The organism is Rhodococcus cercidiphylli (assembly GCF_033042225.1).
Taxonomy (GTDB): domain Bacteria; phylum Actinomycetota; class Actinomycetes; order Mycobacteriales; family Mycobacteriaceae; genus Rhodococcoides.
The window spans coordinates 55,322-112,992 of the sequence record NZ_JAWLKE010000011.1; the positions used below are offsets into that span (position 1 = coordinate 55,322).

Here is a 57,671-nt window from a genome sequence, read left to right on the forward strand (position 1 = left end):
GAAGAACGTCGGGGTGCCCTGGACGCCGAGCGCGATCCCGTCGGCGACGTCGGCCTCGATGCGTTCGAGCGTCGCAGGGTCGGTGTAAGCGGCATCGAAGGCGCTCATGTCGAGTCCTTGCTCGACGGCGAAGCTCCGAAACAACTCGTCCTGCGGAACCTGCTGTTCGCCCCACTGCGCCTGCGTCTCGTACATGCGCTGATACATGTCCTCGAAGCCGCCCTGCTGTGCTGCGGCTTCGACAGCGCGTGCGGCGCGTTCGGCATTGAAGTGCGAGGCGATGGGAAAGTAGCGGGCCACGAAGCTCACCCGGTCGCCGTACTCCTCACGCAATTGTTCGATCGCTGGGTAGACAGACCGGCAGGCCTCGCACTCGAAGTCGAGGAACTCCACGAACGTGACCCGGCCGTCGGGCACCGAGTTCAACCGATGACTGTTCTCGCGCACCGCGATCGAGGCAGGGTCGGCGGCGGCCTGCTCGGCGGCGGCAGCATCCGGCGTGCCCGATCGGTCCACCACCAGAAATACAGCCAACGCGGCGGCGAACACGACCACCAGGGACAGGGAAATCTTCAACGCTCGGCTCATACAACTACCTTCTCGACTCGTTCGGACTGATCAACGGGCCCGATATGGGCGTTTCGACCCGTTGTGAGACTAACAATCGTACGAACGTCGACCGAAAGGTCTTCCCTGACGATCGCATGATTGTTAGATTGTGCCCATGGCCTTGGAACCTTTGGACTCGTGCGATCTGTTGTGTATGGACCTCCCTCACGCCGAGAGGGTGCGCGCAGCCTTGCCTGCTCTCGGCGATATCGAACCGGTCGCCGACGCTGCCCGAGCTTTCGGTGACCCCACCCGACTGACCATCGCGCTCGCGTTGAACGCCGGCGGGCAGATGTGCGGCTGCGATGTTGCGTGGATCGTGGGACAGAGCCAGAAGCTGGTCTCCCACCATCTCCGCAAACTCAAAGCCGCGGACGCCGTCACATCGAACAGAGAGGGAAAGTTGGTCATGTATTCGCTCACCGATCGCGGCGCCCGACTGCTCTCGATACTGACCGAGCCACTGGCCACCGCCTCGGCCACCGCTGATCTCACCGGGGTCGATCATGGCTGACGCGTGCTGCGGACCGACCCCCGCTGCGCCGACCACCGAACCGGCCGCCGACGGTACGGGCACGGCAGGTCCGGCTCCGACCGACGTACCCCAGAGGTTGTGGCAGGTCCGCGAGCTGCAACTCGCATCGGTAGCCGCGATCATCCTCGCCGCATCGTGGTTGCTCGGTCGAACGGGTGCCGATGCGGTCGCGACCGTCGGCGGTCTGATCGCTGCCGCGATCGCGGCCGTCACCTTCGTTCCCGCGACGGTGAGAAATCTGCGACACGGCCGCATCGGTGTCGGCACGCTGATGACGATCGCGCTCCTCGGTGCCATCGCATTGGGCCAGATCCCCGAGGCCGCGATGCTCGGCATCCTGTTTTCCGTCGCCGAGGGACTCGAGGAGTACGCGGTCACCAAGACCCGCCGCGGACTACGCGCACTTCTGTCCTTGGTGCCGCCGACAGTGTCGGTCCTGCGCGGTGGAACCGAGCAGGCCCTGCCCCCCGACGATGTCGTGATCGGGGACACCATGGTGCTGCGACCGGGCGAGCGAGCTGCCACGGACGGCACCATCGCACGCGGTTCGACGAATCTGGACGTGTCCGCGATCACCGGCGAGTCCGTGCCCATCGAAGCCGGTGTCGGCGACGAGGTGCATGCCGGTGCCATCAACGGCGGCGGAGCCATCGAGATCACCGTCACCGCGCCGGCATCGGAGAGTTCGCTTGCGCGCATCGTCCGCATCGTCGAACAGGCCCAGGACCGCAAAGGGGCCGGCCAGCGGCTCGCGGACCGGATCGCACGTCCCCTCGTGCCTTCGATCATGATTCTCGCCGCCCTCGTCGCCGGCGTCGGTGCGGTGCTCGGTGACCCCATGTTGTGGCTCGAACGCGCACTGGTGGTCCTGGTCGCGGCATCACCGTGCGCGTTGGCCATCTCGGTGCCGCTGTCGGTGGTGGCGGCGATCGGGGCTGCGAGCCGCAACGGGGCATTGATCAAAGGCGGTGCAGCAGTAGAAGAGCTGGGCCGCATCCGCGTCGTCGCCGTGGACAAGACCGGCACCCTCACCGCAGGACGACCGGAGGTCGTCGACGTCGTCACCGCTGCGGGAATCGGCCGCGACGCCGCGCTGGCCGTTGCTGCTGCGCTCGAAGCGCGCAGCGAGCATCCACTCGCCCGCGCCATCCTCGCTTCCGTATCGACCGTCGCGGCAGCCGATGATGTCACTGCCATCGCCGGACACGGCCTGACCGGCACCCTCGACGGAGCCGCGATCAGGCTCGGGAAACCGAGCTGGTTCGACACCCACCCCAGCTCCGAGGAGTTCCGCGCCGACGTCGCTCGTCTCCAAAGCAGCGGTGCCACAGTCGTTCTCGTCGAACGCGCCGGAGTCCTGATCGCTGCGATCGCCGTCCGCGACGAACTGCGGCCCGAGGCCGCCGAGGCTGTCCGCCAACTCACCGCGCTCGGTATCGACACTGCGATGCTCACCGGCGACAACGCACTCACTGCGCAGGCCCTGGCGACCCAGGCGGGTATCACCGCCGTCCACGCCGAACTACTGCCCGAGGACAAAGCGGCCCTGCTCGCCGACATCGCGGCCGGACGCAAGATTGCCATGGTCGGCGACGGCATCAACGACGCTCCCGCCTTGGCGACCGCAGATGTCGGTATCGCCATGGGCGCAATGGGAACCGACGTTGCCATCGAGACCGCCGATGTTGCCCTCATGGGGGAAGACCTCCGGCATCTACCGCAGGTGCTGGCCCACGCTCGGCATGCCCGCGGCATCATGGTCCAGAACATCGCCCTGTCGATCGCGATCATCGGCGTGCTCGTCCCACTGGCTGCCACCGGCGTCCTCGGTTTGGCGACTGTGGTGCTCGTCCACGAACTCGCCGAAGTCCTGGTGATCGCCAATGCGATTCGTGCCGCCCGCACCACACCGTTGGACGGGTTCGTCCCACCGCCTACGGCATCCGGTGCCCTCAATGTCACGATCGCACCCGCAGCGGCCTTCGAGGATGCCTGCTGCGCTCCGGCCCCGACGCCGAGGAACGCTGCGCCTCTCGCATCTGGGAACCTACTGGCCGCCACCACCGCACCGTCACCCTCGGCGATCGGAGCAGACGACGGCAGCAGCTCCGGGTGCTCGGATGGATGTACCTGCTGCACATCGACTCCCGCGCGAAGCGAACTCGGTCAGGGAAGGTAGAGACCTGCGGGCGGTGATCGGACTGCATGCAGGCTCTACGGGATCGACATGACCCCAGCAGCAGCGGCATCGACAACAGAGGTGCGCTGGCACCACCTCGAACGAACACACATCCTCTCGCAGCACTATCCGTGATTGCATGCTCTCAACCACGCCGCGATGGTGAAAGCTGCGGCGGTAGAACATGATCGGCGCGAATCCTGGGGTCAGGTGATCCGGATCGTGATCGCTGCTCCAGGATCGTGGTCGGGGCGATACCCGGCCGGTAACACCGGCCGGGTCGAGGCGGGACCGATGTCGCCGATGCCCATTCCGCAGGACCGTACGGACGCGCTGAGAGGCAGATAGCGGTCATCAGTTCAGGCCTGCGTAGGAGTGCAGGCCGGAGACGACCATGTTGATGATGAACAGATTGAACAGCATCGCCACGAATCCGGCGATGTTGATCCATGCTGCGCGGGTGTTGCGCCACCCGCTGGTGGCGCGGGCGTGCAGGTAGGAGGCGTAGACGATCCAGGTGATGAAGGAGACCGTTTCTTTCGGATCCCAGCCCCAGAACCGGCCCCACGCGGCTTCGGCCCAGATAGCGCCGAGGATGACGCCGACGCCGAAGAGCGGGAAGGCGAAGATCGTGGTCTTGTAGGCCACGATGTCCAGTGTCTGCGCGGAGGGCAGGCGGGCTGCGATCCGGCTCACGCGGCTGCCCGAGTCCTCGGGATGCTTCATGCGGATCAGGAACAGTATGCTCGCAACCCCGGAGATCAGGAACACCCCGCTGCCGAGCGAGACGATGGAGACGTGCACCGGCAGCCAGTACGACTGCAGTGCCGGTACCACCGGTGCTGCGTCGGCGTACAGCACGGTGCCGGCGACGAACAGCAGGATCAACGTCGGCACCAGAACGAACAACCACAGGGTGCGTAGCTGCGTCGAGCGCAGCACCACCAGTGCAGCGACTACACCTGCTGCGCAGGTGACCGAGACGAATTCGTACATGTTGCCCCACGGCGGCCTGCCGGTGGCGATCCCGCGAAGGATGATCGACCCGATATGCAGGGTCAGTGCCACCATCACCAGCCCGAGTCCGCTACGCCCGAAACGTTCGGATGGAACTCGCCGGGGTGCGTCGGGAATGCGTCCGGGCGTCGTCGACGTGGCAGCAATGATCCGAGCACGAAGTCGCTCCGTATTGTGCAGTTCCGCGCTACGGGTCGTTGCGAGCTGTGCGAGGAATGCGATCGCGGCGAGGAGATAGACCACGAAGGCGGTCTCGAAGCTGATGTCGCTCCACCGGGCGAGGGTGTCGTCGATCGGCATGGTGCTACACCGTTTCTCTGTCGTGGTTCTCGGACGGGCTCTGCGTGTGCGGCCAGATCTTCAACCGAAGGGTCTGGAATTCCGGTCCCCAGCCGGCGTGATCGGTGCGAGCCAGGCCACCCATGTCCACTGGCGAGAGACCGCGCTCGCCGGGGTGGACCCGGAACCAGACACGGCGACGTGTGATGACCAGGGACACCAGTAGTCCGGTCATCATCGTGACCGCGAACACGAGCACCCACCGCTGCGCGGGGTCGTATCCGACCTGGAGGTTCGCGAATTCCTTGGCACCGTCGAACCGGACGACGGTGCCGTCGGAGAGGGTCGTCGATTCTCCGGGCCGCAGGTTGACCCGGTCCTGCTTGACCAGCCGGCCCTGGTTGATCATCTCCTGGTCCAGGGAGAAGATCGACTGCGGGATGCCGGTGTCGAGACCGGTGTCGCCTTTGTAGATGTCCACTGCCACCGCGGGATCGACCAGTTCCGGGAAGCGGGAGGAGAGCAGGTTGCCGTTGAATTGCGCGGTGGGCGCGAAGAGTCCTTCGATGGCGATCTGCCCTCGGCGGCGCTCCTCGGCGGTGGCGTAGGTCCCCCCGGGTGGGTCGAATCGCAGCGCGCCGCTGCTGAGGAACGTGGTGGCGTCGTCGGGGCGGAACTGCAGCGCTTCGGTGCGGGTCTGGCCGTCGGGGAAGGTGACGGTGAACTCGGGGGCGTAGCCGTGTCCGGTGAGGTAGATGCGTTCGTCGCCGAGCCGGAGGGGTTCGTTGACTTTGAGTTGATAGTCGCGCCAGGTGTCGGCGGCGATGTCGTCGGCGCTCTGGTAGGAGATGTTCGAGGTGAACATCTCGGCCTGACCGTTCTCGAGGTAGTCGGCGGTGAAATCTCTGACCCGGATACAGAACGGCTCGAGTCCGGTGCCGTCGGTGCTGTTGCCGGCGCGAAAGGAGTCGTAGATCGCGGGCGAGGTGTTGCAGAAACCGGGCCCGTTGTCGGCGATGACGATGACCGAGCCTTCGTAGCCGAACAGTTTGCCGATCGCGATGGCCGCGAGCAGACCGATCAGCGAGAAGTGAAACAGCAGGTTCCCGGCCTCGCGGGTGTAGCCCTTCTCCGCCGAGAGAGTCAGTGCCCCATCGGGCTCGGGTCGAACGGCGGTACGCCACCCTTTCAAGTGCCGCGCGATGTCGGCGATCACCTTCTCGGGGTCACCGGCGAGGGTGCCCGAATGATGCAACGGTAGTCGAGTGAGGTTTCGCGGTACTCGAACAGGTTGTGCGCGAAGAGCTTTGCCGTGCTCGATCAACCGGGGAGTCAGACAGCCGATCAGCGACACGAACAACAGGACGTAGATCGCGGTGAACCAGGAACTCGCGAACACGTCGAACAATTCCAGCGTGTCCATCACCGGCCCGAGAACCGGACGCGCGGCAATGAAAGAATCGACGGCCTGGGTATTGAGATTGCGCTGCGGCAGCAAAGCGCCGGGGACAGCTGCGGCGGCGAGGAGGAACAGCAGCACCAACGCTGTCCGCATCGACGTCAGTTGTCGCCACCGGTTGCGCAGCATCGCCACTGTTCTGCGCACCAGTCCCGGCGAGTGCGCACGGGGGTGTTCGTCGATCGTCATCTCCGCACGCCCTTCACCGACCACCATCTAAATACTACGCGACATAGTAGTTTGCGGGGTTCGGTGTGATGGAGCGTGGTCGGCGCAGCAGCGAGAACGCCAGTGCTGCACCAGCGCCGGTGGCGGCAATCCATTCCGGAACGCTGCCGGTGATCGTCGCCGGGGTGAGGGTGGTGCTCAGTGACACCTCGGTGACGACAGCTGCGGGGGTGAACAGCTCCGTGCGCTCGACGACCTCCCCGCGTGCATCGATGACGGCGCTGACGCCGCTGGTGGCCGACACGACGACGCTGCGCCCGTGTTCGACCGCTCGTACCCGCGACATGGCGAGTTGTTGATAGGTCATGTTCGTCCGACCGAAAGTGGCGTTGTTGGTGGGCACTGCGATCAGCTGGGCACCGGCGCGCACGGAGTCGGTGAGCAACGAGTCGAAGGCGACCTCGTAGCAGGTGGCCACCGCGACGTGCACTCCGGCGAGGTCGAGGACGCCGTTGCCCTGGCCCGGGGTGAAGTTTCCTGCCTGGGCGGCATAGGGAGAGAGTGCGGTGACGATCGTGCGCATCGGCAGGTACTCCCCGAACGGCACCAGTTGCCGCTTGTCGTGCCTCTGCCCGGGCCCGGTGACGGGATCCCACACGATCGAGGTGTTGCTCGTGGTGCCGTCGTCTCGGCGGAGAACCGTGCCGACGAGTACGGGGACTCCGACGGCGCGGGCCGCGGCGTCGATACGTGCGGCGGCGTCGGGGTTGCGCAGGGGATCGATGTCGGAGGAGTTCTCCGGCCAGATGACCAGGTCGGGTGCGCGTACGCGGCCGGAGTCGATGTCGGCGGCGAGCTCGATGGTGCGCTGAACATGGTTGTCGAGAACCGCGCGTCGTTGGGCGTTGAAGTCGAGACCGAGACGCGGGACGTTGCCTTGCACCAAGGCGACGGTGACCGTGTCCTGCTGCGGCGGAGCGAACAGTGGAGCCACCATCGTGAGCGCCCCTACAGCAGTGGCCACACCGATGCACGACGCTGCTGCAGTTCTGCGGGTGATGCGACCGGAGGCAACGACGCCGGCCAGAGCGGACCCGATCAGCACCACGACGAACGACAACCCCGGCGCGCCGATCACCGCAGCCAGAGGCAGCAGCGGCCCGTCGGATTGACCGAATGCGATGCGGCCCCAAGGGAAGCCGCCGAACGGGACCCGAGATCGTGCCGCTTCCATCGCCACCCAGGCGCTCGCCACCCAGACCGGCGCCCACGGCAGTCGGGACATCCGATCCGCTACCGCACCGAACAGTGCCACGAAGAGTGCTTGAACGACGGACAGCGCCAGCCACGGCACCGATCCGACGTACTCCCCCACCCACGGCAGCAGAGGCACGAAGAACGCCGAGCCGGCGACGAAGCCGTAGCCGGCCCCCGCACGCGCCCCTCGCCCGCGCACAGCCAACAGCAGCATTGCAAGTGCTACCGGAGCGAGAAACCACAGATCGATGGGCGGGAATGTGGCATACAACATCAGCCCGGATGAGGCGGCGGCGAGGAGCCGGATCCACGCGCGGACTCCGTTGCTGCCGGTCACCCACCGCGCCCGGCTCGGGTCGTAGACGAGAGGTCGAGGCCCGGGCTCGATGCCGGGAGCCGATCTCATGACGGCACGCGCGTGCAGCCGGTACCGGAGGAGCCTCTGCCGTTCATCAACTACTATGGTGCATAGTATTTTATGTGATGGCAACTCTGCGGCGGTGACCGATCCCCTTCCGTCGACACCCAGCACCTGTCCGAGATACACACCCGAGAACGAGGATCCGTGAACCGCTCGCCCACCACGTCTCCCACGCGGCTGCGTGCTTACGCAGTGACTCTCGTGCTGACATTGGTCGCTACCGCGCTGACCGTCGACTACTGGGCGCAAGAAGCATTGGTCGGCTCTCCGATCCCACTACCGATCCTCGAATTGCGGCTCGCCTTCAACCGCGGAATGGCCTTCAGTCTGGGCAATTCGCTGCCCCTATGGGTGATCGTGTCGGTCACGGCGACGATCACCGCCGGGGTCGCGGCCTACGGATGGCACAGCGCTCGGCACGGGGAGCAGTGGACCACGGTGGCGCTGGCGTTGATCCTCGCCGGCGCGCTGTCCAACGTTCTGGACCGGCTTGTCGACGGTGCGGTCACGGACTACTTTCACACCGGTTGGTGGCCGACATTCAACCTCGCCGACATCTACATCACCTGCGGGGTGGTGCTGATGATCGGGGCGGCACTGGCACGCGAGAGGGCACAAGGGTTGCCCCTCTGCCCGCAGTGCCCGACAGCGCCGGATCGTGAACGTGCATGAGATATCTCGGCGTTCGAATCGAATGCCCTGCAGTGCACATACATTCGCGACAGGACAATCATGCTGATCCGCTCGAACAGTGAGGGTGATCGACACCGGAACTGCTCGAAACATAGTCGACTACAACCACCGACACGCGATCGTCGCCTCTCGCTCACCGAGGCGTACCGAGGGGAGCCTGCTGTATGAGCGAGGACATCCCGGCGCTACCGCGCCGTATTTTTCTCGCTACGAGCTGCGCTACAGCGTGCCTGACTGCCGCCGGATGCAGCGTCGGCGAAGCCCCGTCCGGTGAGGACACCGCTTCCGACGGTCCCGTCACCTTGTCGGTGAACGATGTTCCTGTCGGCGGTGGAATCGTGCTCGCCGACCGGCAGGTCGTCGTCACCCAACCGGAACCCGGTATCTTCCGGGCCTTCTCGGCTATCTGTTCTCACCGAGGGTGCACAGTGAACCGAGTTCGCAACGGCACGATCGAGTGCCCCTGCCACAACAGTGCGTTCTCGATCACCGACGGGGCGGTCATGCGCAGCCCCGCCACCGAGCCACTGCCGAACCGTGCCGTGACCAGAACCGTCGATACCCTCACCGTCGACTGATCCATCACCGGGCGCGAACATGCGAGGTGGACGGGTTCGGGGTGAACGGTCTCGACCGGGCCGATGTGCGGCACTCGAGGACCCACTCTGTGCCCCCACCCGACGGGTGCCGGTTCGGTACATCGCTGCCGTGTCGACGACAGCACAGCGTGCCGATCGCGCACCGGGTCGAGACCTGCCTACCAATTGACCTCTCGGCACCGGCCTTCGCCTTCCCGGGGTTCGACCTGCACAGTGGCGTGTTCGAGACCGAACTCGTTGCGGAGAACCTGCTGCGCTGCAGCGAGCACCCGCGGTGTCTCGGCCTCCGGGGCGACCGTCAGATGCGCCGACGCGACCTCCATCCCCGACGTCAGTGTCCATATGTGCAGATCGTGCACCTCTTCGACATCGTCGACATCGGTCAGGGCCCTTTCCACGGCGGCGACATCGATGCCCGCCGGAGCATGTTGCAGCAGAATTCGTACGGCGTGACGGCCCAGGTTGAACGCGCGTGGCAGGACGAACACGCCGATGGCGACCGCGATGACCGGGTCGGCGTACCGCCACCCGAACAGGACGGTGACCAGTCCGCTGACCAGTACGCCGATCGAGCCGAGCATGTCCGCCATCACCTCGAGATACGCACCCCGAACATTGAGGCTGTCCTTGGCGCCGCTGCGCAGCAGGACGAACGCGATGAGGTTCATCACGAGCCCGAGGGTGGCCACCGCCATCACCGGGACGCCGGGGACCTCGGGCGGATTCGTGATGCGTTGCGCGGCTTCGTAGAGAATCCAACCGGCCACACCGAACAGCAGAAGTGCATTGAACAATGCGGCGAACACCTCGGCTCGGTAGAGCCCGAACGTGCGGGCAGCCTTGGTCGATCGTCGCTGTGCGAGTGTGATCGCCACGATCGCCATCAGCACCCCGAACACGTCGGTGAACACGTGTGCGGAATCGGAGAGCAACGCCAGCGACGAGGTGGACAGGCCGACGACGACCTGCGTCACCAGGGTGACCGCCCCCAGACCGACAGCGATCCACAGTCGCCCGAGGTGCTTACCGGACGCGCTGGCCGGTGAACCCGGCTCTATCCCGTGGCCATGTCCGTGCCCCATCGTTGCTCCTTCGTCGTGTCAGATCCGCAGAACGACAACATATTGCGATATGCGCATACATGCAAGTGTTGAAGGATCATCCGGCGGTGGCTGCCCGGACTCGTACAACTATCATTCGTAGTAGTTCATTGTCGGCGCAGGTCGGACTGCCTCGCGCCCATGCCGGAAACACGATCCACCGGGAAGAGGCGCACACCATGGCCACCGAAGCGGCCCATTCGACCCGCGGCGCAGTGGATCGACGCTCCGGATCGCAGGTGATGGTGCTGTGCGCAGCGATTGCCGCGGTGGTCGCTGCACTGCTCGCAGCGATGTCGACGTCGCAAGCGCTCGTGCTGTTGGGTCTGCCCGATCCGGGCCCGATCACCACGTACGGGATCCCGGCACTGACCGCGATCGGCGAGGTGGCTGCCGTCGTGGCGGCGGGGTCGCTGCTCCTCGCGGCATTTCTCGTTCCGCCTCAGAGGTCGGGTGTGCTCGACATCGACGGGTACGTAGCCGTCCGCACCGCGGCGAAGGCCTCCGCAGTGTGGGCGGTGTGCGCGGCGGCGTTGGTGCCGCTGACACTCTCGGACGCCTCGGGTCAACCTGTCGGATCCGTTGCAGCGCAACCGGTGCAGTTCCTCGGTGCGATCGGCGATGTCGAGGCCTCCACTGCATGGGCCATCACCTCTGCGGTCGCGGCGATCACCGCCGCAGCATGCGCGGCGGTGTTGCGGCATCGATGGACCCCCGCCTTGTTCGCCCTGTCGATGCTCGCGTTGATCCCGCGCGCGGTCACCGGCCACTCCTCGACCGGCGGCAATCACGACATCGCGACGAACTCGTTGATCCTGCACATCCTCGCTGCCGCGCTGTGGGTGGGCGGACTCCTCGCACTTCTCGCTCATGCGCTGCGCGGAGGTGGGCACCTTGCCGTCGCGACCCGCCGCTACTCGACGCTCGCTCTGGTCGCGTTCGTGATCATGGCGGTCTCCGGAGTGGTCAACGCTGCCGTGCGAGTGCCCGTGACGTCGCTGTGGGATTCGACGTACGGCGCTCTGATACTGGCGAAGATCGCAGCTCTGGCGATCGTGGGGACCCTCGGGTGGATACAGCGACGACGAACGGTCCGCGCTCTGGCTCACGACCCCGCGAGGCGCAGATCCCTGATCACGTTGTCGATGATCGAGACCCTCGTTCTCGTCACCACCGTGGGCCTGGCGGTCGCACTGGGCCGCACTCCCCCGCCCCCGCCGCAGGACACCTCGCTGCCCCAGGCGCACGAAGAGGCCTTGGGCTACGTGTTGGACGGCCCGCCCACCGCTGCGCGGTTGGCGTTCGAGTGGCGTTTCGACCTGGTGTTCGGCTCCGCGGCGGTGATCGCGGCCGTCCTGTATCTGGTGGCCGTGCGGCGCCGTCGGCGGGCAGGCCTGTCATGGCGGCGGCGGTGGACAGCGAGCTGGTTGGCGGGTACTGCGGTGCTGCTCGTGGCGACCTCGTCCGGGGTCGGGTTCTACAGCCCGGCGATGTTCAGCGTGCACATGGCGGGACTGACCGCGGTCGCCGTCGCCGTGCCGTTGCTGTTGGTCCTCGGCCGACCGGCAACCTTGTTCGCCTCGGTCCTGCCGACCGCGTCGGCCGCCGAAGCACCGGGCTCGCGCGAATGGCTCCGGGCTGCATGGCAGAGCCGAGCAGCCCGGATCGCGATACACCCGTGGGTCAGCACCACGGTGTTCCTGAGCAGCTTCTACCTGCTCTACCCCGGCGGACTGTTCGACACCGTCGCCGACTCGCATGTGGCACACATGGTGATGAAGGGCTGGTTCCTGACCGTCGGGATGGTGATGTTCTGGGGCACGGTCGGCGAAGACCCGGTACCGAGACCGATCGCGGGACTGACGAAGTTGCTCGCGAGTATCACCGCATTGGCCGGGTTCGCATTCTTCCTCGTCGTGACGATCGATCTCGAGACCGCGCTCGGAGCGAGCTTCTACAGCGGACTGCGTCTGGACTGGAACGCAGACCTGCTGGCCGACCAGCGGCGCGGCGGCACTCTGGCGTGGGGCATCGGGGAGTTGCCGTTGCTCGCTGCCGCGGTTCTCGCCGCGGTCCGGTGGTCGGCGGCCGACGAGAGCGCGGCACGGCAACGAGACCGCCGAGTCGACGATCAAGGTGATACCGAACTCGAGGCGTACAACACCATGCTCGGTGGCCTGTCCTCTCGGCGCGATCACCCCTGATACCCGAAACGCCCAGCCCTGTTCCGGTGCGGATGTCGTAGCCCGGCGGGATGTCGTAGCCCGGCGGGATGTCGTAGCCCGGCGGGATGTCCTCCGAGGACCGTGACCAGCGGTACGGACGAATCCGGGTCGAGTGGGATGGAAAAACTATGCTCGATAGTAGTAACCTGTGGCCTGACCGTCACCATTTCGTTATCTCGAGCGAGGCCACGGCCTCGTAGCCACCAAGGATTGTGATCTTGGCCCGACACCGCACACCCGATCCGATCGACGACGACTACGCAGCGCCGGCACCCGGCGTCGCGGTCTCGATGCCCGTCGGCAACAGGCCGACGGCGCTCATCGATCACCCCCGTCATCGACACGCCGGGTTCGCACCCTCGCGTTTCGTGACCGAGTCGCCCGCCGAGACCGTGTACTCCGACAATCGGTCGCAGGACGAGCACACGCCTTCGGCGCAGACGCCCGCACCGGATGTACCCGCTCACGCGGTCAGCGCCGCCTGGGACACCGCGGCCGCGGACACTGCCGCGTCGATGTGGGTGCACGTGGCCGGTCCGGACGAGACGACACACGGCGACGGTGGCCGCGATGTAGTGCAGGCCGTGTCGCGACGTGCTCGCCGCGGACTTCATCGCCGCCGGGTGCCGAAGCCGGGTGGCCGCGCCATCGCTGCGTCGGTCGCGGTCGGTGCCTTTCTGTCCGCGGCAGCGACGTCTCCGAACACCGGGTCGCAGGACAGTGTGGCGCTCAGCGCTGCGAGTATCGATAGCCCTCCCGCCGGCGTCCTGCCGCCGAGCCCGGTCGTCGCCTCACCCCCGCAGGTGTTGCAAATGCCCGATCTCGATGTCGGCCGGCTCGCGCAGCGCATGACCGAGCAACTCGCCGAGGGGGGAGTTCGGGCGGCGGAGCGCGCCGCACGCGATGCCGAGGCGCGGCGCCCGCTCTCGGTGGTGCCGGTGTCGGGCACATTGACCTCCAGTTCTGGGCCGCGTTGGGGGACAACGCATTACGGACTCGACATCGCCAATACGATCGGGACGCCGATCGTATCGGTGACCGACGGTGAGGTCATCGAAGCAGGGCCGGCGCAAGGGTTCGGCCTGTGGGTGCGTATTCGTCAGGACGACGGCACGATCGGGGTGTACGGCCACATAGACCAGGCGCTCGTCACCGCCGGTCAACGCGTGAAAGCCGGCGAGCTCATTGCTACGGTAGGCAACCGAGGCCAATCCACCGGACCCCACCTGCATTACGAAGTGTGGCAACCCGACGGTGCCAAGTCCGACCCGACGGCGTGGCTGTCGGCACGCGGAGTCGATATCACCTGACACGACGAGGAAAGAAGAACTGGCGATGAAAAGGCTCGGTGATCTCGAAGCGGAGGTGATGAACGTGCTCTGGCAATGTGATCGACCGCAGTCGGTCCACGACCTGCGTGAACGCATGGCCGACAGAAACCCCGCCTACACCACGATCCTGACCGTCGTGACCCATCTCCACGAGAAGGGGTGGGTCGAGCGGACCAAGCAGTCACGCGCCTATCTCTACTCGCCCGTGCAATCTCGGGCCGAGGCCACCTCGCAAGCGCTGCGCGAAATCCTCGACACCAGCACCGACTCGGCCGCCGTGCTGATGCATTTCGCGAAAACCGTCACCGACGACGAACTGGACGCCCTGCGGGGGAACCTGCCGGACGCGAACCGGTGATCGTCGCACTGGCATTACTCCTCGCCGCGACCCTGGTGGCCGTTGCCATGCCGCCGCTGCTGACCTCACTCACCCGCACCGTCGGCCCCTCTCTCGCCTTGACCGCTTGGATCGGCAGCATCGCCGGGGTGCTGTTTCTCGTGGGATCCGCGGTGGCGGTGTTGCTCTGGCCCGGCCATGCGCCGGCCGAGGGCATGGTCGAACTCGCCGTCCGCTGCCTGGGCTCGCTGCAACACGCGGCCCAGCCGTGGATCGGGGAAGCGGTCGCCGGGGCATCGGTCGTCCTCGCGGCGTCGGCATCGGCGCGCGTCCTGCGCTCGACTCGCCGTCAGCTTCGAGCGCGGTCCAAAGTCCGCGACTATCACCGCGATGTCATCGCCGTCGTGGCGCGCACGGACCCCGGACCCGAACCGATCATGTGGCTCGACCACCCACTCCCGCTGGCCTACAGCATCGACGGTCGCCCCGGCTACGTCGTGGCCACCGAAGGCCTGCTCGCCCATCTCGATCCCGAACAACAGCGAGCAGTGATCGCACACGAACGTGCCCACCTGCGCGGGCGCCATCACCGCATCGTCAACATCTGCGAGATCCTGGCCAAAGCGCTTCCTCGCGTTCCCCTCTTCGCCGCGGCACCCGCGGCGGTACGGGTCCTGGTCGAGGTCGCAGCCGACCGGTCCGCGGCCGCAGTCACCAGCGCCGACACTGTACGTTCGGCATTGTCGACGGTCTCGCAGGCGCATTCTGCGCGGCCACTGTGGGCACTGGGCCTGATCGGGGACTCGACCACCGAGCGGTTGCATCACCTCGACACGAGCGCGCAAACACCGAGCCGAACCCGAGCGGGCGCTTATGCTGCCGCCGCCGTGCTGCCCCTCGTCGTGCCGGCCGTGTTGGCCGTCGTCTCGCTCAGCGCGGTCTCCGCCGCAGCGTGCGCGGTCCTGCTGATCTGAACAACCCCAAATACTATGCTGCATAGTATTTGGGTTACGCTGGCGGACGCGTCCTGTAATTCGCGTGCGACACGAAGGTGGTTCCATGACGGCGCTGACATCTCCTCCGGCTGCGCCGGCGGTTCGCCCCTATCCACCCCGCGGGGCCCGCAAGGGGTCGTTCCTGCACACGATGGTCACCACCACCGATCCGAAGGTCATCGGACTGATGTACTTGGTGACCTCGTTCGGGTTCTTTCTCGTCGGTGGCCTGATGGCGTTGATCATGCGCTCCGAGCTCGCGGTCCCGGGAATGCAGTTCCTCTCCAACGAGCAGTACAACCAGCTCTTCACCATGCACGGCACGATCATGCTGCTGCTCTACGCCACCCCGATCGTCTTCGGCTTCGGCAACTACATCCTGCCGCTGCAGATCGGCGCACCCGATGTCGCCTTCCCCCGGCTCAATGCCTTCTCCTACTGGCTGTACCTGTTCGGCGCACTGGTCACCACCGCAGGTTTCATCAGCCCCGGCGGTGCCGCAGACTTCGGCTGGACCGCGTACACCCCGTTGAGCAGCGCCGTCTACTCCCCCGGTATCGGATCCGACCTGTGGATCGTGGGCCTGCTCGTCGCCGGCCTGGGCACCATCCTGGGCGGGGTCAACATGGTCACCACCGTGGTGTGCCTGCGCGCACCGGGAATGACGATGTTCCGGCTACCGATCTTCACCTGGAACATCCTGGTGACCTCGATCTTGATCCTGCTGGCGTTCCCACTGCTGACCGCAGCACTGATGGGCCTGCTCGCCGACCGTAAACTCGGCACCCACATCTTCGATCCCGCCAACGGCGGAGCGTTGCTCTGGCAGCACCTGTTCTGGTTCTTCGGACACCCCGAGGTCTACATCATCGCGCTACCGTTCTTCGGAATCGTCTCGGAGATCTTCCCGGTCTTCTCCCGCAAACCCATCTTCGGGTACAAGGGGTTGATCTACGCCACCGTCGGCATCGCCGCCCTGTCCATCGCGGTGTGGGCGCACCACATGTACGCCACCGGTGCCGTGCTGCTGCCGTTCTTCTCGTTCATGACCTTCCTCATCGCCGTGCCGACCGGGGTGAAGATCTTCAACTGGATCGGCACCATGTGGCGCGGCCAGGTCACCCTCGAATCCCCCATGCTCTTCTCCATCGGATTCCTGATCACGTTCGTCTTCGGTGGACTGTCCGGAGTGCTCCTGGCGAGCCCGCCCATCGACTTCAACGTCACCGACACCTACTTCGTCGTCGCGCACTTCCACTACGTCGTGTTCGGAACGGTCGTGTTCGCGACCTACGCCGGCATCTACTTCTGGTTCCCCAAGATGACCGGCCGCATGCTCGACGAACGACTGGGCAAGTGGCACTTCTGGCTGACGTTCCTCGGCTTCCACGCCACCTTCCTCGTCCAGCACTGGCTCGGCGCCCAAGGAATGCCGCGCCGCTACGCCGACTACCTCCCGTCCGACGGATTCACCACCCTCAACCAGATCTCGACCGTGGGATCGTTCGTCCTCGGGGCCTCGACGCTGCCGTTCATCTGGAACGTGTTCAAGAGCTACCGCTACGGCGAAGTGGTCACCGTCGACGACCCCTGGGGCTTCGGTAACTCCCTCGAGTGGGCGACCAGTTGCCCACCCCCGCGGCACAATTTCATCGAGATGCCCCGGATCCGCTCCGAGCGGCCGGCGTTCGAGCTGCACTATCCGCACATGGTCGAACGCATCCGCGCCGAGCAGCACGTCGGTGGCCCGCACTCGGATTCGATCGCGCCCTCGGAAGTGATCACCGAAGCGATTGCCGGACCGGACGTATCGAAACGGCCGGACGTCGACAAGTAACACGGTCGACCGACCCCCGTAGGCTCACACCCCCTTACTACTAGTGCGCATAGTAGTAAGGAGAATCAGTACGACCAGAGGAGAACCGAACGTGAAACGATGGATGCTGGTCGCCGTGCTCATGTGCGGCACAGCACTGTTCTCCGCGGCCCCGGCATCGGCGCACAGTGAACTCGTCAGCTCCGACCCCCCGGCCGATGTGACGCTCGAGTTCGCACCGATCGGCGTCGGCCTCAAGTTCAATCAGGACATCAACGAATCGTTCGCGACCATCAGCGTGGTAGGTCCTGGCGATACTCAGTGGACGCAGGGTACGGCCACGGTCGAGGGCCCCGACGTATCGGTCCTGCTCGAGGACGGCCTACCCAACGGGCAGTACACCGTCGGCTACCGCGTCACCTCCGCGGACGGGCACCCGATCACCGGGTCGTACGGCTTTTCGGTCGACGTCGCGGAGACCGCCACCCGCCCGGACGCTGCTGCACAGCAATCGCAGGGCGGTGCGACCTCGCCGGCTCCCTCGACCACGCCGACGCAGGCCTACGATCCGAACAACCCGTCCGCCAGCGAGGACCGGCCACCGAAACAGAACACCATGATGCTGCTCTCCATCGTGGGCCTGACTGTCCTCGGTCTCGCTGCCATCGCCCTGACGTTGGTGATCCGAGGCAAGGACAAGCAATGACAGGGGCCCGATGAACATCGCCGCCGTAACTCCCCCGGAAGGCCCGCCGACCCTGGCAGCGTTGCTGAGCTTCGATCTTCCGCCGCTCCCGATCCTGCCGATCGCCGGCATCGTCATGGCCGGACTGTACTGCTGGGGGCTCTACCGGATCCGCGGCCGGGGTATCGCATGGTCACGGTGGCGGAGTGCGAGTTTTCTGCTCGGCTGCGCGGCGCTGGTCCTGGTGACCGGACTGCAGGTCGAACGCTACGGATACAGCCTGTTCAGCGTCTTCATGTTCCAGCATCTGACGTTGTCGATGACCATCCCACCGTTGTTGGTGGTGGGTTCGCCCGGACGACTTCTGTTGCGTGCCACCGCTCATCACGGAGCCGGGCGGTGGGTACTGATCGCGGCGCTGACGGGGTTGCGTAGCCGCGCCGGGCGCATCGCACTACATCCAGGTCTGACGATCCCGTTGTTCCTCTTCAGCTATTACGGGCTGTATCTGTCGTCGATCTTCGATGTTCTCGCCATCACAGTCATCGGGCACGTATCGATGGAGATCTTCTTCTTCGCCAGCGGGCTGCTGTTCATCATCCCTGTGCTCGCCGTCGGCCCCCTCCCCGTTCGGCAGAGCAATCTGGGCCGGTTGTTCGACCTGTTCGTCGAGATGCCGTTGCATGTGTTCTTCGGTGTCATCCTGATGATGTCGAGCACCCCCATGCTCGCCACGTTCGCCTCCCCTCCCCCGCAGTGGGGTGTCGATCCGGTATCCGATCAGAAGCTCGCCGGGGCGCTTGCGTGGTCCTACGGTGAGCCGGTGGCCCTGCTGGTGGTGCTCATCTTCTGCATTCGGTGGAACCGGGACGAAAAGGAGGAATCGGCTGCCGCGGACCGGCACGCCGAAGAAGACGGGTACAGCGAACTCAACGCCTACAACGACTTTCTGAAAAAGATCGGTAGCGAGACCAGTCAACGGACCTGAGCTGTCGCGGCCGTCCCGCGCTCGGGGACTGCCGCGAGCTCATCGCCTGATCGCGCTTACTGGCAAGGGCCTGATCGGGCGCATTCATCGCGCACGTGTGCCCACCCCGATTCTGGCTCCACGCTCACCGAGCCAGGCTTGCGGATCGACCTTCTGTCCCGCGGGAGAAGTCGCCTCGAAATGCAGATGCGGACCCGTCGAGTTACCGCGGTTCCCGACCTCTGCAATCCGATCGCCCTTACGGACGCGCTGACCCACCGTGACCGAATTTCCGTTGTTGTGCCCGTAGGTGGTGATCGATCCATCGTCGTGTCTGATCCGAACCCACAGCCCGAAGCCCTGTGCGGGCCCGGCGCTGATGACCGTTCCATCGGCCGCGGCGACGATCGGTGAGCCCAGTGAGTCGGCGATGTCGACACCGCCGTGTTGTGTCCCGCTTCGGGTGCCGAAATTCGAGGTGACCAGTCCGCTGCTGGGTGCGACAGCAGACGCAGTACCTCGGGAGGTGGCCGAGCCACCGGACGTGGAACCGCGCTGCTGTGCTGCATCAGGAACAGAATCTTCGGGCGCGGTCGTCTCGGATGCGGGAGGGGTGTCGGTGGTGCCGGGCACGGGCGAATCGCGGCCGGTGTTGCCCGTCACCGGATCCTGTTCCCCACCTCGGTCGCCGTCATGCGGGACTGCGGGGTCGAGGGCGTCGACCTGGAGCGATGCGGCGATACGAAGGGCCAGGAGTGGGTCGAGAGTCGCCAACGGGGCCAGGCAGGACAGGGACTGCGCCGGGGCATTCGAGACTCCACGGGCGATGGCGTCGACGATGCATCCTGCCGACGCGGACACCGGGCCGGCGGTGTCCGCGATGACGCCGCCGGCCTGGGCGGCGGCCCACGTCGAGGATGCGAAGGCTGCGAGGTCTGCCACCGCGATCGGATCGGTACCGATTGTCGCGGCCCGATCGGCCAGGCGGATCAACCGGCTGACGGCGTCGGCGGTCTGCTGACCTTCGACCTCGTCCCCGGACTCCACGGCCGGTTGACCCGGATTCGCTTCGGCTACCGGGGCGTGCAGGAACACCGCACCGAGTGCGGCACCGACGATCACGTATGTCCGCGCACCTCGGCATGCGCGACGTCGCCCGCCGCTCGGCGTCGTCTTTCCCGCGTTGTTCACGTGGTCACCCCACCCTTCTCGTTGAATGCCGGTCACGATCGCAGTGGATGCCGTGTCGGCCGTGGGTCAGTGTTGCGTGATCCCATCGACACCACAAGCCCCTTCTGTCACACTCTCGACTGCATTCGTCGCTGTTTCGCCTATCGATTCGGCGTCGAAAGTGAGTGCTTTGCACAGTAACTCGACGATTCGACGCCTTTTCATGCGTGCCGATGCCGGTCATGGGGGTCATCCCAATCGTTATTACTATGCAACATAGTATTTAGATATCGGCGTCAGCTCTCCGGCAACGGTGAGACCCCGTGTGCGCTCAGCAGGACATCGATCTGACCGACCTCGGCGGTTTGCGCGGAGGCGATCGAGCCCGCGAGCGCGGCGACAGCGGGAACTGTCGCGTTCGCTGCTCCCTGCTCTGCCATCGGGATTCCCCCACGATGGTGGCGGCGGAGCAGTTGTAGATACCGGCCGTCGAATTCTTCGGCGTTCATCCGGCGAAGTGCCGTCAGCTCGGCGGTACTGGCCATGCCGGGCATCGACGTCGCGTCCTGTCCGCTGTCGTTCGCGGACGCGCTCATGTCCATCGGGTGACCCCCTGTCGAGCTGGCCCCGGTCATCCACGTCATCGTCGGGCCGTCGGGCAGATATGGCCTGTCCCACAGTGTCAACCAGCCTTGCATCGTGCCGACTTGGCTCTGCTGCGAGGTCAACACGTCGAAGGCGAGGGTCCGGATGACCGGATCCGTCGAGCGTCCCAACGCCATCGCCGACATCTCGATCGCCTGGTTGTGATGGACCGACATGTCCTGCGCGAAACCCACATCCACCGAATTCGATGCCGGTACGGCCACTCGTGCGCTGTCCGGTGTGAGCAGTACGCCGATGAGGACGCCGGACAGGACGAGAGCTGTCACCGCCAAGCCGATGAGCAGTGCCCTGGGCCTGGATCTGGGTCCCGTTTCCGCGGCGTCATTCTGTGCACTGTCGTTCTGTGCATCGTCGATCTGGGCATCGTCGGCCTGGCCGTGCACGGTCATCGACTCCCCTCCCCCATCGGCGCTGGCGCACTGTCGAGGGCCGGGTCTTCCTCGAGGGGCACCGCGTCCGGTCCTGGCTCGCTGGCGTCGAACGGCGGCGGGTTGTCGGGATCGAACGCGCCGGGAATGGTCGAGCAACTGGCTCCGCTCTCGGGGTGGGTCGAGGGGTTCTGTCGCAGAGCAGCGACGAACTGAGTGATGCGCCGGTCGGAGGCATTGTCGAGCTCGAGTCGATGGCCCCACGACTGCAGCGTGATCGGTGCCGTCAGGCCCGGGTAGGGCGACATCATCGTGTAGGGCTCGCCCTCGACCCGCCCGGCGAGTGAACCGACCTCGTCGGAGGAGACCCGGTTCGGGTCGTACGTCACCCACACCGCCCCGTGTTCGAGCGAATGAACCGCGTTCTCGCTGCGTAGCGGGACGGGGTACACCACTCCGGTACACGTCGCCCAGGTCTGGTCGTGAGGGCCGCCGAACGGCGGACTCTGATCGTAGGCAACTCTCTGAGCTGGTTCGACGTGCCGCGCGGCCGGATACTCGACCTCGACGACGCCGTCGATGCCGCGGGAGGGGTCCGGGTCGTCGGCGGTCGGCGCGAACCGCTCGGCCTGATTGCGTTCGAGGACGCGGGGGGCCAGGTTGTATCCGATCGCACCGACGAGCACGACGATGACGACACCCGCGCCTATCACCGCCCAGGGAGCGCGCACGCCCCCGGGCACTCCGGCTGGGCGTGATCGCCGAGTCGAGCTCCGTCGGCCTCGGGCGGGGTTTCTGCTGCTGTTCATATTGCTCCTCCATCAAATACTATGCACCATAGTATTTGAATCAAGGTCCCAGGAAGCCCCTACGCACGACAGGACGGCCGATGCCGGTGTTCCGCGCACCCTCAACTGCTCGCGGGCAGCTTGCCCTTCATGTGCTGGCCTACAACGGTGCACGCCTGCTCTTCGTGTGTGTCGCCGCAGGAGTGCTTTTGGCCGTCGACGCACTGACGAGCCTTGACATTTCCTTCGTGTTGGTACTGCTTGGCGCACTTGCAGCAAGCCTGCCGCTGTCGGCACTGACCCTGAGGAAGCTCCGCCGAACCATCAATGCGGACATCGAAGCAGTCGATCGCACGCGCTCGATCAAGAAGCGAGGCCCCGCGGCGGGACGACCCGGCACCGACAAACCGTGACGTCGGCGCACGGACTTCGGCGTTGGCGTTGGCGTTGGCGTTGGCGGATCGTCCGTGTCGGTCACTGTTCGCCGACCCATTCGACGGACGCTTCGGCGTCCGGCTCGATGTCTAGTAGTTCCAGGGTGCGGTGCATCAGAGTCTCGATCCGATACTCGAGATCATCGACGAGGTCAGGCACATCGGCCAGAGCGGCGTGGGCACGGCGGCGGGCATCGACACCGATTAGCTAGTAGTCCGAGCCTGGTGCAGCTGACACCGGGTGCGGTGGTGTGCCGGTGACGTCAGTTTCCCGCTCGCCACGACCGCGTCGCCACGACAGGGGCGGGCGTGGATCGCGCCGGGGCAGTCGCCCGGAGCGGTGAGCAGCGATGACCGCCCCGACCGCTACCTGGGGCATCGGGTCGGCGGGAAACGGCACGACCCCACCGGTCGATCGGAACGGCGACGGGGCCTGGACGCACCGGCCACCTGCACATACCGGGAAAAGTCTCCCCCGGTACGTGCTCGGTGAGTAGTAGCGTCGAGGGGTAGCGATAGAACCGCAGGACAGTACGCCAGCGTTCCCACATCTCGGCGGGACGGAAGCCTTCCGACTCATCGGCTGATATCCGGACACTGTGCCGCCCACCGATCCACAGGGATGGAACTGACCACGCGCGGATGGGCCGCGAGTTCGTGCTACTTGAGCACGCAAATTACACCGCTGGGTGGGCTTGTCACCGAGGTCGGCAGACGAGGTGCAGGTGGGAGTTCGATTGCTTCCGAAGGGAATACGAACACCGAAGAACCGCCGAGTGAGCTGCACCTCATCGACTTGCGGCTCCGTACACGGCCGGGAGACTTGGTTGCATGACATCTTCTGTGGCACTCAGCCGCGAAACAGCCGTCGGCGCGGAGGCGCGACTGTCGTGGATACTGTCCGCGCTGGCCGGAATGGTGGGTGCTGTCGCATTTCTGCATTCGGCGGGGTATTTCGTGACGTTCATGACCGGCAACACCGAACGCGCCGTCATCGGGCATTTCGGCAGTCCGGAAGGTAAGCCCGTTGCACCCGGCGCATCGCCGTGGGCGGCGCTGGCTTTGATGGGTGCCTTTCTGGCGGGAGTGGTGATCGCGTCGATCTGCCGCCGCCGATACTGGTCCAATCACCCACACGGAGCAACAGTTGTCACGACCATCGCCCTCGCCGCGGCAGGGCTCATCGATATCGGGATATCCGGCTGGGCGTCCGACGACGTAAATTTCTATCCCATTCTGTTGGTTGCGTTCGCTCTCGGCGCGCTCAACACAGCATTCACGAAACGAGAAGAAACCTACATCCCCCTGAGCTACGTCACCGGCACCGTCGTCAAACTGGGCCAAGGGATCGAAAGACACCTACTGGGCGGCGGTACTTACCTCGACTGGCTTTGCTATGCAATGCTTCTCGGGTCCTTCGCAGCCGGAGGCGCAGCCGGGGCTCTGATCGGTGCCGCGATCACCGGACCTCAAGTACTCCTGGTTACCGCAGCCATCAGCCTGCTTGCAAGCATCTTCACCTTCACTCACACCGAGCGACGATCCCTATGGGGATAGGTCTATTCCCGGCCAGCGAAAACCTACGGGTCCGCGCTCCCGAGATCGTTCTGCTCCACCGGCGGACTCGACCAACAGAAACACTGTCGCAACGTGAATCAATCGGTTTGAGCGTGTGGAGAGGATGTTCGATACACACCATCTCTCGCTTGGCCCTGATCTCTTCGCCAAGGCGTCAGCGATGCCGGTAGTTGCTAGGTGGGTTGGGAGGTCGGTGCCGAAACCGTCAATAGTCGGCGACGCCGACGAGCGAGCTCGGTTTCGCAGCTACGTCGTGCACGGCCGCATCGGTCCCCGTGTGCGATCCGGATCGGAGCCATTGCCGACGACGGATACGGCAGATTCTGGGTCTCCCGCTGTGGACAACCGCGGGTGGTTCGCCCGCATCGCTACGCGTTGGCCATCGCGCTCGGTGGGTCGATCGACGAGTCGGTGAACGCATTGCACATGTCCGACAACCCGATCTGTGTACGAGTGACGCTGGACGAGGCGCAGCAACAGCCTCTTCACGTGGTCGACGGGAACCAATCGCAGAATCTGCGCGACATGGCCGCGAAAGGTCGCGGCGGTGGACGCCGCCGACCCGGGCTTTGGTACGGGCCGGATCGAGCCGCACGGGCGACGCGCGCCGGTTGCGTACGGCGGTACGCCATGGCCGAGACGACGTATCGGTGCAGGCAGCCTACTGAAGAGCGGTACACCCACGCTGTTCTCTCTAGCGTCGACGGATCGCAACCCACAGTCCGCAACGTCGGCAGATATAGGCAGCTCCCCCTGCCAGGGAGTGCAACTTCACGGTCGGGAAATCGCGACCACAGCAGGAACAGGCCGAGGTGCCGTCACTCTCACTGGACAGATTCATGAGCAAGCCCTTTCCGTCGAGAGTGACGGGAGAAGTTCGGCACTCCGTCTCCTTCCGCGTAATCGAATTCTACGACCTGTGCGCTGCCAACTTCAGCACGGATATACCGTGGGTGGATGGAGATCACCCTGCAGTATTTCGACGGTTGCCCGAACTGGACGGTCACTGCTGAACGGTTGCAGCTCCTCGCCGCGGAACACTCGGACGCCGTGCTCGTCTATCAACGCGTGGACACGGTGGACATGGCCGAACAGGTGCGTTTTCGTGGCTCTCCGACCGTTCTCGTCGACGGCGTCGACGTCATGGGCGACACATCCGCCGCAGTCGGTCTGGCCTGCCGTGTGTACATGACAGGTGACGGGCCGGCGGGTGCGCCGAGCATGGCTCAGCTCCGGGAAGCCATCCTCGGCTGACACCCGAATCGGGATACCCCAGGGGGTACTCATTGGTATCGTCGGTGACATACGGCGTCGTACAGAACGAATCGACAGGGCGAGCGCAGTCTTTGACGATTGCGTACGGACGAAGACCAGGCTTGCCGAAGCCCTGCTGATCTGATCTCGTAACTCTCCTCGGCGACGGGGTGCCGGCGACGACGCTGCGCTTCCACGAAAGCGAGGGGCTGCTGCCGGCGGACCGAGCCCCGAACGGGTACCGCGTCTACGACAAACGAGCACAGCAACGGTTGGCGTTCATCACCGCCGCGAAAAGCTCGAAACTGACGCTGCCACAGATCAAGACGATGCTGCGCGCATGGGAGAACGACTCCTGCGCCGCTGTGAAGACCGGGCTGCGGCCAACACTGCGCGAGCACATCACCCGGGAGGAGGAGTCGATCGCGCAGCTCACCGAGCTGCATGCCGCAATGACCGGTGCGTTCGATCGTCTCGACGACACTCCCGACGCGTCGGCGCGCCGTTCGACCCGCAATGCAGCTGGTTGACCTCGGCCTCCTCGCCGTCTCGGACGGATTCGGCGAGTAGGGAATCGAAAGCGCCTTCGTAGCAGGTGCCACCGCGATCGGGAAGTCGGCGATCTCGACCGCGCCGTACGGAGCAACTGCGGTTTGTCGCGTGCGTCCGCAGGTCCGGTGACCGGGTCCCACACCACGGAGGTGTTCTTCGTCGTGCCGTCGTCCTGTCTCAGTACGGCACGACGAGGATCGGACTCGTGCCGACGAGACCGGGGCCGAGCATTCACGCATAGCGATCATACCGGGCTTAGATGCTATCATCGTTGCATGACGATCAATAAGGATGGCCGCCTGCCCGGCGGTTCCACGTCGACTTTCGATGCGGCAGTGTCGTTGTTCCACAGCCTTTCCGATGCGACACGGTTGGCTATCGTTCGCCGTCTCGCCAGCAGGGAGGTGCGTGTAGCGGACCTGGTGAGCGAGCTGGGGCTGGCACAGTCGACGGTATCGGCGCACATGGCGTGCCTGCGGGACTGCGGATTGGTCGTCGGTCGCCCCCAGGGCCGGCAGGTGTTCTACTCCCTCGTCCGGCCGGAACTGTTGGACCTGCTCGCTTCGGCCGAGACCCTCCTCGCCGTCACGGGGAACGCGGTGGCACTCTGCCCGGTTTACGGCACCGCGCCCGCCGGGTCGGCGGTGACCGGATGAGCGACGCATGCGGCTGCGACCACGACGAGCCCCGCCCGGGCGGCGACGACGAGCAGGAACCCGACAGGTTGTGGCAGATCACCGAGATCCGAGCCGCGGCTGTCGCTGGCGCTCTGCTGGCGGCCGGACTGACCATTGGCTGGACCGGCGGTCCCGATGGTCTCACTCTGGTACTCGAATCGGTCGCGTTGATCGTCGCCGGCTACACCTTCGTACCGTCGACCCTGAAGCGGCTCGCCCGCGGCAAGATCGGCGTCGGCACCCTCATGACCATCGCGGCGGTCGGCGCCGTGATCCTCGGTGAGGTCGGCGAGGCTGCGATGCTCGCGTTCCTGTTCGCCATCAGCGAAGGCCTCGAGGAGTACGCGGTCGCCCGCACCCGGCGAGGTCTGCGGGCGCTGCTGTCGTTGGTTCCCGACACCGCCACCGTCCGACGAGATGGTCGAGAACAGGTGGTGTCGCCGACCGAGTTGACGGTCGGCGAGATCATGATCGTCAAGCCCGGCGAGCGCATCGCCACCGACGGCACGATCCGCAGTGGCAACACCGCGCTCGATACCTCGGCGATCACCGGCGAATCGGTGCCCGTCGAGGCAGGGCCCGGCGATGAGGTGTACGCCGGGTCCATCAACGGAACCGGGGTTTTCGAGGTCGAGGTGTCCGCGCGCGCCGAGGACAACTCGCTGGCCAAGATCGTCCGGATCGTCGAGGCCGAGCAGTCCCGCAAGGGCGAGGCGCAGCGACTGGCCGATACGATCGCCAAACCCTTGGTGCCCGCGATCATGGTCGCCGCGGCCCTCATCGCCGCTGTAGGCAGCCTCCTCGGCGACCCACGGATATGGATCGAACGCGCACTGGTCGTCCTCGTCGCTGCCTCACCGTGCGCCTTGGCCATCGCCGTCCCGGTCACCGTCGTCGCTGCGATCGGCGCTGCCAGCAAACTCGGTGTCCTGGTCAAGGGCGGCGCAGCACTGGAAGCCCTCGGCCGCATCCGCGGAATCGCACTGGACAAGACCGGCACCCTGACCCGCAACAAGCCGGTCGTCATCGACGTCGCCACCGTGAACGGCGCGACCCGCGAACAGGTCCTCGCGGTGGCCGCGGCGCTCGAGGTGCGCAGCGAGCACCCCCTGGCCGCGGCGATCCTCGCCGCCGTCGACGACCACACCCCCGCCGAGGACGTCGAGTCCGTCACCGGTGCCGGCCTCACCGGCCGCCTGCGCGGTTCCGACGTCCGGCTCGGACGGCCGGGCTGGATCGAGCCCGGCCCGCTGGCGGCGGAGGTGGAACGGATGCAGCGCGCCGGAGCCACCGCCGTGCTCATCGAGCAGGACGGCCGAACACTCGGCGCGATCGCGGTCCGCGACGAACTGCGACCCGAAGCCGCGGAGGTCGTCGCCGGTCTCCGCCGTGACGGATACCACGTCGCGATGCTGACCGGGGACAACGAACGCACCGCCCGAGCGTTGGCCGCCGATGTCGGCATCGAGGAGGTCCATGCGGACCTGCGACCGGAGGACAAGGCAGCCATCATCAGCGACCTGAAGGTCCGACGGTCGACCGCGATGGTCGGCGACGGTGTCAACGACGCCCCCGCACTGGCCACCGCCGACCTCGGTATCGCCATGGGAGCCATGGGAACCGACGTGGCCATCGAAACCGCCGACGTCGCCCTGATGGGCGAGGACCTCCGGCATCTGCCACACGCCTTGGCCCACGCACGCCGATCTCGGCGCATCATGCTGCAGAACGTCGGGCTGTCTCTGGCGATCATCACCGTTCTGATGCCGCTCGCCCTGTTCGGGATTCTGGGCCTGGCAGCAGTGGTTCTGGTGCACGAACTCGCCGAGATCGTGGTCATCGCCAACGGAGTCCGGGCAGGCCGCGCCCACCCCCTGACCACCGGACCGGCACCCGCATCGGCCCCGACGGCAGCCGAGGCCCGCATATGAGCGCCGACGCAGCCCCGGGCATCTCGGCGCCACGGTCCCGGCGGACCCTGACGATCGTCGCCGTCGTACTCATCGGCGTCGCACTCGCGGGCGACCCCGTCGCCCGCCGCGCACTCTCCGACGGCCGCATCGTCGAGCTAGGCGTGCTGCAACTGAAGTTGGCCTACAACAGTGGTGTCGCCTTCAGCGTCGGGAACCAACTGCCGCCGTGGGTCATCATCGCGGTCACCGCCATCATCACCGTCGGCATCGGTGTGTACGCGTGGCGCACTGTCCCCACCGGCTCACCGTTGGGGACTGTGGGACTGTCGGCGATCGTCGCCGGCGCCGCCGCCAACGTGATCGACCGCACCGTCGACGGTCGCGTCACGGACTACTTCCACACCGGCTGGTGGCCCACCTTCAATCTCGCCGACACCTACCTCACCTGTGGTGTCGTACTGGTCATCGGCTCCATACTCTGGGAGGAAGCGGCCCTTACTCGTACCGCGCACGCGCAGGAAAAATCCGGATGACCGCCTCGCGGCCTCGCAGCCGATCCACCTCTACCGCGGTCCAGCCCTCCGGACACGACGTTCAGCCGCCCCGCCGTGGCCGCTCGGTGCGGGAGTGATCACCACCATCGCCGCGGCGGTCGCGATGTTCGCCGGCACCAACATCGACGACATCGTCGTGCTGACCGTGCTGTTCGTCGCCTCCGCCAGCCAGGGGCGGCCGCGGGCATGGCAGATCGTTGCCGGCCAGTACGCCGGCCTGATCACCCTCGTCGCGATCAGTGTCGTCGCTGCCCTGGGATTGGTGATCGTCCCGGAGGACTGGGTCGGGTTACTGGGGTTGCTGCCCCTGTCGTTGGGTGTCTGGGGCCTGATCCGCGGCCTGCGCAGCGGCGACGAGGACGAGGCCCCGGTGGTGGCAACAGGGATGGTCGGTGTCGCCGCCATCACCATCGCCAACGGAGCCGACAACATCGCCGTCTACACCCCGGTCTTCCGCACGCTCGGTGCGCCACAGACCGCGGTCACCATCGCCGTGTTCCTGATCTGCGTGGGAATCTGGTGCTACGCAGGCAGACTGTTGGGCACTCGCAGAAAGGTCGTCGACACTCTCGAACGGGTCGAGCACTGGCTCGTACCCGTGGTGTTCATCGTCCTGGGTGCGATCATCCTGCTCGAATCCGGTGTCCTCGGCCGGCTCATCGTCGCCGCGTCATGACCGACGTCTGTTCGCCCGGCAACTCCAGCGGCAGCGGCATCGATCGCCGCAATCACACCGTCCCAGGCGCTGCGGGCGGGTACCGGACTGCGAGACCGCGTCGGAGCGGTCCCCGGATCAACCGGCTCGTACGAGCGTGGGCGCAGTAGAGCCGCATCAGCACCACCCGCGAAAATCTCATCGTTCTCGACCGCGATGATCGCGGTCGCGGCGGCGGTCAGTACTGCTGCTTGTTCTTCCCAGCGCAGGTCCTCGAACGGAACCCACGATGTTCGGAGCGGGCGAGAACGGCCGGTGGATTTCCAGATCGCGCTGAGTGGCTTTGCCCACCATCCGGTGCGGACCAGAGGTGTTGATACTTCGTCGACGACGGTGCGCAGCAGCCTGAACCACACTGCTGCATGAACACGGCCCGCGCCGAGCTCGACCGACCCGCACGTCAACGCGGTGACGCTGCGTCTGTCGATTTCTGCGACGGCCGCCGCGACCGGTATCGGTGGTGCGTGCTCGTCCGAGCCTGCTGGTGTCCTGTCCCAGAAGACAAGTCTGCCGGGTACGACGCTGCAGAATTCGAGCCGGCAGAGATGCTTGGTGCAGCTGGTCAGCATCGGGTATTGCTGAGCCATCATGACCGCGATGTCGGCGTGTGTGTCGAGGGTGTCGATGCACAGAGGGCATGCCCGTGTAGTCAGCGTGCTTACCCAGGGAAGCCATGTGCCGGCGGGCGGTGCGCGTCGACGTCGATCGGCCATCGCCAGACCCGCCGGTAGTAGGACAGAGAACTGGTGGACGTAGGTGTCGAAGTCGCACTCGGTGGGGTCGGTGCTGTCGAGCAGCCAGGGCGTGCAGCCCGCCAACGTCATTTCCCGCAGCCGTTCCGCCGTACAGGTGCTCCTCTGGGCAAGCGCCGATAGCACCGGCTCGGGTGTGTGCCGGTCCAGGTCCACGCTCGAGGTGTCGACACCGAGCCCGTCGAGAAGGTCCGCTGTATTGATCAACGAATACAGTGCGCTGGTCCGGGCCAGCCACGACATCAGAGTCTCGCCAGGTAGTGGTTGCGGGCGCAGCGGCCACGGCGGATGCGCACTGTGGTCGAGCGCTGTGTGCGCTGCAGGGGCATCGGCTGGTGTCATGCCAGGTGCCGTTCGAAGTGGCGGCGGCGTTCGGTGGGCCCGAAGTAGGCGGTTTGGGTCAACACCTGTGAGGTGATCGCTTCCTCTCCGGCTTCTATTGCGGTCACTGCGGCCGCGGTCAACAGCGTGGCCAGTTCGCCGATGGTGCCCTCACACCGGGTGAGGAGGTAATCGGTCATCTCCGCCGATGTCAGGTACGAGGGCGCACGCAACGGGAAGCTGGCGGTGAAGCTCGCCAGCAGGGAGCGGGTGTCGGTGTCGTTGGTCCAGATCGGCAGCGTCATGGGGTGAAAACGGTTTTCCAACTGTGCATCACTGCGGATCGCGAGGTACGCCTCTCGGGTACCGACTCCGACGAGAGGGATCCGCAGCTCGTTGCCCAGAAACCGCAACAGGTTCAGAAATTCTCGGCGCACGTTGTCGCGACCGGCGAGAACATTATGGAGCTCGTCGATGATCAGCATCCGAACCCCGGTTGCTCGCAACAGCGTCACCGCTTGCTGTTCTAGTTCGTGAACGCGGCTTCGCGGGCGCATCGGCGTTCCGAGGGCAGCGAGCATCGCCAGGTAGAACCGTCCGGGTGCCGGGTCCGGGGGCATCTGCATACACAACACCGGTATCTGCTCACGGTCGGGCAAGCTGACAGCGGGGTGCGCACGCCGGAACTTCTCGATGATCATCGACTTGCCGTTGTTCGTCGGCCCGATCAGAAGCAGGTTCGGCATTCGTTGCCGATCCGGCCACACCAGCAACGTCTCGAGGTGCACGATCACCGACCGTGCACGCGGATACCCGATCCACCGTTCCGTACGAATGTGCCTGATGCGTTGTGCAGCAGGAAGACCCGCTATCGATCTGACCGAACTTCGCAGGTGGATCAGATCCGCACTACCGGGGTCGATGTCTTCGCCGCTACCGTCGCCTGCAGGAGTGATTCGGGGGTCGTCGTTCATCGATTCACCATTCTTCGATGTCGTCGAAGATCGGAACCGGTACTTGGTCGGTACCGGGGCGACTCTCGGGCGGGCCCATCGCGTTCGGTGGTGTGGTGACGCTGCTCAGGTGGGCACGGCGAGTGCGATTACGTCGGGCTCGTTTGGTGTCCCGCTCTGCCGACGTGGCTACCTGACGCATCTTCTCGATCATCGCGAACAGAGCGTGTTCGTCGATAGTTGCTCGGCCGTGCTCTCGAAGACGCACCACCGCTGCCCGGTGTTCCCACGATGTCACCGCCGGATGTGACATCGTCCGGTACGGCACCTCGACATACCCGCCGCCGCTGTCGGGGTCCAGGACCCACACCCTGCTCAGATCTCGTGGATCACGCCGGATCACGAACTGACCCAACTTCTCTCGCCTAGCGATCCACGGTTTCAGAGCGTTCGAGAAGTACTGGATGTGGTCGATGACGAACCCTGTCCGGGTCAGGCGACGCCGGATGACGGGAAGGAAGTCCACCAGGAATGCGGTCTCGCCCACCACTGTCGACGTCGATCGAGCAGTATCGGCGTCGGTGCTGCTGATCCACTGCGCAGCGGGGCTCCGGCTCAGGCCGGTGTGCACGTCCGCGTGGTACGCCGCGACCGCGAGGATCAGCCAGCGTTCCAATTCTCGTAGCGTCAGGGCTGCCGTGCCCTCTGAGTCGTATCTGCCCCGCTGCGTTGGGTTCGAGAACGTGGTGCCGGGGAGTTCGTGGACCTGGGTCATGACGGTGCCAATGATGCGTTCGACGATCCCGCCGTAATGCGGCCGGCCGGGTGGTCGGTAGCCGAGGTCGATGCCGTGCTGCTCGCAACCACGCTGGAGCGCTTCACTTTTGAACTCGGCGGCGTTGTCGACATACAAGGCGCGCGGCTTTCCGACCATCGGCCACCGCACATCCGCGCCAAGGCCCAAAGCGTCGATCCATACGCTCTTGTCCGAGCACACCCTGCCCAGACACAACCCGACGGACACTGCGGACGGCGGATCGAGTGTGACGACGAACCCTGGCACACAGCGGCTGAAGACATCGATGGCAATCGTGAGATACGGACGTCCGATCGGTGCCCGGTCGTATTCGTCGACGATCATCAGATCGACCACGGTGTGATCGATCTGGACTTGTTGCAGAACGGCCGTCACCGGCGGCGGGACGTCGCCAGCGGATTGCCGCGATCGGGCCGCGTCCGGTCCGCCACGTGAGCGTGCGACGCGGCCCGGGTGCATTGCTGCGATCCGCGCGTTGACTGTGTTGCGGGCTGGGATCGGGAGTCCGGCGCGGCGGCAGGCGAGCGCGATACGACGATGCAGCGCAGCCACACTGAGCTTCTGGCGAGCCAGAAAGTCACGGTTGATGTGCTCGGCGATTACCACTTCCACCTCGGTCGGCACGCGGGAGCGTCCGCGCCCGCCTGAAGGTGCGGAGACCAACAGATCGGTGACCGCCCCTCCCCCATTCCGGAGCCTGGACAACAGCACGTACACACGCCGCGGCGAGACCCCCAACTGCTGCGCTGCATCCTCGACCACTGCGGTACCAATCGAGGATAGATCCGCTAGTTCGCTGAGCACTGCAAACCGCGTCCGTGCCTGCTCCCACTGCTCCGCCGACGCGGTCAGCACACCAGTCTCGGCGACATCGAACTTGTCCGCGTCCATCGCAGCCTCCGAACGCCCGGCCTGCGTGACCGACCGATTGTGCAGTCCACTTCTGCACTCAGAATGTCAGAAGACGACTGCAATCGGAGGTAAAACCCCAGGAATTTATGACGCCCACTTCTGAAACTGACATCACTCGTGTCAGTTTCAGAAGTCAGCTGCACTTGTTCAGAAGTGGGTGTCATACAGCCACTGTTAAAGGTAGACCTGTAGTCCGTCTCGAGCAGTCGCGGTCTTCCTACACGAAATGCGAACGTTCCCCTTTCGCCCGCGGCGGTGAACCTTCCCATTCATCACCCTCGCATCGATGATTTATACCCCTAGGGGTACTTGCATACCCCCCTAGGTATATGCAACAGTAGGTACACCCCGCCAGGAAGGATTGCCATGTGCTACCCCGTCGCATGCCCGACATGCGGTAAGACCACCTGGGCCGGCTGCGGGCGCCACATCGACAGCGTCATGAAGAATGTCCCACGGCCGCAGCAGTGCACCTGCTCGTCGAGCGAGGCACCCGATCCAGCTAGGCGCACCGGCTTTTTTCACTCCCTGTTTCATCGCTGACACCTCACCTTTAAGTCTTCGAGGAAGCTTTTGGGCCTTCGTGGCCTTGTCATATACCCCCACCCGTATTTAGGAGAATGCTATGTCCGTTCCCGCTACCGCGGCGGCTACCGACCGACACGACCGTGACCGGCCACCTGCACCTGGCGCACTCGGCCGCCTGGGGAGCGCGATGGTCACGCGTCGCCGCTGGGTGTTCGGTATCTGGCTGATCACCCTAATCGCCCTTGGATCAGCTGCACCAACGGTGTTTTCGTCGTTGGCCGGGGCCGGCTGGCAGGCCAACGGATCCGAATCCGTCCAGGTACGCGAACTCGCCCAGCAGCATTTCGGCGGCAACTCCTCTGCAGCAGTGCAGGTCGTCGTTCACTCCGACACCGCCTCGATCGACGACCCGGCGATGCAGCAGACACTCACCGACGTCGCGGCTGTGTTCGACAGCGACACCCGCTTCGGCGAGATCGTCGCCCCCCAGCCGGGCATGACCATCAGCCCCGACCGTCACACCGGCATCCTCATCGCCGGCGCAGACGCGAGTACCGACGACATGGTCAAAGCCGTCGACGAGGTCAAAGGCGAGCTGACCGCACTGTCCGGCAACGGTATCGAGATCTACCCCACCGGGTCGTCAGCACTGTGGTCGGACTTCAACAAAGCCAACCACGACGCCATGATCCAGGCCGAATTGTTCTCCTGGCCGGTCACTTTGGCGATCATGGTGCTCGCGTTCGGCTCTCTCGTCGCCGCGGGATTGCCGCTGCTACTCACCGTCGCCGGCCTGGTCGCATCCGCAGGCGGACTTGTTCTGCTCAACGGCGTCACGCCGATCTCGGTGTGGGCGATGAACTTCGCGATGATGTTCGCCCTCGCCCTCGGAATCGACTACGCCCTGTTCATCGTCGCCAGGTTCCGCGACGCACTGCGCAACGCCGATCCGCGTGCCGCGGTCGCCGAAACCATGGACACCGCAGGCAAAGCCGTGGTCCTGTCCGGACTGACCGTCCTGGTGAGCCTCTCGGCCGTCCTGCTCGTTCCCGCACCGGCGGTGCGCACCATGGCCGTCGGCATCATGCTCGCAGTGACGTTCGTGCTGATCGCCACCATGACCCTGCTCCCCGCAACCCTGGGTGCACTCGGCTCCAAGGTCAACGCCGCATCCTTGCCCTACGCCAAGCGTCAGCAGCACCGCTCCCCGAAATTCGCAGCCTGGGGTGAACTGCTGCACAAGCACCCCTGGCCGTTCGCTCTGGTGTCCGTGGGCATCCTCATCGCGCTGGCTCTTCCGGTCCTCGGACTGAAAGTGGCAATGCCCTCGATCTCTGTAGTGCCCGAGGACGCACCGGTTCGCCAGGGCTACGAGCTCGTCCAGGCCCAGTTCGGTGACGGCGCGCCCGGCGCACTGCAGATCGTCGTGCCAGCGTCGGATGCGGCCGCGACCGCCACCGCAGCCACTACCGTCGACGGAATCTCGATGGTCACCCCGCCTCAACCTGCGTCCGATGGCTCGAACTATTCACTGCTGCAAGCACTTCCCACTGTGGACCCCTCGGACGAGAGAATGGGCGCCATCCTCGGTGACCTGCGCGCACAGCTGCCGGAGTCGGCGTTGGTCGGCGGTGCGCCGGCGGAGAACCTCGATCTACAGCAAGCACTGAACGACTACCTACCGCTGGTGATCGGCATCATTCTGGCGCTCGGTTTCATCCTGCTGCTCGTTGCGCTCCAAGCACCCCTGATCGCGATCCTCGGCACCGCCGTCAGTCTGCTCTCGACCGCGGCAGCGTTCGGGGTCGCGAAACTGATCTTCCAGGACGGGCACGGTGCGTCACTGCTCGGCTTCACCCCGCAAGGCTTCCTCGACGGCTGGGGTCCGGTGTTCTTCTTCGCGATGATCTTCGCCATCGCCATGGACTACACCGTGTTTTTGCTCGCCACCGCGAAAGAGCACTACGAGAAGACCGGGGACCCGAAAGCCGCTCAGGTCGACGGCCTCGCCCACTCCGGCCGGGTCATCTTCGCCGCCGCCGCGGTCATGGTCGCAGTGTTCTTCACCTTCGCACTCTCCGATCCGCTCCCACCGAAGGAGATGGGCATCATCCTCGGCGTCGCGGTACTGCTCGACGCCTTCTTGATCAGGCTGATCCTGCTGCCGGTCCTGCTGCGTTTGAGCGGACACGCCGCATGGTGGTCACCGGCCTGGCTGCGCAAGGTGTTGCCCTCGATCAGCTTCTCGCACTGACCACCCTTACAACCCGAACGGAGCAATCATGATCGATCCGAACACCACTCGCTCGTCCGCGTTCGCGGGCTGGCCGATCGAACGTATCGTCCCCGCCCTCGCCGCCGGCGTCACCGCCACCGGCCTGGCCCTCGGCGAACTCCACGCACCGCAGTGGCGACTGCTCAGCGCGTTCGCTGCCGCGAACCTCGCCCTTTACGCAGCGGTCGGCTGGTGCCCGGCCAGCGCGCTTCTCACCAGGGTGGGCGTGCCGAGTATTCGCCAGCCCCGAATCGGGTAGGCCCAGATCACCGCAGTTCGACGACCGAAAGGAACTTCCCTTATGAACATCGCACTCTCGACCACTCTGACCGACACCGACTTCGACACCGCAGTCGACGCCGTCAAAGCCTCCCTCGCAGATCAGGGCTTCGGTGTTCTCACCGAAATCGACATGCAGGCCACGTTGAAGGCCAAGCTCGGCGAGGACATGGAGCAGTATCTGATCCTCGGTGCCTGCAATCCGTCCCTCGCGCACCGCGCCGTCGGGGTCATGCGCCAGATCGGCTTGCTGTTGCCGTGCAATGTCGTCGTCCGCGCCGACACCTCCGCTTCCGGATCGGTCATTGTCGAAGCGATGAACCCCGACATCATGGTCCAAGCGACCGGCGAGCCAGCACTGTCCGACGTCGCGGCCGAGGCCACCACCAAGCTCCAGGCCGCCATCGACGCACTCGGTGGCCAGGACGCAGCCCACAGCTGATGACCCTGACGCTGGCACTGGTCCTCGGCGTCGCCGTCGGCATCCTGCTCGGTCTCCTCGGAGGCGGCGGGTCGATCCTCGCCGTCCCGGTTCTCGTCTACGCCCTGGGAATGGACCTGTCGGAGGCGATACCGACATCGTTGCTGGTGATCGGTGTCGCCTCGGCGACCGGGGCCATCCCCAAGGTGCGGGCGAAGCTCGTCGAATGGCGACTGGCGGCGATCTTCGCGGCCACCGGTATCGTCGGCACGCTGGTCGGCAGCGTCCTGGGCAGGCATCTGCCCGAGGCCGCAGTGATGATCGGCTTCGCGATCGTCATGATCATCGCCGGGGCGCGGATGCTGCGCAGCACCGACGATGTCGGAACCGCTTGCAAGGCAGGAAGTTCCGGGATCGATTGGCGGCGATGCGCACCACGGTCCATACCGACCGGGTTCGGGGTCGGTGTCCTCACCGGACTGTTCGGCGTCGGCGGAGGATTTCTGATCATCCCCGCTCTGGTGCTGTTGCTGGGAATCGAGATGAGTGTCGCTGTCGGAACGTCGCTGGTGGTCATCGTCGCCAACTCCGCCGCCGGACTGATCGCTCAGGCCGACGGGCTCGGCGGGAACTGGCCACTGACAGCCGCGTTCGCCGGTGCGGCGATCGCAGGCTCGCTGGTCGCCGGAAAACTGAGCACACGCATCGACACCGACAAGCTGCGCACGTGGTTCGCCTACCTGGTGTTCGCCGTCGCGGGCTATGTACTTGTCGACACCCTCGTTCTTTCATGACCGACTGCACACACCGAACCGATGCCCCCGGGGGTAATCTGGAAGGACTACCACCATCACACACCCTCAGGAGACCGCAATGATCGGCGACGAAGACAGCATCGCATTGGTACTCAACCGTCTGCGCCGCGCACACGGCCAACTCGCCGGTGTGATCGGTATGATCGAGAACGGACGCGACTGCAAAGACGTCGTCACTCAACTCGCCGCCGTCTCCCGCGCCCTCGACAAAGCCGGATTCAAGATCGTGGCCACCGGCCTTCGTGAATGCATGACCGGCGACACCGCAGACAACAAAGAGCCCATGACCGAAGCAGAACTGGAAAAGCTCTTCCTCGCACTGGCCTGAACGAGGACGTTTCACGTCAGAAACGAGGCCGACCCGATTACACCGTAGGAGTACCCCGTGAGCACCACCGATCCAGACATCGCCATCATCGAAACGTCGAGCCTCGGCGACCGCAGCTACCTGATCAGCCACGACGGCATCGCCGTCGTGATCGATCCCCAACGTGACATCGACCGCGTCCTGGCACTGGCCACGGAGAAGAACGCCGCGATCACCCACGTACTCGAAACCCACATCCACAACGACTACGTCACCGGCGGACTCGAACTCGCACGCGCCACCGGAGCCGAATACGTTGTGCCCGAGGGTGACCCGGTCGAATTCGAGCGACGGGCAGTGGGGGACGGCGATGTCGTCGACGCGGGATCGGCGACGTTTCAGGTCATGCACACCCCGGGCCATACACATCATCACGTCAGCTACGTACTGCAACTCGGAGACGAACCGATCGCGATCTTCACCGGCGGCTCGATGCTCTACGGATCCACCGGCCGCACCGACCTACTCGGCTCCGAACACACCGACGAGCTCACCCATGCCCAGTTCCACTCGGTCCGTCGAATCGCCGCCGAACTCCCCGCCGACGTCGAGGTCTACCCCACCCACGGATTCGGTAGCTTCTGCTCCGCGACCCCCACCAGCGGCGACTCGTCGACCATCGGTGAACAGCAACAGTCCAATCCCGCGCTGACCCAGGACGAACAAACCTACGTCGACGAGTTGATCGCAGGACTGTCGGCCTACCCCGCGTACTACGCCCACATGGGCGTCATCAACACCGAAGGCCCCGCACCGATCGACCTGTCCACCCCAGAACCCGTCGACCCCGACGAACTACGCCGCCGCATCGACGACGGACAATGGGTCGTCGACCTCCGCGCACGCACCGCCTTCGCTGCCGGACATCTCGACGGTTCCCTCGGCTTCGAGCTGTCGACGACATTCGTCACCTACCTCGGCTGGCTCTACCAGTGGGGTGCGCCGCTGACCTTGATCGGCGACACATCCGATCAAATCGACGAGGCCACAAGGGAGTTGGCACGTATCGGCATCGACCACCCCTCCGGCTCCGCTGTCGGAGAGATTCATTCGCTCGCCAGCGACGGGCGCGTACGGTCCTACGAAGTGTCCGACTTCGCCGGACTCGCCGCAGAGGACTCGGACATTGCAGTGCTCGACACCCGTCAACAGTCCGAATACGCGGACGGCCACATCCCCGGTGCGATCAACATTCCCCTCCACGAACTGCCGCACCGACTCGCAGAAGTTCCCGACGGCAAAGTGTGGGTGCACTGCGCCTCCGGCTATCGCGCCTCGATCGCGGCCTCACTACTCGACCGGGAACATCGCAGCGTGGTGCTCATCGACGACGACTACAACCGCGCAACAGATCTCGGACTCGACACCTCGAAGACATGACGAAATGCTTCGACGACCGAACGCGACGAGACAGGCGTACCCCCAGGGGGTATATGTTGGTATCATCGGCCGCATGCACTCAGTGAATCGGCACGGTCGACGGGGCACAGCTCCGACGGCAGCTTTACTGATTGCACTGACGGTGTTCGGTGTCCTGTTGATGCATTCGGTGACACCGATGTCGATGCCCGTGACCGGCTCGATGTCCACATCGATGAGCGGCGGCCATGCCTCGTTCGCAGCACCGTCCCACACGGACGCCACGGTTCCGGTGATGACCGGGGAACATGACTGCCCGTCGGGGCACCAGATGATGCATCCCTGCGTCGGCACGACGGTGTCGTGGCCCGCGCTGACGGTCCCGGCGATGAGCGCAGCCCTCGACCTGGCGCCGACATCGGTGAACCGGATCATTGGACGGGCCGACTCCACGCTTGAGCGTGCGCCGCCGTGGACGTTATGGGAGTTGGACAGATCGGTGACCTTGCGAGTGTGACAGGGAGCCCGGCAGACGCGTGTCTGTCGGCGGATCGAACGACATCCAATTCTCTGCACTACCCACTCTTGCAAGGAGTTTCCTCATGCGTACCAAAGTCATTGCCTCGATCGCTGCTGCCGCCGCGAGCGCGTTCCTCGTCGTCGGCTGTAGCGACAACGCGGCCGATTCGTCGATGGACGGCCATGCGATGGGATCGATGTCCTCGGCACCGATGTCCTCGGCCCAAGCAAGCGCGTCCGCAGAGTTCAACGATGCCGACGTGATGTTCGCGCAGATGATGTACCCGCATCACGCCCAAGCAGTCGAGATGGCCGACATGGCGAACGGCCGCACCGACAACCCGGAGGTGCTGTCGCTGGCATCGGCGATCGCCGCCGCGCAACAGCCCGAGATGGACCAGATGACCACCTGGCTCACCGAGTGGGGCCAGCCCATGCCCGACATGGACAGGGGTGACATGGGTGACATGGGCGGGATGGACCACAGCTCCGGCAGCGGCATGATGACCGCTCAGGACATGGACGCGTTGATGGCAGCGTCGGGACCGGAATTCGACCGCCAGTGGTTGACGATGATGATCGCCCACCACACCGGCGCCATCGAGATGGCCAACACCGAAATCGCAGACGGTTCCAATCCTGACGCCCTGGAGATGGCCCGCACCATCGTCGCCACCCAGCAGCAGGAAATCGACACCATGCAGCGGCTGCTCGGCTGACCCGGCCCGCTATAGACAACGATGGCCGCATCCTCTCCGGCGGAGAAGGTGCGGCCATCAACGTTCCACAATTGTCAGGGCTGCGTTCCCGGTACGAGATCAGCTCTCACAGTGACGGTGTGCGCTGCGACGGAGGGTTGGAACTCCCCTCGTTCACCGCTCCGGTGATGGTGTCGGGCGTGAGGTCGAGTCGACGCAGTAATTGTGCGTTCGCAGCGACGATGATCGTCGACAGCGACATCAGGATCGCGCCGATCGACATCGGCAGCACGAACCCGACCGGCGCGAGCACTCCTGCCGCGAGCGGAACCGAGATGAGGTTGTATCCCGCTGCCCACCAGAGGTTTTGCTTCATCTTTCGGTACGAGGCGCGCGAGAGTTCGATCACCGACAACACCGACCTCGGGTCGTCGCTGGCGAGGATCACTCCGGCCGATGCGATTGCGACGTCGGTGCCGGCCCCGATCGCGATACCGACATCGGCCTGCGCCAGAGCCGGGGCGTCGTTGACTCCGTCGCCGACCATCGCCACCGTACGGCCTTCGCTCTGGAGTTCAGCGACGTTGTGCGACTTGTCTTCCGGTTTCACCCCGGCGAAGTAGCGGTCCACACCGAGCTCGGTGGCGACGGACTTCGCGACGGCGTCGGCATCACCGGTGATCATCACGACCGCGATTCCTCGCGCGTGCAGCGCGTCTACCGCAGTGCGTGACTCGGACCGGATCTCATCGGCGAGCGCGAGGGCACCGATCACGGCCCCGTCGGCGAGGACGTGCAGGATGATCGCCCCGTCCCCGCGCCACCGGTCGGCGACAGCGAGTTCGGATCCGTGTTCCTGCTCGAGCAGTGCCGGCCCGCCGACCTGGATCCGGACGCCGTCGACGTCGGCTGCGACCCCGACGGCGGGGGACGACTGAAAGCCGGCTGCAGCCGGGACCGTCAGGTTCCGCGCGCGTGCGGCCTCGACGATGGCACGGGCGAGTGGATGTTCGGAATCTGCTTCTGCGGCAGCGGCCAGCGCGAGAACGTTGTCGGCGGTGCGCCCGCCGGTCACCTCGACTGCGGTGACGGTGGGTTCACCCTTGGTGAGGGTCCCGGTCTTGTCGAACAGCACGGTGTCCACCGTGCGCATGGTTTCGAGTGCGAGCCGGTCCTTGACCAGAACACCGCCGCGGGCGGCGCGTTCGGTGGCGATGGAGACCACCAGCGGAATCGCCAGTCCGAGTGCGTGCGGGCAGGCGATGACCAGCACGGTGATGGTGCGGATGACGGCGTCGTCGGGCATCCCGACCAGAGTCCACACCGCAGCGGTGATGATCGCGGCACCGAGAGCGAACCAGAACAGCCAGCCAGCGGCGGTGTCCGCGATGCGCTGAGCGCGCGAGGTCGAGTTCTGGGCGTCGGCGACCAAGCGGCCGATGCCGGCGAGGGCGGTGTCCTCCCCTACTGCAGTGACCTGGACGCGCAGACCTGAGTCGGTGGCGACAGTGCCGGCGACGACTTGATCGCCGTCGCTGCGGCGGACGGTGCGTGATTCCCCGGTGATCATCGATTCGTCCATGCTCGCCGATCCGGAGACGATGGTGCCGTCCGCCGGTACGCGGCCGCCGGGGCGGACGACAACGACATCACCGAGCTGCAGCTCGGACGGGGGCACCGGCACCACATCGTCGCCCTCGACGCGTTCGGCGACATCCGGGAGCAACGCCGCCAACGAGTCCAGAGCGGAGGTGGTCTGGGCGAGTGATCTCATCTCGATCCAGTGCCCGAGCAGCATGATCACGATCAGCAGGGCCAGTTCCCACCAGAAGTCGAGCTGATGATCGAGCAGGCCGAGGCTCGCTCCCATCGACGCAATGAATGCGACGGTGATCGCGAGGGCGATGAGCAGCATCATTCCCGGTGCACGGGAACGGATTTCGCTGACTGCTCCGGAGAGGAACGGAGACCCGCCCCAGGCGTACATCACCGTTCCGAACACCGGAGAGACCCAGGCAATCCACGCTGCGTCGGGCAATGAGTAGCCGAGGAGCATCGCGAACATGTTCGAGGCAACGATCACCGGAACGGCAAGGACCAGCATGACCCAGAACAGGCGACGAAACATACCGACGTGATCACCGTGACCGGTGTGCCCGCCGTGCTCTGCGTTGTGCCCGCCGGTGTCGTGGTCCGACTGCGGAGTCGCCTTCTCTGCCCCGTCCGTGTGCATTTCGGGTCCTTCTTCATGCCCGCTGTGCTGCAGTCTGTTCGGCGGATCCGTCCGCGCGGAGTCGACGTCGGAGTGTGTGTGATCGTTCATCGTGCAGTCCTCTCATCCATCGAGTTCGATATCCATTCATCCCATGAACTCGTGGGTTCTGGTTCGGCTGTGTATTCGGCGTCGAGGGCGACAATGATCTGCGCCTGGACGAGCGCGGCTGCACTGGTGACCGTGAATGTCCCTGCCGCCGCCGATAACGCGACAGTGTCCATTCCGATCACGGCGTTGACGTCGTTGCGGACCGACGGCTCACAGTGGCCGTACATCAATACCGGCGTAACTGACAGTGCGTGATGATCATGCGTAGCTTTCGACATCTCGGACAACATATACCCCATAGGGGTATATGTCGATCAAGTCGAACCATACCCCTTCCTGATCCCATTGGGAAGAACCGTCAGGGTGTTGTCAACGCGTGAGCGCCAGTCGGCTGGCCACCAGGTGCACCCGCGGTCGCTGTCATGCTCACGGACGGGCATGGATGTCGATACCGATTCGGTCAAGGGGCGCATGCATCCGCGGCACAGCTGAGCCTTACAGCGACGGGCGTACCTGCACACGCGCGTGGATCATCGGCGTTCGCTGCGATTTCCGTTACGAGTCTTCTCACCGACTGGAGGCAGGGCAGGGCGAATTACGCCGTGTCACGGCGCGCATGGCGAGCCCGCGTGTCGACTCTCGAAGATCGCGGAACTGCTCGTTCGGTCGATCGCTGACGCCGCAGATCGGACGGTGGAGCGATACTGTCTCGTTCACCATGGGGCTGCGGCGACGCCGATGTAGCGTTGAGTAAGTCGTAGATGGGTGTATCACTCACGTTCGGTTCCACTTTCGATCTGATCGTTTCGGTGCGCCTTCGAACGCGCCGACAGTTGCCGCTCACCGGCCCCGGGCGAGCCCTGCCCTACCGGCCAGCCGGCGCGCACCGACATATCCAGTCCGCAAACTCGGTCACATGCGGTGAAAATGCCTGCCCGTCACACCGCAGTTGCTCTTTACCGAGTGTCGGCACGCTTGCGCAGCGCAGCGGTCGCCAATTCTGCGACCGCTGCGCGATAGAAATCTCGATCTATCTCCCCGGCCGCGAATCTACGATCGAGGATTTCCTGCGCGTCCTCCCCCGATTGCGGGCGAGCGGACATCAGCCGAACCGCACCCCAGATCAACAGAGCGATCACGAACAGCCAGAACGCGGCCATTCCTGCCATCATCGTCCATCCGCCACTCATGGTGCCCATATTCATCATTGCTGCTCCTCACTCTCGCACCAGCCACCTGCTGACCTGCGGAGTGTGGTCATCCCGCAGCTCCTACTATAACGCTTAGTAGTTCAGCTACTATCGAGCATAGTAGTTGACTGCTGTCGAGACGCCGTCGCCCGGACAGGCGATGATGGAGGCAACCTGTGGGAAAGAAATCCAGCAAGTCGCGATCGAAAGCGCACAAACGACGAACCACGGCGACACGATCCGGGGGCGGCCCACCGGCTCCCCACCCCGGTGCCATACGTACTGAGCCCCAGCCAAGGCATCCCCTCTCAGCGGTGGCCCCACATTCTGCGGTCAGCGTCGCCGCCGCCGATTATCTTCGAAGCAGGGGCCACTCGCCCGGCAGCGGTGCACTCCATCCCACTGTCGCCCGGGCTTTCGCGCCGGCCTCCACTACCCCACCGCGAGCGTCGGCCCAGGCCGCAGAACCGACGATCGATACTGCAGCGCCGCCGGAGCGCCCACGTGCCCGCACGCCTGAAGCTGTTGCGCCCGCACCGCAGAGTTACGCACCCAAGCGCTCACCAGCCACCAGTTGTACCGATGAGATTTCCCAGGTCGAGCCGCTGGGGCTTGCGGTGACGTACTGGGGTGTCGGCGGGGCCGATGCCGAGCCCAGCCACGACGTGGCGATTCGCTTCACTGGATCGCGGGTGGAAGTCGAGGGCCATGCATCGACCGAGAAGGTCGGTTTCGATCGGACTCTGGTCGTGAAATCACGTCCTGCCGCTGGAGGCCGGTTCGCCGCGACCACCCGTATTCAGGGCATTGCCAGCGGGGAGTGGGAGGTGAGTGCGCGACGCATCGACGGGGGCGCAGACAGTAGCGAACGGCAGCAGAACTCTGTGCTCACCGCGCGCACTGCGCTACTGACATACGGTCCCGCTGTGCGGGTGTGGAGTTGGCCGGCGTTGGTAGCCGCGGGAGCGGTGGTTGCATTGATTGTTCAGGGATTCCTGCTCTCACGCATGGATGCCAATGTTGCTGCTGCTGTTGCAATTTCAGCTCTGAGTTGCATTCTGGGATATATCGGTGCCAAGGTTTGGTACTTGATCTTGCACCGTCGACCGATATCTACTTTCATCCGCGCAGGAGCGTGCATACAAGGCTTCCTCCTCGTTTCGCTCGGCACCTTGGTCATCGGCGGAGCACTCGGGGGTATGGACGTCGGCGCAGTCCTGGATGCAACCACCCCGGGATTGTTTCTCGGCATGGCGATCGGTCGTCCGGGATGCTTCTTGGCGGGCTGCTGTTCGGGGCGTCCGACTCGATCTCGGTGGGGCCTGTTTTCGTCCGATCGCACCCTGGCGACGAGGAGGATTCCGGTTCAGCTCTACGAGGCCGCTGCAGCCCTGTTGATCGCGGGAGTTGCGCTCGCCGCGGTACTTCAGGTCGACCTTCCCGTCGGAGGGCTGGTCTTCCTGGGGAGTATTGCCGCATACACATTGGTCCGGCAAGGCCTGTTTCTGTTTCGAGTGGACGCGCACACTCGTCGAGGCCGACTCACTGTCTCGCTCATCTGCTGCGCGGTCCTCATCGGCGTCCTCGCAGCGTCGCAGGTGCTCTCGTGATCACCGAACGTATTTTTATGCGTGTGCCTTTCGGTGATCACCTCGATGCGATGGCACCGCATTCGGTGTCCCGATCGACGCTCCGTAGTCCGGCATCGATACTGACTGTCCTCGTCCTTGCACTCGCTGGATGTACCGGCGGCGAGGCCACTGAGCCCAGTGCGTCGATGCCCGTCGCTACGCGGGCAGAACTGCTCGATCCCGCTGACTTCGCCGCCGCGATTGCCGATCCCGGCCGAGTCACGATCAACGTCCATACCCCCAACGAGGGCCAGCTCCCTGGAACCGATTCGAGTCTTCCCTTCGACCAGATCCGACAACAGGCCGCGACGTTGCCGCCCGACCGGACCACACCGCTGGCGATCTACTGCCGTACCGGGACAATGAGCGCCACCGCGGCGAAAGACCTGGCCGCTCTCGGCTATACCGATGTCGTCGAACTACAAGGCGGCATGCTCGCGTGGCGACACACCGGACGAACCATCGAAGAATGATCAATCACCTTCCGCAGTGCCGACCCCGGAGGTTGATCACCAGAACGTGTCCGATGAAATCGGATGCCGAGATCGTCTTGTTCGGGGTTCACCAGGTCGGGACCGGACAATTCGCCGATGGTTCCCGCTGCTGCCGGGAAGTAGTCGATATCGGTTTGCCACCGGGCGCAACGGAGTCGAACGGGCCCCCTCCCCGTACCGCCGAATCAGAACCTCTCGCGCATGCTGTCCCGCTCAGCGCTACCAGCGCAGGGATGCCGCCGCTTGCGGAATGCCTTCTCGGCGGTGCTTCGGCTCCGTCGGCCAACTCGCTCACGAGCAATAGCGTGTGGACGTGCAGGCGCGCGATGACAGGCCAAAAACGAGACGGCGGCCGCCGGAGGACGCGGGCGCTCTACACCGAGGCGTACAAGCGTGAGCGCCGCCGTCAAGGTCGGGGTTGGGTGGTCCTGATGGCGGGTGTCGTGATCGGTGCGACCCACGTCGTAATTCATCTCGGGCAGCTTCGGTTTCTTCCGAGCGCCGGATGGCAGGATCTCGCGGTCGGCTATCCGATGGCGATGGTCCTCGCGCTCGTCGGTCTCATGATGATCGCTTCCCGCACCCGAAAGCCGAGGGGCGAGTATTGCGGACTCGCTCCCGTGATCTGTAGTGCCGCGCGGGGCATTTCATCCCACCGCGCAGGATGCCAACGTCATGGCCCCCAGCAGGGCCACTACTGGTAACGCAGGCAGGGCAACGGCGGTGCACGCTACGAACGCCCGCGCCCACCGGAGGGGAGCATGCGGGATCACTCGGTCCACGGCGAGACGATCGAGCCGCACAACGGTGGCATCGGAAACCATACCGAGGGCGGGCAGAGGAACAGGGTGCGGGCGCAGCGAAGTCAGAGCGCGCCGCACGGGGTCTCGTCCGTGCGAGCGGGCTGCGCGGGCGTCCGCGTCGAGTTCGACCAGAGCGCGCACGAGCGAAGGTGACGCTCGCATGATCGGTAGCCACGGAAACGCATAGGCCACCGACTCGGCAATGCCTACGAGCAGATGATGCCGGCCATCGATGTGTGCACGTTCGTGTGCGAGGACCGCCTCGACTTCAGCAGGCGTCAACTGCGTACGCAGCCCCTCGCTGGCCACGACCATCGCCGGTCGTCCCGCGACGCTGTACGCGAGAGGACTGTCCAACGGAAGCCACAAGGTCGACGCGGGTTGATTCGAACCGGAAAACCCGACGCCTCCAGCGATGATGCGCAGCAGATCGATGTGCCGCTCGTACACTCGCCGTCGCTCACACACTGCGCGCCTCAGGTGGACGATCCAGCGGACTGCGCCGCAGCCCAACATCGCAATCCCGACAACCCCGACGATGGCCTCGACGCGGGCAGGTATGTCGCCCTGAAGGGCGAGCCAGCATTGGTGTGCGATGTCGACCAGGGTCGTCACGCCCCCATGACTGGGGATCGCACTGAGCACGACCGGTACCGCAATGCTGACCAAGGTGCCCACAACGAGCGCCGACCACGTCAAGAGCGTGACGTGCGCATCGATACCTCTGTCGATCATCGACCTCATCAGCAATGGCGCGGCAGCCGCAACCAACAGCCCACCGAGGGCCCACAGGAGTACGGCAGTCACCTCTTACGCTCTTTCAGACCGCGGGTGAGCACCTTCGATTCGTCATCGGAAGCGCCGCGGGCGAAGTGCAGCAGCACGCTCGTCGGGTCGCCGGTCGATTCGAGAAGTATTCGCAAGGCGTCGGAGGCGGCTTCTTCCCTGCTTCGGGTGGCTTCGTACCAATATGCCCGTCCGTTGCGTTGTCGGTGTACCCAGCCTTTACGGTGCAAATTGTCGAGCACCGTCTGAATCGTGGTGTACGCCGGTTCTCGACCGTCCTCGAGTTGATCGATGACATCACGAACCCGGACTGCGGCGCTGGTATTCCACACCACGTCCATCACCAGAGCTTCGAGCTCTCCCAAACCCTGCATGAGTGCCTCCTAGGCGCGTGTTCACTCTATCCCGTCGAACGAGCCAGCTACGTGATCCTTCGGTAGCGAGCACCCTGGTCCGAGAGGTTTGCATGCCTCGAATACGAATGCGGCCGTAGGCTCACGCCAGGTAGGACACCGATGTCATCATTCCCGCTTCCCCGTGATAGAGGTTGTGGCAGTGCAGAAGCCACTGGCCGGGATTGTCGGTGTCGAAGTCGACTTCGACAGTTTGGTTCGGCAAGACCAGCGAGGTGTCCTTCCGGGGGCCTGATCCGGCACCGTTGACAACCTCGAAGGTGTGTCCGTGCAGATGCATGGGATGAAACATCGTGGTGGCGTTGACGAAGCGAAGTCGTACTCTTTCGCCTTCGCGAACGTCGAGGGGGGTGTGCTGCTCGTACGTCTCACCGTTGAGCGTCCAGGTGTACCCGCCCATCTCCATCCCGAGAGCGATGTCGTACGTGCGATCCGGCTCGCGTGCGGACAAGCGGACCGTATCGAGCGACCTCAGTCGATCAGCCATCACCGGGGCTGCAGAGAGTTCGGCAGGCCGGACTGAGGACTGCGGCGCGGCGCCTGGCCCGGTACGCAACACAGCGAACCCGCTCCCGTCCTTACCTTCCGCGGCGGCGACAATCGGAAACGCCCCGTCCTGCAAGGTGATGATTGCGTCGTAACGCTCTCCCATCCCTATCAACAAGCATTGCGCCTGCTCGGGCTGAACCGGAAATCCGTCGCTGTGAGTAACAGTGAGAGGATGCCCCCCCACTGCGAAACGGAAGGCCGTGTCGGCAGCTGCGTTGATGATGCGCAGGCGCAGCCGCTGGCCCGGCCGTCCGCCGAGCACGATGGGATCGGCCCCGATCTTGCCGTTGATCAGGTAGTACGGGTAGCTCACGTCGCCGGTGTCGCCACCGAGAGGCGACTGGGCGGTGGGCGCGCTCATCGACATGCCGCCCATCGACATGCCCTCGCTGCGCAGCCGCTCGAGTTCTCGATCGGGGTCGCCGGCTACCCCGTCGAGCCAGTCGTCCAGGACCAGGACGGCTTCGAGGTCGTAGTCCGAGCCGTCGGCGGGGTCCTCGACGATCAGCGGTGCATACAGTCCTCTGTCGAGTTGGGTACCGACGTGAGGGTGAAAGAAGTACGTGCCCGCGTCGGGCACGGTGAAGTCGTAGCCGAACGAGTCACCGGAAGCCACAGCCGGCTGAGTCAGGCCCGGCACTCCGTCCATGTCGTTGCGCAAGGCGATTCCGTGCCAATGGATCGTCGTCTCCTGCTCGAGGCGGTTGTCGAGCTGTGCGCGCAACACATCACCTCGGCTCAGGCGAATCTCGGCACCGGGGAGTCTGTCGCCGAAAGTCCAGGTCTGTACCTGCACTCCGCCGAGGTCGATCGTGCTGGGCTGAGCACTCAAGGAAATATCGACTTGTCTGCCGGTAGCCGAGCGGCGCGCGTCCTCGGCCTGTCCCACCACATCGGAGTCCGGTCCGACGACTGCTGTTGCGGACGAGCCATTGCCGCATGCCCCCAACACGACGGCACTCGTTCCGGCCGCGCTCAGCGCGAGAAAGTTGCGGCGCGTGAGCGAGAACGCACCTGCCCGCTGCCCGGTCATACACATCTCCCAATTCTGTAGAAGTCCGTCCGCCGGCGGGCGTTCGATCCTCGCCGCGTTGCTGGTGCTGGTGCTCGTGCTCGTGCTCGTGCTCGTGCTGAGATCAGCGCACAAGCGCTGTTACCGCCTCCCGCACCTGACTCGGGTCGTAGAACACCGGCGTCGAGGTGATGCGCTCGATCGTTCCATCGCTCTGGACCAAGAAACTCAGGGGCAGGACAGGGGGCGCGTCAAGTGTCTGCAACGCCGCGTCGGCCTGATCGAACGAGGGATAGTGCACTCCCAGCTCGGTGAGCAGGCTCAATGCCGCATCGGCATCGTCTTGGACGTTGAGACCGACGACCCGAACCGCATCCGGTTCTGCGGCGTACTGGGCCAGAACCGGAATCTCCTGTCTACACGGACCGCACCACGACGCCCAGACATTGAGCAATGTGGGTTGCCCAGCCAGGGAGGTCCCCAGATCGGATAAGTCCGACGTTCCCAAGCATCGTGCGGACGTACCGACGAGCTCGCCAGTTACGGGGGACGGAACCGGCGACGAGGTCGGGCACGGCTCGAGGGCAGCACGGGTAGCGATCACTGCCGACGGGAGATCCTCGTCCTCGACGTGAGGTGCCGATCCTGCGGACCCCACCGACTGGGTCGAGGGATCTCGAGACCACAATGCCAGCGCTCCAACAACTGTCACGATGACGATGATCGCAAGTAGGGACCAGCGTGTCGTCACCCGCTGCACCCTGCACCTCTGTCTCGTTCACCTCGACGATGTCTTCCGGTCTGTCAGCGTCATACTACACGATCTACTATCTTCGATAGTAGCAACGTGGATCCTGCACGCCGTCAACGCTTTCGCGGCCCCCTTCACCCTCGGGCCTCACAGTGCCAGCACACAGCTCTCCGGCCGTTCGCCGAAGACGACCGTCCCCATCGAGGCGCACGATGAAGGCCGTCCAGCGACGCCGAGTCCTTCTGGCGCAGAAGATATTACGTACATGAACTTCGGCTCCCGAGAAACAACCCGACGATCGAAATGGGTCGCAGGGTGCGAATGTTACCGATGTAATTCACTGTGACTGATGGTGCTTGTGCGGAAAGGGTGTAATAGTGATGCGGCGTGTCGCCTTGACTCGAAGGCGACCTGAATTACTGCCAGGTATGCAGTTGCCGTCCAGGAGGACCACCGACATGAGACCTCTGCCCTCGTCCTCGTACATGGCGCACCGAACTCGGTGGGGTACTCGCATCCTCGTCGGTACCGCGTTCGTGGGAGGCATCCTCGCGCTGGCACCCACGGCGTCTGCAGCCCCGGACGCCGATCCGGCTGCGCCGCCGCCTGCCTTCCCCGCGCAGGCCCAATCGGACCCGCACGTCCAACAGGAGGTCCTCGATCTCGTCGTCGGCGCACTACGCGAGATTCGCGCCAACGGTGCTCTCGACGACCTGGCCGGCCCACAGAGCCGCATCGTCTCCTGCCTCGTGGGCACGATCGGAGCCACCGATACAGCTGACGGACCAACGGGAGCCCTTTCGCGACTGATCCCCTGTCTCGCGCCGATCGACGACATCGACCCCACAGTTCTCCCCCGACTGGTGTCGTCGATGGACGTCGCCACACTTGCATCCACACTCGCGGCCGCCGAGACTCCCCACGATCCGGCCACCCCGCACACCTCGTCGCGCGGACATGCGGCGGTCCCACCCGGCAGGTCGAACGCCGAGCCCTCGACCGAACAACCGACCGCCCAAGGCACCCAGGACACTCAGGACCCCGAGTCGGCCGCCGAGTCGGCCGACTCGGCGACGCCCGAACTGCCCGCGCTCGAACCCGACGCCACTGTGCCTGAAACGTCGGCACCCGGCACGTCATCTGAAACAACGACACCCGAAACCACGACACCCGAGGCGGGCGATCATTCGTCGGCCGCCCCGCAATCCCCTACCGGCACAACAGGGTCGAGCAACGGAAAGTATCGTGCGCCGACAACAGGAACGTTGACCTCGACCTTCGGCGACGGCCGCGCCCATCAAGGAATCGACATCGCCAACTCCACCGGTACACCGATCGTCGCCGTTGCGGACGGCGAGGTGATCAGCGCGGGACCGGCCCAGGGCTTCGGACTCTGGGTGCGTATACGCCACGATGACGGCACCGTAACGACCTACGGGCACAACAACGACAACCTCGTGACCGTAGGTCAACGCGTCACTGCTGGTGAAGAAATTGCGACGGTAGGAAACCGGGGTATCTCCACCGGTCCACATCTGCACTTCGAGGTCGACACACCCGCCGGCAACAAGGTCGACCCCAGACCCTGGCTCGCGGAACGCGGAGCCACCATCACCGGTTCGGATCGTGACTCGTAGCCGAGCCTCGACCGCACGGCCCGCCGATGGGAACGAATTCCGCACTGTTGCACTGACTTCGGATGCGTCTCTGCGGTCTCGTTTTCACCATCAGACCTGAACCCTCGGTGCCTCGACATGTTCAGCGGGAGCGCAGTACGATCGCCCGCATTCCGGTAAGTTCGCCGTACCTACTGCGAGCCCGAGAGGTGAAACGGGGGCCTACGACCGAACAGCCGCGTCGGACAGCGCGACACCCCGAGAGGCGAGCCACTCCTGAGGATCGACCTTGCTCCCCGCCGCGTCGACGACCTCGAAATGCAGGTGAGGCCCGGTCGATTGGCCACGATTGCCGACGGTGGCGATCTGCTCACCGGCTTGTACTCGTTGCCCCACTGTCACCAAGGTTTGATCGATGTGCCCGTAGACCGTTGTCGTTCCATCGTCATGTTGAAGACGTACCCAGAGGCCGAATCCGTCTGCAGGACCGGAGTCGAGCACGGTAGCGTCGGCTGCCGCGTAGACGGGAGTTCCGATAGCGTTGGCGATGTCGAGCCCGGTGTGCGTAGTCCCCCATCGTGGACCGAAATCCGAGGTCAGGGTCCCGGCGACCGGACGAACGACGAGTGGTCGCAGCGCCGCTGCATCACGCGCAGCGCTCTCCTCTGCCCTTCGTTGCCCCTTCGCCAACTGCTCGATCGCATCGTTGATATTGGAGATCTCCGGTATGGCGAGGATCTGAGGCAAGTATTCGGCCACCGGGTCCTGCATCGGTGTCGCTTCGTGCACGGGGACTGCCTGCGCCTGTGCGGGACTCGCATATTGGGCACCCGCCGTGACCAGAGCGCCCGCTGCCACCGCAATACCGACAGCGACACTGCCGCGGCGCTCGGTGGCGCGCGCCCGAGCGCGATGCCGCCCTCTCGGCGTCACCGCCACTCCCTGCACGTCACAGTCCATCAACTGTCGACGTCGGTCGGTCATGCGGGTCATACGGTGTTGTGCCACAGCAGAGTCCTCGGTAATCGAATGGAGCGAGGCGTAATCATCGACGTGCGCACCTCACTGATGTATCGAACGGATCACGACGCGATAACGAAAAGATACACGACGAGTGGGGTAATTACTATCATGGTTAGTAGTTCGATGTCCCCCGCAGTGGTTTCGTGCCTCACAGCGCGGTAGCACCGGACGTCGACGGTCGGAGACCATCGGCCGGCGAACGCTGCCTTCTCCATGCGAGAGCACACCCCACGACAGCAAGAACGACCGCGGCGTACTCCGGAAGCGGTCCCAGCTTTGTCGCCCACGTCGATCTCGTTTCCAGGGCAACATCAGCGACCAACGTCTGCGCAGTGAACAAGCCCGAACGATCTGCGACCTTCCCCTGTGGGTCGATGACGGCACTGACCCCACTGGTCGCCGCAACGAGAACAGTCCTGTTGTGCTCGACCGCCCGCAGCCGCGACATCGCCAACTGCTGGTAGGTCATGTCGGTGCGCCCGAACGTCGCATTGTTGGTGGGGACCGTGATCAGCTGCGCCCCCGCACGCACGGACTCAGTGACCAGGTCATCGAACGCGACCTCGTAACACGTGGCGACGGCCGTCGGAATTCCGGCGATATCGACGACACCGTCGCCCGACCCGGGAACGAAGTTACCGGCCTGCGAGGCGTACGAGGACAACGCCGTCATCACAGATCGCATCGGGAGATACTCTCCGAAAGGAACAAGTTTGCGTTTGTCGTGTCGCTCCCCCGGTCCGAGTACCGGATCCCACACGATCGAGGTATTCGTCGAGGTGCCGTCGTCGTTGCCAAGGACCGCACCGACCAGAATCGGCACCCCGACCGACCGCGCTGCAGCGTCGATCCCGGCAGTGGCGTCGGCATTGCGCAGCGGATCGATATCGGATGCATTCTCCGGCCAGATCACCAGGTCGGGAGCGGGCACACTGCCGACGGTGATGTCGTCCCCGAGTTGCCTTGTTCGCTCGATGTGATTGTCGAGAACTGCTCGACGTTGCGAGTTGAAGTCCAGACCCAACCGCGGAACGTTGCCTTGCACAACGGCGACCGTCGCACGCGCTGCGCCTGCGTCGCCAGCGGGAGTGAGCGCGAAAGCCAGAGCTGGCACGATCACTACAGTGGCCACCGATCCGACTGCGAATCGCGACGTCGGCGAGCGTACCTGGCGGACCACACTTGCCAGTGCCGCGCCGATCACTGCGACTGCGAAAGATACACCGGGCGCACCGGCGAACGCGGCAAGCGAGAGCAGAGGGCCGTCTGCTTGGGCGAAAGCTAATCTCCCCCACGGAAATCCCCCGAACGGAATCCGTGCGCGCAGACCTTCGGTGGCGGTCCAGATCGCGGCGATCCACAGCGCTTCGAAGCGCAACCCGGACACTGCGGCCGCTGCAGCGCAGAACAGTGCCACTGCTATCGCTTGGATCGCCGCAAGCGCCAGCCACGGCGGGGCGCCGACGTAGACGCCCACCCAGGGCAGAAGGGGCAGAAAGAACGCAAGCCCCGACAGATACCCATAGAAGAATGCCGCCCGGATGGAACGGCCGCGGATGACGAGAACAAGAACCCCGATACCCAGCGGCGCGAGGAACCACAGCGACCGAGGTGGAAAGCCCGCGTACAACAGCACACCAGCAGATACCGCGGACGATGACCTGCCTGCTATCGCGGTGAACGCACGACGTCGGGTTCGTCGGTGACGGTTCATTGTTGTTGCGCTGGACTCGATATCGAGCATGCCTGCATGGCTCTTTTCTCATGTACGGCATAGCGCCACCTGACCACCCTCGGTTGCTACTATGCACGATAGTAGTAACAGCGGTGAGCCCGGACCGGCTCCCCCGCCGACACCGCGCCTCTGCGACGTCGATGCATACCCCGGGATATCGACCGCGCACCTTCGCTGTGCCCTTTCTTCTTCGCGGTGCCCTTCGTGGCCGGGCATCGACCGGTGCACGGACCACCCTCGGCTCGCACAAGATGCGTGCTGGACCCCGGGATGGAGACTGGCTTCTACCGCGCCGCAGCACGCCGACATATGCGGGTGCATCTGCTCTGGCGGCCATCATGATCACCGCCCCGATCGTCCTGGCCGTGTTCGACGTGACCAGAAACATGTGGTGCCTGCGGGCGGGCGGTGTGACCGCCCGATTCGGCGGCGGCACATCAGGGGCACCCTGAATGGGTTTGGGCCAACCCAGTTTCCGGCTGCTACCGTCGAGGCGTTGTGAGAATCTCTGTGCTGGGCCCGCCGCGCCTGCGGACGGTTATCGCAGTCGCCGCTGTCCTGTATTTGTTGGCTCACACCATCGCTCAATGCGGCATCGCCTGGGAACAGGACCATCACAGCGACGGCGTACACATCGTTTCGTCCTCGTCTCAGGCCGCCGCGGAACTCTCCCCGAACCACGCGCACATCGACGTCGGATCGCCCCACATGGCGCACGATACGAACACCGTCATCGCAATGCCCCGATCCGACAACCCGCCCCGCCCATCGACCATCGCCGCGGTCGCCGCGATGGCCTTCGATGTGGTGTTGGTGGCGATGTCTGCCCCGCGCATTTCGCGAGCCCCACCGGATCTACCCATTCCGATCCGGCACGGCCGAACCGTCTTGAACGAACTCTGTATCAACAGGTGCTGATCAGCAGCCCGCGGGCCATCCGAGGACTCCTCTTCTCATGGCCCAGTTCGTGCTGCCCATCACTCACTTACTGCGCTCCTCGCAGGTCACATACAGGGATTACTCATGAACAGTGCTGTTCGCTCCACACTCGTGCCACCGTCCTCCGCCGGCCACATGTTGGCGACCGCCAAGAACTGCCCGGAACCGAGCACGATGGTCGGCAACACTCCTGTTCTGTGGATCGGTGAACCGTTCGCGGACTCCGGCCGCGGTTTCTGGGCGAAACTCGAAGGCAGCAATCCCGGCGGGATGAAAGACCGCCCCGCGCTGCACATGGTCGAGAAAGCAAAGGCCCGCGGCGACCTCGCTCCCGGTTCGATGATCATCGAATCCACCAGCGGCACCCTCGGCCTGGGTTTGGCCCTGGCCGGGATCACCCATCACCACCCCGTCACCCTCGTCACCGACCCGGGACTGGAACCGATCGTGCACCGGATGCTCGCCGCGTACGGTGCCCGCGTCGAACTGGTCACCACACCGCACCCCGACGGCGGCTGGCAGCAGGCCCGGCGTGAGAAGGTCCGTGAGCTCCTCGATACACATCCAGGGTCGTGGTGCCCGGATCAGTACACCAACCCGGACAATGTCGAGGCGTACGAGTCGCTCGCTCACGAACTCATCGCCCAGCTCGGACGCGTCGACACCTTGGTTTGCTCGGTGGGCACCGGAGGGCACTCCGCCGGGGTGGCCCGGGTGCTCCGGCAGTTCTGCCCCGACCTGAAACTGGTCGGTGTCGACACCATCGGATCGACGATCTTCGGGCAACCCGCCAGCACTCGGCTCATGCGCGGGTTGGGTTCGAGCATCTATCCCGACAACATCGACTATCCCGCCTTCGACGAGGTGCACTGGGTGGCCCCGCACGAAGCGGTGTGGTCGTGCCGCACCCTGGCGGCGACGCACCACGCCAGCGGCGGCTGGAGCGTCGGGGCCGTCGCCCTCGCGGCCGGCTGGATCGCTCGCACCAGCCCGCCGGAGACCCGGGTCGCGGCCGTCTTCCCCGACGGACCGCAGCGCTACTTCGACACCATCTACAACGACGACTACTGCACCGAGCACGGCCTGCTCGACGTTGACCCGCCGACCGAGCCGACGACCCTCGCCCACCCCACCGATGAGACTGTGACGTCGTGGACGCGGTGCGCCACCGTCGTCGATCCCACCGTCGTCGATCCCACCGAGAGCGTTCGATGAAAACTTTTCTGACCAAGTTCCGTAGCTTCGACCGGCCCAGCCAGGTGTTGATGGTCAACCAGTTCTCCATCAACGTCGGTTTCTACATGCTGATGCCGTACCTGGCCGGGTATCTGGCCGGTTCCCTGGGCCTGGCGGCGTGGGCGGTCGGGCTGGTGCTGGGGATGCGGAACTTCTCCCAGCAAGGGATGTTCCTGCTCGGCGGCACCCTCGCCGACCGCCTCGGATACAAACCCCTGATCGTCGCCGGCTGCCTGCTGCGAGTTGCCGGTTTCGTACTGCTCGCGGCCGTGGAATCGCTGCCGGCGATCCTGCTCGCCTCGGCCGCGACCGGGTTCGCCGGTGCGCTGTTCAACCCGGCCGTGCGGGCGTATCTGGCCGCCGACGCAGGGCCACGGCGGGTCGAGGCGTTCGCGGTGTTCAACGTGTTCTATCAGGCCGGGATTCTGCTGGGCCCGTTGATCGGTCTCGCTCTGACCACCCTCGACTTCCGAGTCACCTCACTGGCAGCGGCCGCGATTTTTGCTGTTCTGACGATCGTGCAGATTTGGACGCTCCCCGCGCACCGGGCCGAGACGACCGGGGCCACGACATCGGTACTCGAGGACTGGCGGGTGGTGATGGCCAACCGACCCTTCGTGCTGTTCGCGCTGGCGATGATCGGATCCTACGTGCTTTCGTTCCAGATCTATCTTGCGCTGCCGCTGCAGGCTGCGGTGGTAGTCGGTAACGGCAGGTCCGACACCGCTCTGGTGACCTCGTTGTTCGTGGTCTCCGGCGTGGTCGCGATCGCCGGGCAGTTCCGGATCACGTCCTGGTTGTCCCGCAGGTGGG

The 57,671-nt window shown here is 65.0% G+C and carries 53 protein-coding genes and 2 pseudogenes (2 of these 55 running past the window's edge); 35 read left to right on the forward strand and 20 right to left on the reverse strand.

Annotation, left to right across the window (positions count from 1 at the left end; translation table 11 throughout):
• Positions 1–588: the 5' portion of a DsbA family protein gene (locus R3P95_RS23420; RefSeq protein ID WP_008720127.1), read on the reverse strand. Its footprint begins 72 nt before the window's first position; 588 of the gene's 660 nt are visible here — the first part of the coding sequence; it begins with the start codon at positions 586–588; its stop codon lies beyond the left edge, outside the window.
• Between the two features lie 136 nt (positions 589–724).
• Between R3P95_RS23420 and R3P95_RS23425 the strand changes: the two genes are divergently transcribed.
• The 3 genes and pseudogenes from R3P95_RS23425 (at position 725) to R3P95_RS23435 (ending at position 3,671) form a co-directional block, all read left to right on the forward strand.
• Positions 725–1,123, forward strand: coding sequence for an ArsR/SmtB family transcription factor (locus R3P95_RS23425; protein WP_032373340.1), 399 nt, complete (start codon positions 725–727; stop codon positions 1,121–1,123).
• A complete protein-coding gene (locus tag R3P95_RS23430; RefSeq protein ID WP_032373341.1) occupies positions 1,116–3,323 on the forward strand; it encodes a heavy metal translocating P-type ATPase in 2,208 nt (735 codons plus the stop codon). Before R3P95_RS23425 ends, R3P95_RS23430 begins: the two co-directional genes overlap by 8 nt.
• Before the next feature lie 48 nt (positions 3,324–3,371).
• Positions 3,372–3,671, forward strand: a pseudogene (locus tag R3P95_RS23435) (DUF3703 domain-containing protein).
• Between the two features lie 6 nt (positions 3,672–3,677).
• Here the strand turns inward: R3P95_RS23435 and ccsB are convergent.
• From ccsB to lnt (R3P95_RS23450), 3 genes are read right to left on the reverse strand one after another with little or no spacing between them, the layout of a single operon-like run.
• On the reverse strand, positions 3,678–4,640 hold the full coding sequence (gene ccsB, locus R3P95_RS23440; protein ID WP_032373342.1) for a c-type cytochrome biogenesis protein CcsB: 963 nt from the start codon (positions 4,638–4,640) through the stop codon (positions 3,678–3,680).
• Positions 4,641–4,644: 4 nt separating this feature from the next.
• Positions 4,645–6,267: a cytochrome c biogenesis protein ResB gene (resB, locus tag R3P95_RS23445; RefSeq protein ID WP_045841170.1), complete on the reverse strand. Its 1,623-nt coding sequence runs from the start codon at positions 6,265–6,267 to the stop codon at positions 4,645–4,647.
• Positions 6,268–6,301: 34 nt separating this feature from the next.
• A complete protein-coding gene (gene lnt / locus R3P95_RS23450) occupies positions 6,302–7,777 on the reverse strand; it encodes an apolipoprotein N-acyltransferase (protein WP_228139423.1) in 1,476 nt (491 codons plus the stop codon).
• 291 nt (positions 7,778–8,068) lie between these two features.
• Here lnt (R3P95_RS23450) and lspA (R3P95_RS23455) point away from each other — a divergent pair, with 291 nt between their 5' ends.
• Both lspA (R3P95_RS23455) and R3P95_RS23460 read left to right on the forward strand, forming a co-directional pair.
• Positions 8,069–8,596, forward strand: coding sequence for a signal peptidase II (gene lspA, locus R3P95_RS23455; RefSeq protein ID WP_052061206.1), 528 nt, complete (start codon positions 8,069–8,071; stop codon positions 8,594–8,596).
• A 185-nt stretch (positions 8,597–8,781) separates the two neighbouring features.
• Complete coding sequence (locus R3P95_RS23460; RefSeq protein ID WP_008720941.1) at positions 8,782–9,195, forward strand: Rieske (2Fe-2S) protein; 414 nt, start codon at positions 8,782–8,784, stop codon at positions 9,193–9,195.
• Between the two features lie 179 nt (positions 9,196–9,374).
• On the opposite strand, the gene R3P95_RS23465 is transcribed toward R3P95_RS23460, so the two are convergent.
• Positions 9,375–10,298, reverse strand: a complete 924-nt coding sequence (locus tag R3P95_RS23465; protein WP_008720942.1) for a cation diffusion facilitator family transporter — start codon at positions 10,296–10,298, stop codon at positions 9,375–9,377.
• Between the two features lie 197 nt (positions 10,299–10,495).
• On the opposite strand from R3P95_RS23465, the gene R3P95_RS23470 reads away from it, so the two are divergent.
• From R3P95_RS23470 to R3P95_RS23500, 7 genes are all read left to right on the forward strand, one after another.
• Entirely contained in the window at positions 10,496–12,520 is a 2,025-nt protein-coding gene (locus R3P95_RS23470; protein ID WP_032373357.1) for a cytochrome c oxidase assembly protein, read from the forward strand.
• A gap of 536 nt (positions 12,521–13,056) precedes the next feature.
• Positions 13,057–13,851, forward strand: coding sequence for a M23 family metallopeptidase (locus R3P95_RS23475; protein ID WP_080733228.1), 795 nt, complete (start codon positions 13,057–13,059; stop codon positions 13,849–13,851).
• A gap of 25 nt (positions 13,852–13,876) precedes the next feature.
• A complete protein-coding gene (locus R3P95_RS23480) occupies positions 13,877–14,230 on the forward strand; it encodes a BlaI/MecI/CopY family transcriptional regulator (RefSeq protein ID WP_027494220.1) in 354 nt (117 codons plus the stop codon).
• Complete coding sequence (locus R3P95_RS23485) at positions 14,227–15,183, forward strand: M56 family metallopeptidase (protein ID WP_008720986.1); 957 nt, start codon at positions 14,227–14,229, stop codon at positions 15,181–15,183. Before R3P95_RS23480 ends, R3P95_RS23485 begins: the two co-directional genes overlap by 4 nt.
• Before the next feature lie 85 nt (positions 15,184–15,268).
• The gene (ctaD, locus tag R3P95_RS23490) at positions 15,269–17,041 is read left to right on the forward strand and encodes an aa3-type cytochrome oxidase subunit I (RefSeq protein WP_072692203.1); all 1,773 of its coding nucleotides are present in this window, start codon (positions 15,269–15,271) and stop codon (positions 17,039–17,041) included.
• A 91-nt stretch (positions 17,042–17,132) separates the two neighbouring features.
• Positions 17,133–17,726 (forward strand): copper resistance CopC family protein, encoded by a 594-nt coding sequence (locus R3P95_RS23495; RefSeq protein WP_008720475.1) that lies wholly within the window; start codon positions 17,133–17,135, stop codon positions 17,724–17,726.
• Positions 17,727–17,736: 10 nt separating this feature from the next.
• Positions 17,737–18,693 (forward strand): cytochrome c oxidase assembly protein, encoded by a 957-nt coding sequence (locus tag R3P95_RS23500; protein ID WP_008720478.1) that lies wholly within the window; start codon positions 17,737–17,739, stop codon positions 18,691–18,693.
• An 84-nt stretch (positions 18,694–18,777) separates the two neighbouring features.
• On the opposite strand, the gene R3P95_RS23505 is transcribed toward R3P95_RS23500, so the two are convergent.
• The 3 genes from R3P95_RS23505 to R3P95_RS23515 all read right to left on the reverse strand — a co-directional run bounded on the left by R3P95_RS23505 (position 18,778) and on the right by R3P95_RS23515 (position 21,685).
• Positions 18,778–19,899: a M23 family metallopeptidase gene (locus R3P95_RS23505; RefSeq protein ID WP_230558228.1), complete on the reverse strand. Its 1,122-nt coding sequence runs from the start codon at positions 19,897–19,899 to the stop codon at positions 18,778–18,780.
• Between the two features lie 239 nt (positions 19,900–20,138).
• Positions 20,139–20,897 carry a DUF305 domain-containing protein gene (locus tag R3P95_RS23510; protein WP_008720482.1) on the reverse strand — a complete coding sequence of 253 codons (759 nt, stop codon included), beginning with the start codon at positions 20,895–20,897 and terminating at the stop codon, positions 20,139–20,141.
• Positions 20,894–21,685, reverse strand: a complete 792-nt coding sequence (locus R3P95_RS23515; RefSeq protein WP_032373348.1) for a DUF3105 domain-containing protein — start codon at positions 21,683–21,685, stop codon at positions 20,894–20,896. The genes R3P95_RS23510 and R3P95_RS23515 overlap by 4 nt, the downstream gene beginning before the upstream one ends.
• 80 nt (positions 21,686–21,765) lie before the next feature.
• Between R3P95_RS23515 and R3P95_RS23520 the strand changes: the two genes are divergently transcribed.
• From R3P95_RS23520 to R3P95_RS23555, 8 genes are all read left to right on the forward strand, one after another.
• Positions 21,766–22,077, forward strand: a complete 312-nt coding sequence (locus tag R3P95_RS23520) for a DUF4229 domain-containing protein (RefSeq protein ID WP_008720486.1) — start codon at positions 21,766–21,768, stop codon at positions 22,075–22,077.
• An 852-nt stretch (positions 22,078–22,929) separates the two neighbouring features.
• The gene (locus R3P95_RS23525; protein WP_008720488.1) at positions 22,930–23,655 is read left to right on the forward strand and encodes a YoaK family protein; all 726 of its coding nucleotides are present in this window, start codon (positions 22,930–22,932) and stop codon (positions 23,653–23,655) included.
• A 978-nt stretch (positions 23,656–24,633) separates the two neighbouring features.
• Complete coding sequence (locus R3P95_RS23530; RefSeq protein WP_008720468.1) at positions 24,634–24,930, forward strand: hypothetical protein; 297 nt, start codon at positions 24,634–24,636, stop codon at positions 24,928–24,930.
• A gap of 170 nt (positions 24,931–25,100) precedes the next feature.
• A complete protein-coding gene (locus R3P95_RS23535; RefSeq protein WP_008720465.1) occupies positions 25,101–25,460 on the forward strand; it encodes a MerR family transcriptional regulator in 360 nt (119 codons plus the stop codon).
• A 297-nt stretch (positions 25,461–25,757) separates the two neighbouring features.
• Entirely contained in the window at positions 25,758–26,138 is a 381-nt protein-coding gene (locus R3P95_RS23540; protein WP_008720464.1) for an ArsR/SmtB family transcription factor, read from the forward strand.
• Positions 26,135–28,090, forward strand: a complete 1,956-nt coding sequence (locus R3P95_RS23545; RefSeq protein ID WP_094642706.1) for a heavy metal translocating P-type ATPase — start codon at positions 26,135–26,137, stop codon at positions 28,088–28,090. The genes R3P95_RS23540 and R3P95_RS23545 overlap by 4 nt, the downstream gene beginning before the upstream one ends.
• Positions 28,087–28,605: a signal peptidase II gene (gene lspA, locus R3P95_RS23550; RefSeq protein WP_068049655.1), complete on the forward strand. Its 519-nt coding sequence runs from the start codon at positions 28,087–28,089 to the stop codon at positions 28,603–28,605. The genes R3P95_RS23545 and lspA (R3P95_RS23550) overlap by 4 nt, the downstream gene beginning before the upstream one ends.
• Positions 28,606–28,699: 94 nt before the next feature.
• Positions 28,700–29,302 (forward strand): cadmium resistance transporter, encoded by a 603-nt coding sequence (locus R3P95_RS23555; RefSeq protein ID WP_068049656.1) that lies wholly within the window; start codon positions 28,700–28,702, stop codon positions 29,300–29,302.
• A gap of 632 nt (positions 29,303–29,934) precedes the next feature.
• Here the strand turns inward: R3P95_RS23555 and R3P95_RS23560 are convergent.
• From R3P95_RS23560 to R3P95_RS23570, 3 genes and pseudogenes are all read right to left on the reverse strand, one after another.
• Positions 29,935–30,435 (reverse strand): annotated as a pseudogene (locus R3P95_RS23560) (TniQ family protein); the annotation flags it as partial.
• Positions 30,432–31,388: a TniB family NTP-binding protein gene (locus R3P95_RS23565; RefSeq protein ID WP_255032407.1), complete on the reverse strand. Its 957-nt coding sequence runs from the start codon at positions 31,386–31,388 to the stop codon at positions 30,432–30,434. The pseudogene R3P95_RS23560 and the gene R3P95_RS23565, both read right to left, overlap by 4 nt.
• Positions 31,389–31,392: 4 nt before the next feature.
• Positions 31,393–33,075: a Mu transposase C-terminal domain-containing protein gene (locus R3P95_RS23570; RefSeq protein WP_317549670.1), complete on the reverse strand. Its 1,683-nt coding sequence runs from the start codon at positions 33,073–33,075 to the stop codon at positions 31,393–31,395.
• Between the two features lie 646 nt (positions 33,076–33,721).
• Between R3P95_RS23570 and R3P95_RS23575 the strand changes: the two genes are divergently transcribed.
• The 8 genes from R3P95_RS23575 to R3P95_RS23610 all read left to right on the forward strand — a co-directional run bounded on the left by R3P95_RS23575 (position 33,722) and on the right by R3P95_RS23610 (position 40,378).
• On the forward strand, positions 33,722–35,878 hold the full coding sequence (locus R3P95_RS23575; RefSeq protein ID WP_219520294.1) for an MMPL family transporter: 2,157 nt from the start codon (positions 33,722–33,724) through the stop codon (positions 35,876–35,878).
• A 28-nt stretch (positions 35,879–35,906) separates the two neighbouring features.
• Positions 35,907–36,158 (forward strand): YgaP-like transmembrane domain, encoded by a 252-nt coding sequence (locus R3P95_RS23580; RefSeq protein WP_027494151.1) that lies wholly within the window; start codon positions 35,907–35,909, stop codon positions 36,156–36,158.
• A gap of 42 nt (positions 36,159–36,200) precedes the next feature.
• The gene (locus tag R3P95_RS23585; RefSeq protein ID WP_027494150.1) at positions 36,201–36,620 is read left to right on the forward strand and encodes a DUF302 domain-containing protein; all 420 of its coding nucleotides are present in this window, start codon (positions 36,201–36,203) and stop codon (positions 36,618–36,620) included.
• The gene (locus R3P95_RS23590) at positions 36,620–37,393 is read left to right on the forward strand and encodes a sulfite exporter TauE/SafE family protein (RefSeq protein ID WP_219520296.1); all 774 of its coding nucleotides are present in this window, start codon (positions 36,620–36,622) and stop codon (positions 37,391–37,393) included. Before R3P95_RS23585 ends, R3P95_RS23590 begins: the two co-directional genes overlap by 1 nt.
• Before the next feature lie 79 nt (positions 37,394–37,472).
• Complete coding sequence (locus R3P95_RS23595; protein ID WP_027494148.1) at positions 37,473–37,742, forward strand: metal-sensitive transcriptional regulator; 270 nt, start codon at positions 37,473–37,475, stop codon at positions 37,740–37,742.
• 57 nt (positions 37,743–37,799) lie between these two features.
• Entirely contained in the window at positions 37,800–39,161 is a 1,362-nt protein-coding gene (locus R3P95_RS23600; protein WP_008720030.1) for an MBL fold metallo-hydrolase, read from the forward strand.
• Between the two features lie 73 nt (positions 39,162–39,234).
• Positions 39,235–39,657, forward strand: coding sequence for a DUF6153 family protein (locus R3P95_RS23605; RefSeq protein ID WP_027494146.1), 423 nt, complete (start codon positions 39,235–39,237; stop codon positions 39,655–39,657).
• Between the two features lie 85 nt (positions 39,658–39,742).
• Positions 39,743–40,378 carry a DUF305 domain-containing protein gene (locus tag R3P95_RS23610; protein ID WP_317549671.1) on the forward strand — a complete coding sequence of 212 codons (636 nt, stop codon included), beginning with the start codon at positions 39,743–39,745 and terminating at the stop codon, positions 40,376–40,378.
• A gap of 106 nt (positions 40,379–40,484) precedes the next feature.
• On the opposite strand, the gene R3P95_RS23615 is transcribed toward R3P95_RS23610, so the two are convergent.
• The 3 genes from R3P95_RS23615 to R3P95_RS23625 all read right to left on the reverse strand — a co-directional run bounded on the left by R3P95_RS23615 (position 40,485) and on the right by R3P95_RS23625 (position 43,888).
• Positions 40,485–42,680, reverse strand: a complete 2,196-nt coding sequence (locus tag R3P95_RS23615) for a heavy metal translocating P-type ATPase (protein ID WP_032401336.1) — start codon at positions 42,678–42,680, stop codon at positions 40,485–40,487.
• Entirely contained in the window at positions 42,677–42,958 is a 282-nt protein-coding gene (locus R3P95_RS23620; RefSeq protein WP_045841178.1) for a hypothetical protein, read from the reverse strand. The genes R3P95_RS23615 and R3P95_RS23620 overlap by 4 nt, the downstream gene beginning before the upstream one ends.
• A 678-nt stretch (positions 42,959–43,636) precedes the next feature.
• On the reverse strand, positions 43,637–43,888 hold the full coding sequence (locus R3P95_RS23625; protein ID WP_317549672.1) for an SHOCT domain-containing protein: 252 nt from the start codon (positions 43,886–43,888) through the stop codon (positions 43,637–43,639).
• Positions 43,889–44,184: 296 nt separating this feature from the next.
• On the opposite strand from R3P95_RS23625, the gene R3P95_RS23630 reads away from it, so the two are divergent.
• Entirely contained in the window at positions 44,185–45,480 is a 1,296-nt protein-coding gene (locus R3P95_RS23630; RefSeq protein ID WP_317549673.1) for a prolipoprotein diacylglyceryl transferase family protein, read from the forward strand.
• A 17-nt stretch (positions 45,481–45,497) separates the two neighbouring features.
• On the forward strand, positions 45,498–45,974 hold the full coding sequence (locus tag R3P95_RS23635; protein ID WP_317549674.1) for a rhodanese-like domain-containing protein: 477 nt from the start codon (positions 45,498–45,500) through the stop codon (positions 45,972–45,974).
• A 668-nt stretch (positions 45,975–46,642) separates the two neighbouring features.
• Here R3P95_RS23635 and R3P95_RS23640 read toward each other — a convergent pair.
• The 4 genes from R3P95_RS23640 to R3P95_RS23655 form a co-directional block, all read right to left on the reverse strand.
• Positions 46,643–47,605 (reverse strand): M56 family metallopeptidase, encoded by a 963-nt coding sequence (locus R3P95_RS23640; RefSeq protein ID WP_032375712.1) that lies wholly within the window; start codon positions 47,603–47,605, stop codon positions 46,643–46,645.
• Entirely contained in the window at positions 47,602–47,958 is a 357-nt protein-coding gene (locus R3P95_RS23645) for a BlaI/MecI/CopY family transcriptional regulator (protein ID WP_094610783.1), read from the reverse strand. Before R3P95_RS23645 ends, R3P95_RS23640 begins: the two co-directional genes overlap by 4 nt.
• A gap of 121 nt (positions 47,959–48,079) precedes the next feature.
• Complete coding sequence (locus tag R3P95_RS23650) at positions 48,080–49,579, reverse strand: multicopper oxidase family protein (protein ID WP_094662170.1); 1,500 nt, start codon at positions 49,577–49,579, stop codon at positions 48,080–48,082.
• Positions 49,580–49,682: 103 nt separating this feature from the next.
• Positions 49,683–50,270: a TlpA family protein disulfide reductase gene (locus tag R3P95_RS23655; protein ID WP_080733473.1), complete on the reverse strand. Its 588-nt coding sequence runs from the start codon at positions 50,268–50,270 to the stop codon at positions 49,683–49,685.
• Between the two features lie 497 nt (positions 50,271–50,767).
• On the opposite strand from R3P95_RS23655, the gene R3P95_RS23660 reads away from it, so the two are divergent.
• Complete coding sequence (locus R3P95_RS23660) at positions 50,768–51,946, forward strand: M23 family metallopeptidase (RefSeq protein ID WP_317549676.1); 1,179 nt, start codon at positions 50,768–50,770, stop codon at positions 51,944–51,946.
• A gap of 201 nt (positions 51,947–52,147) precedes the next feature.
• On the opposite strand, the gene R3P95_RS23665 is transcribed toward R3P95_RS23660, so the two are convergent.
• Entirely contained in the window at positions 52,148–52,933 is a 786-nt protein-coding gene (locus tag R3P95_RS23665) for a M23 family metallopeptidase (protein WP_243597146.1), read from the reverse strand.
• 163 nt (positions 52,934–53,096) lie between these two features.
• Positions 53,097–54,692 (reverse strand): apolipoprotein N-acyltransferase, encoded by a 1,596-nt coding sequence (gene lnt, locus R3P95_RS23670; RefSeq protein WP_373454000.1) that lies wholly within the window; start codon positions 54,690–54,692, stop codon positions 53,097–53,099.
• A 242-nt stretch (positions 54,693–54,934) separates the two neighbouring features.
• Between lnt (R3P95_RS23670) and R3P95_RS23675 the strand changes: the two genes are divergently transcribed.
• The 4 genes from R3P95_RS23675 to R3P95_RS23690 all read left to right on the forward strand — a co-directional run.
• A complete protein-coding gene (locus tag R3P95_RS23675) occupies positions 54,935–55,135 on the forward strand; it encodes a hypothetical protein (RefSeq protein ID WP_141215005.1) in 201 nt (66 codons plus the stop codon).
• 46 nt (positions 55,136–55,181) lie between these two features.
• Positions 55,182–55,601: a putative copper homeostasis (lipo)protein LpqS gene (lpqS, locus tag R3P95_RS23680; protein WP_255182256.1), complete on the forward strand. Its 420-nt coding sequence runs from the start codon at positions 55,182–55,184 to the stop codon at positions 55,599–55,601.
• Between the two features lie 105 nt (positions 55,602–55,706).
• Positions 55,707–56,837, forward strand: coding sequence for a PLP-dependent cysteine synthase family protein (locus R3P95_RS23685; protein ID WP_394855463.1), 1,131 nt, complete (start codon positions 55,707–55,709; stop codon positions 56,835–56,837).
• On the forward strand, positions 56,834–57,671 hold the 5' portion of the coding sequence (locus R3P95_RS23690) for an MFS transporter (RefSeq protein WP_032375707.1). Its footprint extends 452 nt past the window's final position; 838 of the gene's 1,290 nt are visible here — the first part of the coding sequence; the start codon lies at positions 56,834–56,836; the stop codon falls past the right edge of the window. Before R3P95_RS23685 ends, R3P95_RS23690 begins: the two co-directional genes overlap by 4 nt.

What these genes read in the sequence shown, in the direction of transcription:
- R3P95_RS23425 (WP_032373340.1), top strand. Translation starts at nt 725, where the DNA reads ATGGCCTTGGAACCTTTGGACTCGTGCGATCTGTTGTGTATGGACCTC.
- R3P95_RS23430 (WP_032373341.1), top strand. Translation starts at nt 1,116, where the DNA reads ATGGCTGACGCGTGCTGCGGACCGACCCCCGCTGCGCCGACCACCGAA.
- ccsB (WP_032373342.1), bottom strand. Translation starts at nt 4,640, where the DNA reads ATGCCGATCGACGACACCCTCGCCCGGTGGAGCGACATCAGCTTCGAG.
- resB (WP_045841170.1), bottom strand. Translation starts at nt 6,267, where the DNA reads ATGACGATCGACGAACACCCCCGTGCGCACTCGCCGGGACTGGTGCGC.
- lnt (WP_228139423.1), bottom strand. Translation starts at nt 7,777, where the DNA reads ATGTTGTATGCCACATTCCCGCCCATCGATCTGTGGTTTCTCGCTCCG.
- R3P95_RS23460 (WP_008720941.1), top strand. Translation starts at nt 8,782, where the DNA reads ATGAGCGAGGACATCCCGGCGCTACCGCGCCGTATTTTTCTCGCTACG.
- R3P95_RS23465 (WP_008720942.1), bottom strand. Translation starts at nt 10,298, where the DNA reads ATGGGGCACGGACATGGCCACGGGATAGAGCCGGGTTCACCGGCCAGC.
- R3P95_RS23470 (WP_032373357.1), top strand. Translation starts at nt 10,496, where the DNA reads ATGGCCACCGAAGCGGCCCATTCGACCCGCGGCGCAGTGGATCGACGC.
- R3P95_RS23475 (WP_080733228.1), top strand. Translation starts at nt 13,057, where the DNA reads ATGTGGGTGCACGTGGCCGGTCCGGACGAGACGACACACGGCGACGGT.
- R3P95_RS23480 (WP_027494220.1), top strand. Translation starts at nt 13,877, where the DNA reads ATGAAAAGGCTCGGTGATCTCGAAGCGGAGGTGATGAACGTGCTCTGG.
- ctaD (WP_072692203.1), top strand. Translation starts at nt 15,269, where the DNA reads ATGACGGCGCTGACATCTCCTCCGGCTGCGCCGGCGGTTCGCCCCTAT.
- R3P95_RS23500 (WP_008720478.1), top strand. Translation starts at nt 17,737, where the DNA reads ATGAACATCGCCGCCGTAACTCCCCCGGAAGGCCCGCCGACCCTGGCA.
- R3P95_RS23510 (WP_008720482.1), bottom strand. Translation starts at nt 20,897, where the DNA reads ATGACCGTGCACGGCCAGGCCGACGATGCCCAGATCGACGATGCACAG.
- R3P95_RS23515 (WP_032373348.1), bottom strand. Translation starts at nt 21,685, where the DNA reads ATGAACAGCAGCAGAAACCCCGCCCGAGGCCGACGGAGCTCGACTCGG.
- R3P95_RS23520 (WP_008720486.1), top strand. Translation starts at nt 21,766, where the DNA reads ATGCCGGTGTTCCGCGCACCCTCAACTGCTCGCGGGCAGCTTGCCCTT.
- R3P95_RS23525 (WP_008720488.1), top strand. Translation starts at nt 22,930, where the DNA reads ATGACATCTTCTGTGGCACTCAGCCGCGAAACAGCCGTCGGCGCGGAG.
- R3P95_RS23530 (WP_008720468.1), top strand. Translation starts at nt 24,634, where the DNA reads ATGGAGATCACCCTGCAGTATTTCGACGGTTGCCCGAACTGGACGGTC.
- R3P95_RS23540 (WP_008720464.1), top strand. Translation starts at nt 25,758, where the DNA reads ATGACGATCAATAAGGATGGCCGCCTGCCCGGCGGTTCCACGTCGACT.
- R3P95_RS23545 (WP_094642706.1), top strand. Translation starts at nt 26,135, where the DNA reads ATGAGCGACGCATGCGGCTGCGACCACGACGAGCCCCGCCCGGGCGGC.
- lspA (WP_068049655.1), top strand. Translation starts at nt 28,087, where the DNA reads ATGAGCGCCGACGCAGCCCCGGGCATCTCGGCGCCACGGTCCCGGCGG.
- R3P95_RS23565 (WP_255032407.1), bottom strand. Translation starts at nt 31,388, where the DNA reads ATGAACGACGACCCCCGAATCACTCCTGCAGGCGACGGTAGCGGCGAA.
- R3P95_RS23570 (WP_317549670.1), bottom strand. Translation starts at nt 33,075, where the DNA reads ATGGACGCGGACAAGTTCGATGTCGCCGAGACTGGTGTGCTGACCGCG.
- R3P95_RS23575 (WP_219520294.1), top strand. Translation starts at nt 33,722, where the DNA reads ATGTCCGTTCCCGCTACCGCGGCGGCTACCGACCGACACGACCGTGAC.
- R3P95_RS23580 (WP_027494151.1), top strand. Translation starts at nt 35,907, where the DNA reads ATGATCGATCCGAACACCACTCGCTCGTCCGCGTTCGCGGGCTGGCCG.
- R3P95_RS23585 (WP_027494150.1), top strand. Translation starts at nt 36,201, where the DNA reads ATGAACATCGCACTCTCGACCACTCTGACCGACACCGACTTCGACACC.
- R3P95_RS23590 (WP_219520296.1), top strand. Translation starts at nt 36,620, where the DNA reads ATGACCCTGACGCTGGCACTGGTCCTCGGCGTCGCCGTCGGCATCCTG.
- R3P95_RS23595 (WP_027494148.1), top strand. Translation starts at nt 37,473, where the DNA reads ATGATCGGCGACGAAGACAGCATCGCATTGGTACTCAACCGTCTGCGC.
- R3P95_RS23605 (WP_027494146.1), top strand. Translation starts at nt 39,235, where the DNA reads ATGCACTCAGTGAATCGGCACGGTCGACGGGGCACAGCTCCGACGGCA.
- R3P95_RS23610 (WP_317549671.1), top strand. Translation starts at nt 39,743, where the DNA reads ATGCGTACCAAAGTCATTGCCTCGATCGCTGCTGCCGCCGCGAGCGCG.
- R3P95_RS23615 (WP_032401336.1), bottom strand. Translation starts at nt 42,680, where the DNA reads ATGAACGATCACACACACTCCGACGTCGACTCCGCGCGGACGGATCCG.
- R3P95_RS23620 (WP_045841178.1), bottom strand. Translation starts at nt 42,958, where the DNA reads ATGTCGAAAGCTACGCATGATCATCACGCACTGTCAGTTACGCCGGTA.
- R3P95_RS23625 (WP_317549672.1), bottom strand. Translation starts at nt 43,888, where the DNA reads ATGATGAATATGGGCACCATGAGTGGCGGATGGACGATGATGGCAGGA.
- R3P95_RS23635 (WP_317549674.1), top strand. Translation starts at nt 45,498, where the DNA reads ATGCGTGTGCCTTTCGGTGATCACCTCGATGCGATGGCACCGCATTCG.
- R3P95_RS23645 (WP_094610783.1), bottom strand. Translation starts at nt 47,958, where the DNA reads ATGCAGGGTTTGGGAGAGCTCGAAGCTCTGGTGATGGACGTGGTGTGG.
- R3P95_RS23650 (WP_094662170.1), bottom strand. Translation starts at nt 49,579, where the DNA reads ATGACCGGGCAGCGGGCAGGTGCGTTCTCGCTCACGCGCCGCAACTTT.
- R3P95_RS23660 (WP_317549676.1), top strand. Translation starts at nt 50,768, where the DNA reads ATGAGACCTCTGCCCTCGTCCTCGTACATGGCGCACCGAACTCGGTGG.
- lnt (WP_373454000.1), bottom strand. Translation starts at nt 54,692, where the DNA reads ATGCTCGATATCGAGTCCAGCGCAACAACAATGAACCGTCACCGACGA.
- R3P95_RS23675 (WP_141215005.1), top strand. Translation starts at nt 54,935, where the DNA reads ATGCGTGCTGGACCCCGGGATGGAGACTGGCTTCTACCGCGCCGCAGC.
- R3P95_RS23685 (WP_394855463.1), top strand. Translation starts at nt 55,707, where the DNA reads ATGAACAGTGCTGTTCGCTCCACACTCGTGCCACCGTCCTCCGCCGGC.